Annotated in this window: 38 protein-coding genes; 27 read left to right on the top strand and 11 right to left on the bottom strand. The window is 40.4% G+C overall.

Annotated elements, in window-relative coordinates; all coding sequences use genetic code 11:
- The first annotated feature begins 41 nt into the window (after positions 1-41).
- From H4J59_RS03825 to H4J59_RS03805, 5 genes are all read left to right on the top strand, one after another.
- On the top strand, positions 42-1,403 hold the full coding sequence (locus H4J59_RS03825; protein ID WP_182236940.1) for a TolC family outer membrane protein: 1,362 nt from the start codon (positions 42-44) through the stop codon (positions 1,401-1,403).
- 26 nt (positions 1,404-1,429) lie between these two features.
- On the top strand, positions 1,430-2,068 hold the full coding sequence (locus H4J59_RS03820) for an OmpA family protein (protein WP_182236939.1): 639 nt from the start codon (positions 1,430-1,432) through the stop codon (positions 2,066-2,068).
- Between the two features lie 106 nt (positions 2,069-2,174).
- Positions 2,175-2,348, top strand: a complete 174-nt coding sequence (locus tag H4J59_RS03815; protein WP_182236937.1) for a hypothetical protein — start codon at positions 2,175-2,177, stop codon at positions 2,346-2,348.
- A 12-nt stretch (positions 2,349-2,360) separates the two neighbouring features.
- On the top strand, positions 2,361-2,687 hold the full coding sequence (locus H4J59_RS03810; protein WP_220469713.1) for a hypothetical protein: 327 nt from the start codon (positions 2,361-2,363) through the stop codon (positions 2,685-2,687).
- Between the two features lie 277 nt (positions 2,688-2,964).
- Positions 2,965-3,624, top strand: coding sequence for a response regulator transcription factor (locus H4J59_RS03805; RefSeq protein ID WP_182236933.1), 660 nt, complete (start codon positions 2,965-2,967; stop codon positions 3,622-3,624).
- Between the two features lie 60 nt (positions 3,625-3,684).
- Here the strand turns inward: H4J59_RS03805 and H4J59_RS03800 are convergent, their stop codons facing one another.
- The 4 genes from H4J59_RS03800 to H4J59_RS03785 form a co-directional block, all read right to left on the bottom strand.
- Positions 3,685-7,122 carry a PAS domain-containing hybrid sensor histidine kinase/response regulator gene (locus tag H4J59_RS03800; protein WP_182236931.1) on the bottom strand — a complete coding sequence of 1,146 codons (3,438 nt, stop codon included), beginning with the start codon at positions 7,120-7,122 and terminating at the stop codon, positions 3,685-3,687.
- Positions 7,123-7,200: 78 nt separating this feature from the next.
- Positions 7,201-7,641 carry a hypothetical protein gene (locus tag H4J59_RS03795; protein WP_182236929.1) on the bottom strand — a complete coding sequence of 147 codons (441 nt, stop codon included), beginning with the start codon at positions 7,639-7,641 and terminating at the stop codon, positions 7,201-7,203.
- 161 nt (positions 7,642-7,802) lie between these two features.
- Positions 7,803-9,542: a sodium:solute symporter family protein gene (locus H4J59_RS03790; protein WP_182192397.1), complete on the bottom strand. Its 1,740-nt coding sequence runs from the start codon at positions 9,540-9,542 to the stop codon at positions 7,803-7,805.
- Positions 9,542-9,793, bottom strand: a complete 252-nt coding sequence (locus tag H4J59_RS03785; protein WP_182192523.1) for a DUF4212 domain-containing protein — start codon at positions 9,791-9,793, stop codon at positions 9,542-9,544. The genes H4J59_RS03790 and H4J59_RS03785 overlap by 1 nt, the downstream gene beginning before the upstream one ends.
- A gap of 289 nt (positions 9,794-10,082) precedes the next feature.
- Here H4J59_RS03785 and H4J59_RS03780 point away from each other — a divergent pair, with 289 nt between their 5' ends.
- From H4J59_RS03780 to H4J59_RS03750, 7 genes are all read left to right on the top strand, one after another.
- Complete coding sequence (locus H4J59_RS03780; protein ID WP_182236927.1) at positions 10,083-11,924, top strand: putative nucleotidyltransferase substrate binding domain-containing protein; 1,842 nt, start codon at positions 10,083-10,085, stop codon at positions 11,922-11,924.
- A 15-nt stretch (positions 11,925-11,939) separates the two neighbouring features.
- Complete coding sequence (locus tag H4J59_RS03775; protein ID WP_182236925.1) at positions 11,940-12,638, top strand: exonuclease domain-containing protein; 699 nt, start codon at positions 11,940-11,942, stop codon at positions 12,636-12,638.
- 234 nt (positions 12,639-12,872) lie between these two features.
- Entirely contained in the window at positions 12,873-13,109 is a 237-nt protein-coding gene (locus H4J59_RS03770) for an RNA-binding protein (protein WP_146877867.1), read from the top strand.
- 308 nt (positions 13,110-13,417) lie between these two features.
- Positions 13,418-14,596, top strand: coding sequence for an efflux RND transporter periplasmic adaptor subunit (locus H4J59_RS03765; RefSeq protein ID WP_182236923.1), 1,179 nt, complete (start codon positions 13,418-13,420; stop codon positions 14,594-14,596).
- Positions 14,597-14,608: 12 nt separating this feature from the next.
- Positions 14,609-17,743, top strand: a complete 3,135-nt coding sequence (locus H4J59_RS03760; RefSeq protein ID WP_182236922.1) for an efflux RND transporter permease subunit — start codon at positions 14,609-14,611, stop codon at positions 17,741-17,743.
- A complete protein-coding gene (locus H4J59_RS03755) occupies positions 17,740-19,200 on the top strand; it encodes an efflux transporter outer membrane subunit (RefSeq protein ID WP_182236920.1) in 1,461 nt (486 codons plus the stop codon). Before H4J59_RS03760 ends, H4J59_RS03755 begins: the two co-directional genes overlap by 4 nt.
- 123 nt (positions 19,201-19,323) lie before the next feature.
- Positions 19,324-19,935: a TetR/AcrR family transcriptional regulator gene (locus tag H4J59_RS03750; protein ID WP_182236918.1), complete on the top strand. Its 612-nt coding sequence runs from the start codon at positions 19,324-19,326 to the stop codon at positions 19,933-19,935.
- A gap of 294 nt (positions 19,936-20,229) precedes the next feature.
- On the opposite strand, the gene greB is transcribed toward H4J59_RS03750, so the two are convergent.
- From greB to H4J59_RS03735, 3 genes are all read right to left on the bottom strand, one after another.
- Positions 20,230-20,706 carry a transcription elongation factor GreB gene (greB, locus tag H4J59_RS03745; RefSeq protein ID WP_182236948.1) on the bottom strand — a complete coding sequence of 159 codons (477 nt, stop codon included), beginning with the start codon at positions 20,704-20,706 and terminating at the stop codon, positions 20,230-20,232.
- 330 nt (positions 20,707-21,036) lie between these two features.
- The gene (locus H4J59_RS03740; RefSeq protein WP_182236916.1) at positions 21,037-21,666 is read right to left on the bottom strand and encodes an OmpA family protein; all 630 of its coding nucleotides are present in this window, start codon (positions 21,664-21,666) and stop codon (positions 21,037-21,039) included.
- Positions 21,667-22,040: 374 nt separating this feature from the next.
- Positions 22,041-24,929 (bottom strand): pitrilysin family protein, encoded by a 2,889-nt coding sequence (locus H4J59_RS03735; protein WP_182236914.1) that lies wholly within the window; start codon positions 24,927-24,929, stop codon positions 22,041-22,043.
- A 163-nt stretch (positions 24,930-25,092) separates the two neighbouring features.
- Here H4J59_RS03735 and H4J59_RS03730 point away from each other — a divergent pair, with 163 nt between their 5' ends.
- The gene (locus H4J59_RS03730; RefSeq protein ID WP_259369379.1) at positions 25,093-25,923 is read left to right on the top strand and encodes an SDR family oxidoreductase; all 831 of its coding nucleotides are present in this window, start codon (positions 25,093-25,095) and stop codon (positions 25,921-25,923) included.
- 128 nt (positions 25,924-26,051) lie between these two features.
- Here the strand turns inward: H4J59_RS03730 and H4J59_RS03725 are convergent, their stop codons facing one another.
- A complete protein-coding gene (locus H4J59_RS03725) occupies positions 26,052-27,005 on the bottom strand; it encodes a peptidylprolyl isomerase (RefSeq protein ID WP_182236912.1) in 954 nt (317 codons plus the stop codon).
- Between the two features lie 320 nt (positions 27,006-27,325).
- Between H4J59_RS03725 and H4J59_RS03720 the strand changes: the two genes are divergently transcribed.
- The 13 genes from H4J59_RS03720 (at position 27,326) to H4J59_RS03660 (ending at position 41,525) form a co-directional block, all read left to right on the top strand.
- On the top strand, positions 27,326-28,036 hold the full coding sequence (locus H4J59_RS03720; protein WP_182236910.1) for a DUF445 domain-containing protein: 711 nt from the start codon (positions 27,326-27,328) through the stop codon (positions 28,034-28,036).
- Between the two features lie 504 nt (positions 28,037-28,540).
- Positions 28,541-29,728: an amino acid aminotransferase gene (locus H4J59_RS03715; protein ID WP_182236909.1), complete on the top strand. Its 1,188-nt coding sequence runs from the start codon at positions 28,541-28,543 to the stop codon at positions 29,726-29,728.
- Between the two features lie 334 nt (positions 29,729-30,062).
- A complete protein-coding gene (locus H4J59_RS03710; protein ID WP_182236907.1) occupies positions 30,063-30,467 on the top strand; it encodes a VOC family protein in 405 nt (134 codons plus the stop codon).
- Positions 30,468-30,956: 489 nt separating this feature from the next.
- The gene (gene gmk, locus H4J59_RS03705) at positions 30,957-31,580 is read left to right on the top strand and encodes a guanylate kinase (RefSeq protein WP_182236905.1); all 624 of its coding nucleotides are present in this window, start codon (positions 30,957-30,959) and stop codon (positions 31,578-31,580) included.
- A 74-nt stretch (positions 31,581-31,654) separates the two neighbouring features.
- Positions 31,655-31,930, top strand: coding sequence for a DNA-directed RNA polymerase subunit omega (rpoZ, locus tag H4J59_RS03700; RefSeq protein ID WP_182233927.1), 276 nt, complete (start codon positions 31,655-31,657; stop codon positions 31,928-31,930).
- Between the two features lie 210 nt (positions 31,931-32,140).
- Entirely contained in the window at positions 32,141-34,246 is a 2,106-nt protein-coding gene (gene spoT / locus H4J59_RS03695; protein WP_182236903.1) for a bifunctional GTP diphosphokinase/guanosine-3',5'-bis pyrophosphate 3'-pyrophosphohydrolase, read from the top strand.
- 17 nt (positions 34,247-34,263) lie between these two features.
- The gene (locus tag H4J59_RS03690) at positions 34,264-34,653 is read left to right on the top strand and encodes a RidA family protein (protein ID WP_182236901.1); all 390 of its coding nucleotides are present in this window, start codon (positions 34,264-34,266) and stop codon (positions 34,651-34,653) included.
- Positions 34,654-34,733: 80 nt separating this feature from the next.
- Positions 34,734-35,444 carry a tRNA (guanosine(18)-2'-O)-methyltransferase TrmH gene (trmH, locus tag H4J59_RS03685; protein WP_182192387.1) on the top strand — a complete coding sequence of 237 codons (711 nt, stop codon included), beginning with the start codon at positions 34,734-34,736 and terminating at the stop codon, positions 35,442-35,444.
- Between the two features lie 41 nt (positions 35,445-35,485).
- Entirely contained in the window at positions 35,486-37,573 is a 2,088-nt protein-coding gene (gene recG, locus H4J59_RS03680) for an ATP-dependent DNA helicase RecG (protein ID WP_182236944.1), read from the top strand.
- A 361-nt stretch (positions 37,574-37,934) separates the two neighbouring features.
- Positions 37,935-38,723 (top strand): bifunctional demethylmenaquinone methyltransferase/2-methoxy-6-polyprenyl-1,4-benzoquinol methylase UbiE, encoded by a 789-nt coding sequence (ubiE, locus tag H4J59_RS03675; RefSeq protein WP_182236942.1) that lies wholly within the window; start codon positions 37,935-37,937, stop codon positions 38,721-38,723.
- 4 nt (positions 38,724-38,727) lie between these two features.
- A complete protein-coding gene (locus H4J59_RS03670) occupies positions 38,728-39,369 on the top strand; it encodes an SCP2 domain-containing protein (RefSeq protein WP_182236899.1) in 642 nt (213 codons plus the stop codon).
- 9 nt (positions 39,370-39,378) lie between these two features.
- A complete protein-coding gene (ubiB, locus tag H4J59_RS03665; RefSeq protein WP_182236897.1) occupies positions 39,379-40,944 on the top strand; it encodes a ubiquinone biosynthesis regulatory protein kinase UbiB in 1,566 nt (521 codons plus the stop codon).
- Positions 40,945-41,045: 101 nt separating this feature from the next.
- On the top strand, positions 41,046-41,525 hold the full coding sequence (locus H4J59_RS03660) for a DUF1456 family protein (RefSeq protein ID WP_182236895.1): 480 nt from the start codon (positions 41,046-41,048) through the stop codon (positions 41,523-41,525).
- A 36-nt stretch (positions 41,526-41,561) separates the two neighbouring features.
- On the opposite strand, the gene H4J59_RS03655 is transcribed toward H4J59_RS03660, so the two are convergent.
- Complete coding sequence (locus tag H4J59_RS03655) at positions 41,562-42,548, bottom strand: GGDEF domain-containing protein (RefSeq protein ID WP_182236893.1); 987 nt, start codon at positions 42,546-42,548, stop codon at positions 41,562-41,564.
- Positions 42,549-42,676: 128 nt separating this feature from the next.
- Positions 42,677-44,695, bottom strand: a complete 2,019-nt coding sequence (gene rep / locus H4J59_RS03650; protein WP_182236891.1) for a DNA helicase Rep — start codon at positions 44,693-44,695, stop codon at positions 42,677-42,679.
- Positions 44,696-44,872: 177 nt separating this feature from the next.
- Here rep and H4J59_RS03645 point away from each other — a divergent pair, with 177 nt between their 5' ends.
- A complete protein-coding gene (locus H4J59_RS03645) occupies positions 44,873-45,124 on the top strand; it encodes a ubiquinone biosynthesis accessory factor UbiK (RefSeq protein WP_182137143.1) in 252 nt (83 codons plus the stop codon).
- A gap of 215 nt (positions 45,125-45,339) precedes the next feature.
- Here the strand turns inward: H4J59_RS03645 and yddG are convergent, their stop codons facing one another.
- On the bottom strand, positions 45,340-46,266 hold the full coding sequence (gene yddG, locus H4J59_RS03640) for an aromatic amino acid DMT transporter YddG (RefSeq protein WP_182236889.1): 927 nt from the start codon (positions 46,264-46,266) through the stop codon (positions 45,340-45,342).
- Positions 46,267-46,645 lie beyond the last annotated feature (379 nt).

The following is a 46,645-nucleotide window of genomic DNA, read 5'->3' as shown; positions in this document are numbered from 1 at the left end:
ATAAATAAATAAATATAAATATAAATATAAATGGAGTCGTGATGAAACGTTATAAATTAAGATTGGTAAACAAAGTAGCAACCGGTTTGCTATGTGCAGCGATGTTCGCTCCTCTATTGTCTAACGCGCAGTCATTAGAGCAAGCGGTTGCTTATTCGTTAGATACTGACCCTGACATTAGGGTCGCTTATGCGCAGTTTAAAGTATTTGAAAAACTAGTGGAGCAAGCTGAAGCTGGCTATTTTCCAACGGTTGATTTAACTGGGGGAATTGGCTATGAGTATACTGATAGTCCTGGTACGCGAAATACGCGAAGTTTAAATGCGGATACTCCAACTTTGAACCGCAGGGAAATAGGGCTTAGTATTACACAAAATTTATTTGCTGGTTTCCATACTAGAAGTGAAGTTAGCCGAACTCGTTCTGACGCAACTGCAGAGCAGTGGCGTTTATATAGTAAAGCTGAGGATTTGGCGCTACAAGTCAGTAAAGTTTATGTTGCGCTAATTGAAGCTAAAACAGTGGTGGAGTTATCAGAAAAAAACCTCGCCTCTCATCAAAAAATATATGAGCAGATAAAATCTCGCACAGAGTCAGGCTTAGGTAGCAGTGCTGAACTATCACAGATCAATAGCCGCCTTGCGAAGGCACATTCAAGTTTGATTGCCGCCAGGAATAATTATTTGGATAGTGACGTTATGTTTTATCGAGTTATTGCCCAACGTCCAGATAATTTAGTTGTGCCTTACCCTGATTCATCATTCTTACCTGAATATAAAAACGAAGGTTTAACAACAGCGCTGGAAAACAACCCTGTTATTAAAGCCGCAGCAAATGATATTAATGCTGCAAATTATCAATATAAATCTGCAAAATCGACTTATTATCCAAAAGTGTCACTTGTTATTAATGCCAACTATGATAATAACCGAAATGGTATTGATAGTGATGCATTTGGTCCTAATGGAGAATCGAATGAAGTTTCGGCCATGGTGCGCTTTTCATATAATATTTTTTCGGGTGGAAAAGATAAAGCCTATGCCAAAGAGATTGCTTATAAAATGAATCAAGCAAAAGACCTTAATCGCAGTGCCTATCACCAGGTAGAAGAGGGTTTTATGCTATCTTGGAATGCTTTTGAGCAACTTAATCTACAAAAAAAATATATTAAAAAACATGTCATAGCTGCAAACGATACACAGTTGGATTATCTACAGCAATATCGTATTGGGCAGCGCAGCCTGTTAGATTTACTTGATACTGAAAATGAACTGTATCAGTCGCGCATCGATTTCTTAACTGCGGAGATGAGCGAAATCATCGCACAATATCGTGTTTTGCATTCAATGGGTCTATTACTTGATTCATTAAAAGTAACGCGTCCAACATCTTGGCAAGGTTAACAAAATTTCCGGAGGGAATTGATACAATGAATTATATAATGACAATTATGTTAGCTTTATCTATCTCAGCCTGTTCAATGCAGGTCAAAGATATGACACCTGAGCCGACGGTACAAAAATTTGATTTAGCAGATAGCGAAGCCGATGGAGTAATTAATGCCCGCGATGATTGTTCAGATAGCTTATCAGGTGCTTTAGTTGGTAATCTTGGCTGTGGATTCGATCACATAGAAAAAGAAAGCCGTACATTGCGAGTAAATTTCACCAATGGTTCTTATGCTGTTGGAAATGAATTTTTACCTGAAATAAAGCAATTATCTGATTTTATGAATGAGTTTCCTAGCGCTAACTTGACTATTGAGGGGCATACTAGCAAACAGGGCGCAAATTGGTTCAATAACATATTATCGCAAGATAGAGCACAGAGCATCAAAAATATATTAGTGAATACGTATAATATTGAGCAAGCTCGCATTACTGCCATAGGTTATAGCTCTAATAAACTTATAGTGGAAGGTGACGATGAGGAAAGTCATGCTCGTAACCGCCGCATTATTGCAGTGCTTTCGAGTCATAAGTCTGCTACTGATATGAAATGGACAATTTACAGCGTTGATCAAGCTGCAGGAATAAGTAATCACGACGGTAAATATTACCAGCAATAAAGTTTAGCTGTGCTTATTGAGCAGTCTACTACTGCCAATACAGCACAGCTTTATCTTATGCTAAATCATCCAGTGAGCTAAACGAGTCTACAAGGAAAAAGGGCTCTTGCAATCAGCGACCGCTCCTTTAATTAGCGATGAGGCGGTTTTGCCAACATTGACTGCGGCAAGTATCAACGAAAATGAAACATCAGTGCTTGAGGTAACCGAGCCTGTGACAGATACAGTTGCCGATAGCGTGACAGAGCATGTGTTAGACGATACTGCGCTAACTATCTAGGCATCTAACGAGGTGTTATTGACCGGCGATACCGATGAGCTCGCAGGTAAGGTAACCGATAGCAGTTCAGAGGATGAAGTGTTCGTTAATATTGGTGCGTTTACTGAAGCAACCGTGGCAGCGACAAATAGGGATGACATAGGTACAGGTGAAATCACTGATACTCTTGATGACATCACTGATACGATTGAAATCAAGGCTGGTGATATGCCAGTGATAACCAACAGCAGCAGCATTGCGGATGCCGACACCCATTGGTTTATCACCGGTAGTATCGGCCAAAGCAACGATCAAATTCCCTCACTCACCAGACGAGAAAGTACAAATAGCGACCGTTGAGCGCTATTGGCAGTTATTGTTAGCCGTATTAGCCAATATTCCAGAAAAGTCGTAAGTGATGCTGTAGCGCTTTATTTTAGTGCGCTATCATTCGATTTTATTTTTTATTTTTTATTTGCTACTGTCATATGCTCGGTTTTATCACTATTTGATTAATTTGGATAAACTCAGATCAGATCTGCAAAATGTTTGCTAGACTAAAGTCTAATGAACAACCAAACGTAAACAACCTAAAATAAGGTTGGCATCCTATAAATTTTATAAAGGAAATAACGATATGATTCAGCCAGAAAAAATTATAATAGCTGACGATCATCCATTATTTAGACAAGCATTATTAGGGACATTAAAATTAAAACTCACCCAAACACATTGGTTGGAAGCACAAACTATAGCTGAGCTAGAACAGCAACTGCGCGACAATAACGACAGTGATCTGCTATTACTAGATTTGCATATTCCCGGTGCCCATGGCTTTAATACCTTGATACATGTACGTAATCATTTTCCACAAATACCGGTTGTAGTGGTATCGGCTCATGAAGACCACGAAACTATACATAAATCTATGGGCTATGGCGCTTCAGGCTTTATTCCAAAGTCTACCCCTGTTGAAGATATTTATAATGCCATTCAACAAGTTTTATTAGGTAATGTTTGGACACCTGATGCGTACAGTGAATCGTCACCGATGCAAGACAATAATAATATCGCAGAGCGTGTTGCTAGCCTGACTCAACAACAATATAGAATTTTAATGATGTTCGCCCAAGGCATGCTTAATAAACAAATTGCTTATGATTTAAATGTCTCAGAGGCGACCATCAAAGCGCATGCCACGGCAATATTTCGTAAACTTGATGTTCGTAACCGCACACAAGCTGTTATCGTTATTGCTCAACTTGATATTTCTGATGTGCAATTACAAGACAGTTAGTGTGTAGTAACCTGAACTTGAATCACTAAAGTTGAAAATAAGTAAGGGTATCACGACTCATTATTGCAAATATTTTTCTTGCATTTTTTTCGTTAACATCGAACTCATCATGGCTCTAAGCGCGGCAGGTTTAATTAATTTACGCATAAAACCAATATCTGCTGCTAGGGCTTTTTCCTCTAGGTTACTATCTGTAGTGGCGGTAATTAACACCGCAGGTACGTAGTGTCGACTCAACTTTCTTAGCGCTGTAATTAACGCGATACCGTTAAAGTCACCATCGAGTTGATAGTCGACTAACAGTATTTCAATATCGTTTTTTTGCTCAGCAAAAATTGACAGTGCTTGATGATATGAATCCGCGGCCAATACATTGCAACCCCATACTGATAATAGCTCAACCATACCACTTAATACATCAGGGTCATTATCAATACACATTACCGTAACATCGCTTAAACCCAAATTAACCACAGGTTTTGCGGCTACTGATTCTCGTTGTGCTCGAGTGCGTTCAACCCCAACGGTAAATTTACAACCCATATTCACTTGCGAACTCAGCGCTAAAGGGTGACCTAATAATTTAGCTAAGCTTTGGGTAATGTTTAGCCCTAAGCCTAAACCTCCTGCTGATGAACTCTGCTGATTATCTAATTGGGTAAATTGCTCAAATACCATGGTTTGTTTTTCTTCAGGAATACCTGGACCATTATCTAGCACTTGTATATCAACCATATCTCCTTTCGCTCGTGCCCCTAACAATATCTTACCTGGACTGGCGTAACGAAAGGCGTTACCAATTAAATTTTGCAATATTCGGCGTAATAAACTTCGATCTGAACGTAACCACATTGAGTTACAGCGTACTCGAAACTCCACTTTATGTTCCATAGCACTGGCAGAAAACTCTTTGGCAATATCATCAAATAAAGATTTCAATGAAAAAGAGCTAATATTGAGTTTTATATTACCACTTTCAATCCGGGAAATTTCTGCCAAATCTGCTACTAGGTCATTGGCTACCTTTAAAGAGTGGTCAATATTATCTACCTGTCGTTGTTGTGTTGCCGTTAAATTACCTTGGCTAGCTAAAGCTGAGGTAAATAGCCGCGCCGCTTCTAATGGCTGCATTAAGTCATGGCTACAAGCTTTTAAATATAAGCTTTTTTTAATATGCGACTGCTCCGCTTTTTCACGGGCTAAAGCTAAAGCATCGTTGGTTTGCTCTAATTTTTGTGTTCGCTCAAGCACCCGTGTTTCCAAATCCACATTGGCTTCAATTAAACCTCTTTCGGCTTGACGATAGACGGTAATATCAGAAAATAGCATCACAAAGCCACCACCCGGTAGCGGATTACCTTCAATGCGTATGACTCTACCGTCACTATCTTCTCGTTCAGAGCTATGCGGACTGCCATTGCGTAAATGCATTAGGCGCTTACTGACTTGCTCATCAACCTTACCCACACCGCATAAACCTCGACGTATGTTAAAGCGAATTAAATCACTGACGGGGCTACCTTGAAAAATAAGCTCGCTGGGATAGTTAAATAAATCAACATACTTTTTGTTCCAGGCCACAAGATTTAGCTCACTATCAACAATGGAAATCCCTTCACTGGCATTTTCGATCGCACTTTGTAATAAATCTTGGCTATATTGTTGTCGTTGGCTTGACGCTTCTTCCACTAATACCGCCACTTCGTCTAAAGCAATATCACGACCATCTAACGCCGACGATAATACTAAACGGGCAGACGATGCCCCCATAACACTCGCCAAAGTATTTTCAGTGTGCTGCAATAACTTTTGGTTATATGCCACATTGCTCATTTGTGTTTTGTCTGTTGAACACTGAAATTGTATAACACTAGCGCTGGATTTTTCTTCACCAACAAAACGCGAAAGTAATAGTTCAAGCTCTTGATAATTAATTTGTTTATTACGTTGTAACTGTAAAGCTTTTGGCGCTTTGTATTCCATAAACAAGGATACTTGCATACGCTCTTGTACACTTTGACGACTGACATGAGAAAGTAACCACATGGCAATGATGTTAGCGGATAAAGACAACAGACTTGCCATTGCATTAGCGGGTAAAAAGCCGCCTTCAAAGGGGTTTGGATAAAGGCCAAACTGTGGCAGAAAGTTGAGCGTTAACCAAGCACCAAAACCAATCACAATTCCGCCATAAACCGCAGTTAACGTGGCTCTACGCCAATAAAAAGCGGCGACTAATGCGGGCGTTAATTGAGCAAAAGCACCAAAGGCTATTTCACCTAAAGAACTTAAGGTGTCTGGCGATGTCATCAAAAACACGCCATAGCCTAATAAAATGACAAATAAAATTAATATTTTACGAATAGTTAATAATCGTAAACGGAAATTATCGTAATCTGTTTCATGGTGTTTATTTGCTCGATATAACCAAGGAAAAACAATTTCATTACTGAGCATAGTACTCAAAGCAATAGAAGAAATTATTACCATAGAACTGGCAGCAGATATTGCGCCCAAAAAGGATAACAAGGTTAACCAAGGTTGTTGCTGATACCAAGGTAGGAATAATACGTAAGCATCAGAGGGAACACTGTCACCCAATAATAACTGTCCCGCTAGTCCTAACGGCACCGCAAAAATTGCAAATATTAATAAGTAAAGTGGGAAAATCCGACGACTAAGCCAAGTATCTTTTTCATCTTTAAGTTCAACTACCATGACTTGAAATTGCCGTGGTAATGATAAAAATGCCGCCATTGTGATCACTAGCATAGCGAACATTGACATAATATTGGGAAAGTTCAGTTGCTGCTCAAGATTTAGGACAGTTGACGATTGACGCCAAATTTCCATGGGCGAATCAAAGAGGACGTAGGTAACAAAAATACCAACGGCAGCGAAGGCAAACAGCTTAACTAAAGATTCAAAGGCTATCGCGAGCATAACACCCGGATGACGTTCAGTTACATCGATATTACGCACACCAAATACTATGGTGAAGCCGGCTAAGACTAAACTAACGATTAAACCAAAATGCCAATTAGCTAAACTCCGCTCTGCTTGCAGCTGTTGAAAAGTATAAACAATGGCTTTTAATTGCAGCGCAATATAAGGCATGGTGCCCACTAACGCGACTATGGTCACTAAAATGGCTAAGTTATGTGATTTACCAAAGCGAGCGGCTAGTAAATCAGCGATCGAAGTAAGATTTAATTTTAAACTAACGCTAATAATGCGTTGAATGAAAGGCCAAGCGAATATAAAGAGCAGTATAGGCCCTAAATAGATTGGTAAATGTGAAATGAAATTACTCGACGCTTGTCCAGTAGTGCCTAAAAAACTCCACGACGTACAGTAAACGCCTAGGGTTAATGCATAAATTATCGCCTGGCTTTTGCGTAATAATTTATGACGGTATTTATCTCCAATATAGGCAATAAAAAACAGCAAACCTATATAAGCAAAACTTAAGCCTGCTAATTGCCAATTTGGAAACATAACACTTCTCTATAACTGATATTAATCATCTGATTATATTGATTTATTCAGAGATGTCATTAAACTTAAAGTTCAACGCTAATTTAATGTTTGAGTATAAAACTCTGCAATATATTGACCACCTTTGATGTTAGCAATAATGCGTAATTTTTGCTTATCACCCTTGTTACTAATCTTATTGCGTAAAGGTGTTGGGCTCTGCCAGTAATAGGCACTATCAATCATGCCTAAAGGGTAAGCACTGGCTTGGTTGTTACTATCAACTAAAAAAAATGTTGCACTATCGAGCGGAAAAGTCGAATTTAATGTTGTAGTGCCTGCTTTATCATAAACATTGACCTCAAATGTACCTGATTTCAACACACACTTTTCATTGATCACATCACAAAGACCAAATGGCACCATATTAAATACTCTTTCTTGATCTGCTTTATTTTCGATATAAAAATCTGACGCAATGTAGCCACCCAAGATAAGAAACGGTGCCACTATTAATGCTGTTCTTGTATGACGATTCATGATTATCCTTATTTTTTTAGTATTCAAATTTAAAGGTTATTTTACAACTGTGTATCTTACATCAGCTGACTATCTAGCTTAAAGCCATCCTTAACAATAAAAGCTAAAGGCTCCACAAGTGGAGCCTTTATTTAATTGGTATTAAATACCATCACACGCTATTAGTGATCATGTGCTGTTGAAACACCACCATGTGGTGTACGGAAGTTTTCAACCAATTGTTGGATATGAGCTGGCGCTGGACCTGTAAATCTTAATACCGTAAAGGCTACAGCAAAGTTAACAAATGCGCCGACTGAACCAAAGGCATTAGGTGAAATACCAAAGAACCAGTTAGGACCCATATCACCTAAGAAAGATGTACCTGGAATAAACATAAGGCCTTTGTGTTGGAACACATAAAGCATAGTTACACCGATACCTGAACACATACCCCATACTGCTGCAGTGCCACTCATTTTCTTAGAGAATATGCCCATCATTAGTGCTGGGAATATTGACGATGCAGCTAAACCAAAGGCTAGGGCCACCGTTCCTGCGGCAAAGCCAGGCGGATTTAAACCCAACCAGCCAGCGACCAGAACCGATATGGTCATAACAATTCGACCTGCTAGTAACTCATTTTTCTCAGTTAAATCGGGCGTTAATATACCTTTCATTAAATCATGGGAAATTGATGAGGATATTGCTAACAGTAAACCGGCTGCAGTAGATAAAGCGGCAGCCAAACCACCAGCGGCAACTAATGCAATTACCCAGTTTGGTAAGTTTGCGATTGCAGGGTTAGCCAGTACCATAATGTCACGGTCAACTTTAATCATTTCATTCGTTGTTTTATCAGCGTTGTATTGTATTTTACCATCGCCGTTTTTATCTTCGAATTGTAATAAACCAGTTTTTTCCCAGTCTTTAAACCACTGAGGACGTTCAGCATATTCCATATTTTGACCGGCTGCTGGCTCAATAGTGTTCATTAAGTTCAAACGAGCCATAGCGCCAACTGCTGGAGCAACTGTGTACAATAAAGCGATAAAAACTAAAGCATAACCTGCTGATTGACGTGCTGCTTTTACTGAAGGAACAGTGAAGAAGCGCATGATAACGTGAGGTAAACCTGCTGTACCAATCATCAGTGATAAGGTATAGGCGAACATATTTACTGAGCTACCCATGTTATCAGTAGTGTATTCTTTAAAACCAAGATCAGTAACTACCATGTCTAGCTTATCAAGTAAGTAAACACCACTACCATCTGCCAAGGTAGAACCTAAGCCTAGTTGTGGAATGGGGTTACCTGTTAACTGTAAAGAAATAAATACTGCTGGAATAGTGTAAGCAAAAATCAATACACAATACTGAGCAATTTGCGTATAAGTAATACCTTTCATACCACCGAGTACCGCATAAACCCAAACAACGAACATACCGATGTAAAGGCCTAAATCATAATCAACTTCTAAGAAGCGAGAGAAAGCAACACCCACACCTTTCATTTGACCTATGATGTAAGTTAATGAAGCGATGATTAAACAAGCAACCGCAACAATACGTGCAGTTTTTGAATAATAACGATCAAAAATAAACTCAGGTACAGTAAATTTACCGTGTTTACGCATGTAAGGTGCAAGCAACATGGCGAGTAATACATAACCACCCGTCCAACCCATTAGGAAAACAGAACCGCCATAACCTAAGAATGAGATCATACCCGCCATTGAAATGAATGACGCAGCACTCATCCAATCGGCACCGATAGCCATACCATTTTGCATTGGCGTAATACCACCACCAGCGACATAGAAATCACTCGTTGAAGCCGCACGCGCCCACCAAGCAATACCAAAGTAAACGGCGAAAGAACCGAACACGGCAATGTAAGTATAAAGTTTTAACTCATCCATTATGATTCCTCCACGTTATATTTTTTATCAAGTTCGTTCATTTTTTTGGTATACCAAAAAACTAAACCAACAAATGTGTAAATCGAACCTTGTTGTGCAAACCAGAAACCTAGCTTATACCCACCTAGACGTATCTCATTTAATGGTTCAACAAGCAGTAAACCAAAACCAAATGAAACTACGAACCAAATAACAAGACTTATAAATATTAGGCGCAGATTCTCTGACCAATATGTTGCATTACCTTCCATCATTCTCTCCTAGCAATTATTCCTATTAAACCTGTTTAGCTTAATAGGCACAGCGTTTTATGATTTTTATACGCTTTATACCCGTTGTTTAAAGTAATGTTGACTATTAATTCGACCAGCTAGCACAAGCAAACTTGGATAAATGAATACTTAACCTACTCCAGGCTACACACTAACAATCTTTTTTCGACTCTCATATTAAACTTTAGTCTAGAACACAGGTGAAAAAGTTGACTTAAGGGTTACAATTCATCTAAATACACTAAGGATACTTATTGGAGATATTGCCATGGACTCAGCATTAACCGAAATCAGTGAATTTATACAAGCGATTCCTCCGATGGATTTATTGCCGAGTAATATCATCGAACAAGTCGTTAAAGAGATCAGTATTTGTTATGTGCGTAGGGGGCAGTCGCTACCTCCAGAGGGTATTGTAGCAGCGAACCTCTACATATTACGCAAAGGTGCATTAAGTTATGTCACTGAAAATGATGAGTTATTGGGGAAATATAGTGAAGGCGATATTTGTACCGCTTTTTGCCTAAATAATGATGACAAGGCTAAAGTTACCTCTGATGAAGATACTTTGCTTTACAGCATTAATTACCATAATTTTCACCAGCTGGTCAGTGAATATCCCGATGTGCTGGCATTTTTTCAGCAAACATCTGAGCAACGCCTCAATAAAAAAATGCTGCAAGTTAATGAAGACGCTATTTTAAACTCTTCATTACTTAATAGCTCAATCGCTCATTTTTGTCATGACCCTGTTTTTACCGTAAGTCCTGACACTAGTATTCAACAAGCGGCTATTTTGATGACCGAACAAGGTTTTTCGTGTTTGGTTATTGTACAAAATGATCAGTTACTCGGTATAGTCACCGACAAAGATATTCGTCGGCGCTGTGTGGCGCAAGGCTTAGGTATTGAGCAACCGGTTAGCGTAATCATGACCGATGACATGGCGACAATCGATATTAAAAGTACCGCCTATGACGCGTTAATGATGATGACACAAAAGCATATTCATCATTTACCTGTCACTGCAGATAGCCAACTCAAGGGCATGGTCACTGTCACTGATTTAATGAATAATGAAGGGCAAAATGCCATCAACATTACCAGTATTATTCATAAAGCAAAATCGGTCGACGAACTCATCGAAATCAGTAGCATGATACCCAAACTGCAAATTCGGATGGCAAAACTAGGCACTACCGCTGACCATGTTGGTAAAAGTATTAGTGCCATTACCATGGCGTTTACCATTCGATTAATTGAAATGGCGGAAAAATTATTAGGCCCACCACCTGTGCCTTACGCGTGGTTGGCCGCAGGTTCGCAAGGAAGACAAGAGCAATTTGCTCACTCAGATCAAGACAACGCCTTGATCATTTCAAACGACATGCAACCGCAGCATGGCTACTGGTTTAAAGATCTTGCTACTTTTGTTTCTGATGGCTTAGCTGCTTGTGGTTTTATTTACTGCCCAGGCAATGTCATGGCGACAAATCCTCAGTGGTGTCAAACACAAAAAAAATGGTCACAATATTTTGCCCAGTGGATTAACACACCAGACCCAAAAGCCTTAATGCATTGCAGCACTTTTTTTGACTTAATCACGGTTTATGGCGAGAGTAGTTTACTCGAGCAAGTGCGAGTGAAAATGTTAAAAAAAACCCAAAGTAGCACGCTATTTATTGCACATTTATCACGTAATGCTTTAAATTTAAGGCCACCACTAGGCTTTTTTCGTGATTTTGTCTTAATTCAAGATGGCGAAAATAAAGCCACACTAGATTTAAAACACAACGGTATTGCCCCAATAGTTGATCTGGCCCGTATTTATGCATTATCTGAGGGGATTTCTTCGGTCAATACCATAGAGCGGTTAAAGCAAGCCGCAGGAACACCGTCATTAACCAAAGCATCGGCAGCAAACCTTATTGATGCCTATGAATTTTTAAGTATGCTGCGCATGATGCACCAAGCCAACAAATTACAAAAAGGACAACAGCCTAATAACTACTTGTCACCTAAAGAGATATCTAAACTCGAGCGTGAACACTTAAAAGATGCCTTTAAAGTGATCAAAACCATGCAAGACAGCCGTCAGTCAACCTATTAGCGATAGCCATTTATTATGTTAAACCATCATCCATTAACTTGCTGGCTATTCGGTTACGAAGCACAACGTAAACGTATGCTAAAAAAGGCGCCTAAAGGGCCATTACGTGATTTTCTCAGCGTACCCTTTCCACCGCTTTACACGCCGTTGAATTGTATTCCAATTTTAGCGGTAGATTTTGAAACCACAGGTTTAGATGCGGTGCAAGATAAGTTACTCAGCGTCGGTTGCGTAGAATTGAACTATAATCAAATAAAGCTTGGTAGCAGTTATCATCAGATTATTAACGCTAAAGGCAGCTTAAAGGCCAATAACGTTACTATTCATCAAATTACTGACGATCAAAAAGACCAAGGCCAGCCTTTAGCCGAGGTCATAGAACAATTACTTAAACGCCTTGCAGGCAAAGTGATGTTAGTACACTTTGCCCGTATTGAACGACAGTTTTTGCGACAAGCCTGCCTTGAACTCTATGGCATGGCGCCACCATTTCCCATCATAGACACCTTAGTGGTCGCTAAAAGAAGACTCGATAAAAGAGATGTGGCCTACGACCCTTCTGAATTAAGACTGTTAGCCTTACGCGAAAAGTACGACCTGCCTGAGCACTATGCCCACAATGCACTCAATGACGCTATCGCAACAGCTGAATTGCTTTTGGCGCAGTTAAGCGAAAGAAGTAAGGATTTGTCACTGCAGCAATTAATTTTATAAGCTGAGTATTAACCTATTTGTTAGAGCAATAGCCGCGACTATTGAAATACTTAAGGTGCTGCACAATAACTTTGCCACACCATGGCGCCTATACCTGCTGCATTTTAATAGACAGATTTTGAACGTTGAGCACGGCTATGTGGCTAAGTTATTTTACTCAAATGCAGAAAATAGCTTGGTCTATTGCCAAACTATGAGATAATTACGGCCGCAATCACATACCTATGGTCAATTATGAAACTTTTAGTTCGCAACCTTTCTCGTACGACAACCGAACAGGAACTCCGTATTTTATTTTCTGCTCATGGCACTGTCACTGAATGTAACTTAGTTTTAGACCAAGAAACGGCCAAATCAAAAGGTTTTGCTTTTGTTGTAATGCCCGATGAAAAAGAAGCAAAACTAGCCTTGTCTAATCTACATGAAACCAAAATCGCAAAAAATAAAATTCGTGTGAAAATCGCGCAATAATATTAGTCAAACCATAGAAAAACAAAGCCAGCTAGATGCTGGTTTTTTTGTCATTAAATAAAACTAAACCTCGTTAGTACTTGCAGAGTGACTAGGCAGCTATTATTGCGATATCTTTTCATCTGTTAGCTTGTGCTGTTGGTTATAGCCTTATGACTTAACCTTTCATTTTAATAACGCTTAACACCTCAGTTGAGCTTGTAAGTGTAACCCTATGTAATCTTTTGTAAATTCAGTTAATTAAGGTTTATTGTTAAAGTACTTTAATCTAGAATGATCGTTCACTCTAGATTAAAAAGGTATTTAACATGCAGCGTTCCCGCATCGCTTTATTCGTATTATCAACCCTCGTCGGTATCGTTGCTTTAACAGGTTGTGATATCGCAGCCGAACAGTCACAAGCTTCAGCGCCTAAAGCTGTGCCTGTCGGCGTTGTGACATTAAAAAGCCAAGCGCTAACGCTCAAAAAAGAATTACCTGGTCGCATTAGTGCCTTTCAAATCGCTGATATTCGTCCACAGGTAAGTGGTATCCTGCAATCGCGTTTATTTACTGAAGGCAAGCGAGTGGAGCGAGGCCAAGCGCTTTATCAGATTAATCCTGCCACATTTAAAGCTGAACTAGCGGCTAGCGAAGCCGCGGTTGCAAAAGCGCAAGCCAGCATTGCAAGCAGTAAAGCTAAAGCTTCACGCTATAGCGAGCTATTAAAAATTAAAGCCGTAAGTCAGCAAGACTTTGATGCAGCAGATGCGTCATACAAACAAGCGGAAGCTGAATTACTAACCGCTAAAGCACAGCAACAAAGTGCGCAAATTAATCTTGATTATAGCCATGTCTCGTCACCCATTAGCGGACAAATCAGTAAGTCGAGTGTCACTGTCGGTGCTTTAGTCAGTGCCAATCAAACCACTGCGCTTGCAACAGTGACACAGCTTGACCCAATCTATGTCGATTTAACGCAATCAAGCAATGAATTAACCAAGCTTAAAAAAGCGATAGCCTCAGGTGCTTTGACGGTTGACTCAACGACTCAAACAGATGTCGAACTCTTCATGGAGGATGGTTCAATTTATTCTCATAAAGGCATATTACAGTTCTCTGAAGTAACCGTAGACCCAAGCACTGGCTCGGTAACGCTGCGCGCTAAATTTCCAAATCCTGACAAATTATTGTTGCCAGGCATGTATGCCCGCGCTTCTATTGTTGAAGGCGTAAAAGCCAATGCGATATTAGTGCCACAGCGCGGTGTAAGTCGAAATAGTAAAGGCGAGCCAACAGCAATGGTGGTCAGTAAAGACAATAAAGTTGAAAGCCGTATTTTAGCTGTTGATAGAACAGTGGGTTCAAATTGGTTAGTAACAAGTGGATTGGCTGATGGCGACCAATTAATTGTTGAAGGTTTGCAAAAAATTCGTCCCGGTGCCCCAGTGGCACCATCTGAAGCTGGTTCATCTGCTGCAGCATCTTCTGTAAATAAAGCGCAATAACGGAGCATTGTAATGTCACGATTTTTTATTGATAGACCTATATTTGCATGGGTACTTGCTATCGTGGTGATGCTTGCGGGTATTTTAGCTATTCAAAATTTGCCTATCGCACAGTATCCATCGATCGCGCCACCTGCTGTTAGTATTACAGCAACTTACCCGGGCGCCTCAGCACGTACGCTTGAAGATACAGTAACACAAGTTATTGAGCAGAAAATGAAAGGGCTTGATGGCTTGCTTTATATGTCGTCAACGTCTGAGTCTAGTGGCTCTGCTACATTAACGCTTTCATTTAGTGCCGACACTGACCCTGATATTGCTCAGGTTCAGGTGCAAAATAAATTGGCAACCGCAACACCATTGCTACCAGAAGCAGTGCAAAGACAAGGTGTTGTCGTTGCTAAATCCGCTCGAAACTTTTTAATGGTTTACGCTTTCGTCTCGAAAGATGGCAGCATGAGCAATATTGATATTGGTGATTATGTTTCATCGAATGTGCAAGATATTGTCTCGCGCGTAGAAGGTGTAGGTGAAGTGCAATTGTTTGGCTCTCAATATGCCATGCGCATTTGGTTAGACCCAGCAAAACTTGAAAGCTATAAACTGACACCAACCGATATTAGTGCCTCTATATCAGAGCAAAATGCTCAAGTATCAGCAGGTCAATTAGGTGGCATGCCCGCTATTGCTGGCCAACAACTCAATGCAACAGTAACCGCACAAAGTCGATTACAAACACCGGCACAATTTGAAGAAATCTTAGTTAAAACCAGTAGCGATGGCTCTGTTGTGCGCCTTAAAGACGTAGCGAGTGTCGAACTCGGTGGTGAAAGCTACCGTGTAGTTGCCCGTTATGATGGTCAACCTGCATCAGGTCTAGGTATTAAACTCGCCAGTGGCGCCAACGCACTTGATACGGCTGATGGTGTTAAAGCCGCCATAAATGAGCTTGAACAATTCTTTCCGGAAGGATTAGAAGCCGTTGTTCCTTACGACACAACACCATTTATTTCTTTATCAATAGAAAAAGTCATTCACACTTTAATTGAAGCCGTTGTTTTAGTATTTATTGTCATGTATCTATTTTTACAAAACTTCCGGGCGACACTCATTCCAACCATTGCGGTACCTGTGGTGCTGCTTGGTACGTTCGGTATTCTATATACTTTTGGCTATTCAATAAATACGATGACCATGTTCGCGATGGTATTGGCTATCGGTTTATTAGTTGATGACGCCATCGTCGTGGTAGAGAACGTAGAACGATTGATGACCGAAGAAAAACTATCGGCGGTTGAAGCAACACGTAAATCAATGGATGAAATAAAAGGTGCCTTAGTCGGTATCGCTATGGTGCTTTCAGCGGTATTTATTCCGATGGCATTTTTTAGTGGTTCTACCGGTATTATTTATCGTCAATTTTCAATTACGCTAGTCTCTGCGATGGGGCTTTCGGTATTAGTTGCACTTATTTTAACGCCGGCACTGTGTGCCTCGTTATTAAAACCAAGTCATGTACACGACAACAGCTCACTAATCGGTAAATTTTTCTCTGGCTTTAACCGTGGTTTTGATAAAACTAACGCCGGTGCGCAAGGCTTTGTTAGCCGAATGATCCAAAAATCTAAACGTTACTTGCTTATTTATGCTGTGATTGTTGGTGGTATGGTCTACGTGTTTGCAAACTTACCGACTGCATTTTTACCTGATGAAGACCAAGGTATTTTGTTCAACCAAGTTTCATTACCCGCAGGCTCTACAACACAACAAACGTTAGAGGTAGTTAAGAAAGTAGAAGATCACTTCTTGAACGACCAATCTGAAGCCGTTAATGGTATTTTCACGGTAACAGGTTTTAGTTTCGCCGGTTCAGGGCAAAACTCAGCGATTGCCTTTGTTAATCTTAAGCATTGGGATGAACGCCAACGTGACGATTTATCGGTACAAGGTGTTGCGGGTAAAGCGATGGGATATTTTTCTACGATAAAAGAAGCCTTTGTCTTTGCTTTCCCACCGCCAGCGATTATGGAACTAGGTACTGCCAACGGCTTTAATATCTTTTTGCAAGACCGTGTTGGTCTTGGCCATGACGCGCTGCTAGCCGCTCGAAATCAGTTATTAGGCTTGGCAAGTCAAAGCCCAATATTAGCGGGTGTTCGTCCTAACGGCCAAGAAGACATGCCAGAGTTACAACTTGATACTGATTTAGCGAAAGCTGAAGCACTTGGCGTTTCGCAAAGTAATATTAACAGCACACTTTCAACAGCATGGGGTAGTAGTTATGTAAATGACTTTATTGACCGTGGTCGCGTGAAAAAAGTGTATATGCAAGGTGATGCAAAATCTCGTATGGTGCCAGAAGATTTAAATAAATGGTATGTACGTAACAATAATGGTGACATGGTGCCTTTCTCGGCGTTTTCTAGCACTTACTGGACCTACGGCTCACCACGTTTAGAGCGTTATAATGGTTTTTCAGCAATGGAAATTCAAGGTAGTGCAGCGCCCGGCTACAGTACGGGTCAAGCAATGGATGAAATGGAGCGTTTAGTTAAACAGCTGCCAAATGGTATTGCATCTGAGTGGACAGGTATCTCGTTCCAAGAGCGTTCAAGTAGTGGACAAGCTCCTTTACTTTATGGTCTTTCATTACTGTTTGTATTTTTATGTTTAGCGGCATTATATGAAAGCTGGTCGGTTCCATTCGCTATCATGTTAATTGTGCCTTTGGGTATATTTGGTGCAATTATGGCGGCTTTTTTCGGCGGTTTATCAAACGATATTTACTTACAAGTAGGCTTGTTGACTACCATAGGTTTAGCCTCTAAAAATGCGGTATTAATTGTTGAATTTGCCATTCATAAAATGGATGAGGGCTTAAGCCTAGTTGATGCCGCTGTCGCCGCAGTACGCCTTCGTTTACGTCCTATCTTGATGACATCGATGGCCTTTATTTGTGGTGTTTTACCACTAGCTATTGCGTCAAGCGCTGGCTCAGGTGCGCAAAACGCCTTAGGTATTTCAATTATCGGCGGCACACTTGCCTCATCAATTTTGGTGGTGGTATTTGTCCCGATGTTCTTTGTCTTAGTGCGTCGTATCTTCCCTGGTAAAGTTAACGATTCTATCAAGGAGAGCGCAGAATGAATTTAAAAAATCGTTCTTTGAACGCTGGTAACTTCCACAAGCGCCAGCTGAAAACACTGACTTTAAGTGCCATTACGTTAGTTATTTTGAGTGCTTGCCAATTAGCACCTGAGCAAAATAAACTTGCACTACCTGTACCTGATACTTATGCATCAGGTACATATCAAGCACAAGTTACGCCACTAAAATGGCAAGAATTTTTTAACGACAAAAGCCTACAAGCATTAATTACACTAAGCCTTGAGCATAATAAAAATCTGCAAATTGCCATGCTTAATGTCCAGCGTGTACGTGGGCTTTATCAAATTGAAGACTCAGCGTTATATCCATCGTTAGATTTTAATGCTTCGGGTACTCGCCAACGTTTACCCGCTGATTTATCAGCAGGAAATAACGCGACAATAAGCTCTCAATATGGCGCCACAGTAGGCATAACCTCCTACGAGCTTGATATTTGGGGTAAGGTACGTAACCAATCAGCACAAGCCTTACAAACCTTATATTCTACGGAGCTTAGCCAATACAGCACGCAAGTGTCGTTAGTGGCTGAACTGGCTAATGCCTGGCTTAACTATGCTGCCGATCAGCAATTATTAACGCTTTCTAGAGAAACCTTGACTTCTCAGCAAGAGTCTCTGTCGCTGACACAAAAAAGCTTTGATTTAGGTGCAGCCTCAAAAATTACGCTTGAGCAACTTAAAAGTACCGTCGCTACCGCAAAAGTTGATATCGCAAAATATCAGCGTTTATTAAAACGAGATAAAAATGCCTTAGATTTACTCGTAGGTAAAACAGTCGCGAGTGATTCTCTGCCAAGTAAGTCACTACATTCATTACTTACCCTACCAGAAATACCGGTTGGCCTACCGTCTGATTTATTAACACAGCGCCCAGACATTAAAGCCGCAGAACATCAATTATTAGCAGCAAATGCCAATATTGGTATTGCGCGTGCCGCCTTTTATCCAAGTATTAGCTTAACGGCAAATGCTGGCTCTGCTTCAAGTGATTTAAACAGCTTATTTGATTCAGGCTCTGGCTCTTGGAGTTTTGTACCTTCGATTAGCTTACCTATTTTTAATATGGGTCGTAACCAAGCGGGGTTAGATGTTGCTAAAGCCGAGCAAGAAATTGCCTTGGTGACTTATCAGCAAAAAATTCAGCAAGCGTTTCGTGAGGTGGCTGATACACTGGCCGATAGAGAAGGTTATCAAGCGCAATTAACCGCACTTGATATGTTGCTACAAAGTCGTCAATCAACCTTTGATTTATCTCAAGCTCGTTACGACAATGGCGTTGATAGTTACCTACAAGTACTTGATGCACAAAGAACCTGGTACAGCGCTCAACAGCAAAATATTGTTGGTCAACAAGCTTTACTTGCTAGTCAAATTAACTTGTACAAAGTCGTTGGCGGTGGCTGGGAACAAAGTGCTAAAACTGGTCAACCTGAGTAACTTTATCAGGGTACATAATTACTATGTACCCTGATAAAACCCAGTGGTAAATTCATTTTTGAAATATAAAAACGCTTAATTTAACACTATTTTCGTACCGGTAGTCCGGTAATGGAGTTTCGTATGAAAACCAAAAGACATACAGACCCTGCGCTTGCTCAAGCACGCAGAGAACAAGTGCTTAGCGCTGCAGCCGATTGTTTCCGCCGTAAAGGTTATCACGGTGCAGGCATGGCTGAAATATCTCGCACAGCGGGAATGAGTGCGGGGCATATTTATAATTATTTCGATAGTAAAGAAGCTATTATAGAGAGCATTATTGAAAAAGATATGGAAGAAATGTTCTCTATCTTTCAGCAGTTTGAAGACCATCCCAGTGATGTGTTAACCGCACTGTTAGATGGCTTAAATATTGGTGTGCAAAGGCACATGGATACCGGTTCATGCGTTGTTGATTTAGATATGATGGCTGAAGCGGGCAGAAACCATAAAGTCGCAACGCTATTGCGCGACGCAGATGCACAAGCAAGAAATCGCATGAGGCAACTATTAACCAGTGAAAGAAGCCTGTTAAAAGATCATTCTGAACAAGAACTTGAAAGCCGTATAAATGTTATTTTTTCGGTGATGGCCGGGTTATTACTAAGAAAAGTTCTTTACCCAGAGCTCACGGAAGAAACCGTATTAATAGCACTTCGACCCGCCATGAAAACATTACTTATGCCATTTGAGTAGCAGCAGTAGGGCTTAAAGCCAGCCAACGGATTTGGCTTTTTTTATCTATAAGGTGATTTTTAAATTTTTATTAATCAAGAAACAATGGCTCTTCCTCCTTTGATTAACCAAGCCATACGGGAAAGTTACTGAGCTTATTACTGAGTTTATTGCTTAGTTTTACAGAATTTATCTTCGGCTACGGCTAATCTCCTAGCATGACATGCAATAATACTTTGAAAGCTAAGCTCGCGTCCCTAAATTGAGTGACTTAACCACTATGTATTTAGTACTAAACTAGTGAATTATTTGTCCCTATGATTGCTCATATTGAATATCACTAATGTACCAAATTTTTTCACCTGTTGGCGTTTTCACTACCACCTCGTCATCAACGGATTTTTTTAAGCAAGCGCGTGAAATAGGTGAGTCGATTGAAGAAAAATCGTTGCGGCCATAGATCTCTTCTGGGCCGACAATACGAAACCTTAGCGTTTCATCATCGTCATTGTTTAAACTGACCCAAGCGCCAAAAAATACTTTACCTTCTTGCTGTGGTCCGTAATCAACAATTTTTAGCTCTTCAAGTATTTTGCGAAGATAGCGCACACGGCGGTCTATTTCACGCAGGCGTTTTTTGTTGTACTGGTAGTCAGCATTTTCACTGCGATCACCTAAACTTGCCGCCCACGATACTTTACGAGTGGTTTCAGGACGGTCTTCACGCCACAGTTTATTTAACTCTTGCTGTAATAAAACATAACCCGCTCGGGTGATTAATTTTGTTTTCATAACTTGTACTATCGTTTCAATAACTGGCGATGAAGAGCGCTTAGCTGCACAAAATGCAAAAAATAAAACACTCATTTACCCGTCATAATATCGTGAAATACCTGGCTAGGCTAGTGATACCCATCAGCTTAACTTATGAAGCCATTGAATATAATTATTGTTTGATAACAACCTAGTCTATGAACAGTAAGGTATTGTTGATGAAGCCAAAGGGCACTAAAGTATCAAGTTTTCTATAGCTTTAAAATGAAAAATACCGCGAGGTTACGCGGTATTTTGCCTTACTTTTTTTTAATGATTTGGTCTAATGGTTTGTTCTAATGGTTTGGACTAGGTTTGCTTTGGAATGATTTGAATTTCAACCCGGCGATTAAGTGCGCGGCCATTTGCGTTCATGTTATCAGCCACGGCTCGAGATTCACCATAGCCTATGGTTTTTAAACGACTAGCAACAATATCTTGATTGGTTAGATATTGCTTAACACTGCCGGCACGTTGCTCAGATAAGTTTTGATTAAACTCTGCTGCACCTTGGCTATCTGTATGGCCTTCAATGCTCAATAAGGTTTTCTCATATTTATTTAATACCCGTGCGATATCGTCTAGCGTGCTGTAAAAGCCAGAAGTAATATAAGCTTGGCCAGTGGAAAAAGTGATATTGGCCGGCATAATTAAACGTAAGTTATCACCTTCGCGCACCACTTCAATACCTGAGCCGGATAATTCGTCACGAAATTCTTGCTCTTGTTTATCCATATAATCGCCAATAGCCACGCCTGCAAGTGCACCAATGGCAGCGCCCCAAATAACACGTTTATTCTTATGGTTACTGGTCGACTTGCCGATAATAGCGCCAGTAATAGCGCCAATAGCGGCACCTTTTTCTTTGTTGGTGCTTGCACAACCACTAAACGCTAACGAAAGAACCACTAAACTGATGATAGATTTTTTGAATTGCATAAATACGACCTTAAGGAGAATAATATGATTTGAAATAACTTGTTTTATCATACCAAGGGAAAATGAATGGCAGATGAACAAGCGTGACTTTAACTTCAGTGATTGTATCAATTTTACCAGCATAAATAACATGTTAAAGCTTAACTCTTTTAATCGCAGTGTCTACTATTACAAAATGTGGCTTATTAGCGTAATGCTGGAGTGATGACCGAGCTGCCCGAATACTTTTAAAAACGGGAGGTTTGAGAGCGGCCTGAATATAAAAACACCACGGCTAGCGTGATGTTTTATTTAAACAAATAACGGATGATGTTAACGTTCAAAGTAGGCGTATAAAATAGAGGTATAAAGTTAGCTTTATACCTTACATAGCCCTATTGAAATACCGCATCAACAGCGATCACTTCAACATTTTCACTCGGTAACTTGAGTTTATAGCTTTCGATAATTTTATCGCTGGCTAATAACTCAGCTGGTTTTTCAGCGTTATATTTCAATGATGAAACTTGCTCTGACAACAAGCGTTTTTTCATGTCTTCGCCGTCACCTGAAATAAAGACATAGTGAATATTATCAGTTTGTAAGTTTTCTTTAATCACTCGATTGACATCGGCTAAGGATAATTTAGCAAATTGCCCACGTACATAATTAACAAATTCTTCAGTTTGATAAAACTCACTATCAAGGGCGTAACCTAGTTGCTGATCTTGGCTCGCTACTAGTTGTGGCGCATAGTTAGTTAAATAATTACGCGTTGCTTGAAAGTCTTTTTCGCTCATCCCCTTTTCAATTAGCTTGTCTAATTCGTATAACGCGGCCCGGGTCGCAAAATGGGCGTCATTATTTGAACGTAATGGTCGCAGCCATACTTGAAAAATTTGACTAGAACGGCCTAAGTTTGCATCTGGCTTAGTTTGATACATGCCACGCGGGAAATATTCGATATATGAATAATCACCGTAGTTCATACCACGTGCTTGGCGTATTTGTTGATACAAGTAGCTATTTGAGCTTCTGTGTTCACCAAAGTATGAACGCACTAACCATAGCGCGGCCCAATCTGTATCGTTACGCATAGTATCGATTGGAAAACCGAATGAAACCGCGGTTGATTGCGCATTTTTTTCAACTATGGTCGCATGATGACCTTTTAACACCGGTGCTTTTGCAATGCTTAAGCGTTTTTCATCACCCACAGGTAAGGTTGCAAAATCACTCAATAATTGGGCTTTTAAATCACGTGGCAGTGCGCCCGTTATACCCACATGCAATTTAGCCTGCGTAAGTTGTGCGTGATAAAAAGCCTGCACATCATCAAGGGTAATCGCTGCTAAATCAGATAAGTCGCCGCTATTATAATGCGCGTAAGCGTGACCTTGATAAAGTTCGCTATAAAGCACTTCTTTACCTAACTCTTCATCATTAGACGATTTTAGTCCTGATTTAATACCGTCAATTAACTCTTTTTTCAGACGTTTAAAGTCATCTTCGCGCCAGCCTGGGTTCAGTAATTGGTCGCTGATTAATTGATACCAAGGTTGTGCATTGTCTTTATGCACACGACCCGTAAACGAGATCATTTCTTTATCTAGCTGAGACGAAAACTGTCCAGCTAACGGATATAAACCTTGTTGTATTTCTTTATAGCTACGCGTTTGTGAGCCACCTTGGGTCAACATACTTGCCATTAATGCCGCAACGCCTTTTTTACCTGCGGGATCAGCCGCGGCACCGGTATAAAACAAAAAGTTAACATCAATCAATGGTGAGTCATTGGTATTATCTAATAGCGCAAATTGTGCTTTACTCGCTGGCGTTTTTTTCACTTCACGTTTTGCCACCGCCGCGTTTAAATCAACTTCTTGCTCAAAACCCGTCACCTTATCTAATGCCGATAACGTAACAGTCGTGCGGTTATCATCAATAAAATATTTATTAGCGATACGCTTAATATCGTCAGCGGAGATATTATCGAAGCTGTTATAAAGGTGATTAATCGTTTCAGGGTCGCGATCAAAGTGCATGTAGCTTGCTAGGGTTGAAGCAATTGACTCTGAAGAGTCTAAGCTATTGACGAAGCTATATTTTAAGTTCGATTTTAAATTATCAAGCTTTTCTGTTGAGACTAATTCAGTACGCGCTTGCGCGTAAGTTTGATTGATGGCATCACGCACAATCGCTAAATCTTTTTCTTCGTTCACTTTAATAAAAACGTGACGTAAACCGGCATCTTTTGTCGCGGGATTGTAGTTAAACATTTGGCTGGCCAACTGCTTGTCAACGACGAGTTCTTGATACAAGGCTGAGTTATTGGAAAAGTATAATTCAGAGATTAAATCTAATGCCGCGCGATCTTTTTTCTTGGGTTGCCAATCAGCCCCTTTATATGACACTAATAACCAATGGCCCGGTAAACCGTCAAATTTTTCATGGACATATTTCGCGGCTTGTTGTTTTGGCTCTGGCGTAATGTCATTAACAAAATCACCCCTTTGCCAATTACCCCAATGTTTTTCTACCATTGCCATAGTCGCTGCGGGCTCGACATCGCCAACAATCACTAACGAAACATATTCAGGCTTATAAAACTGTTTAAAGAACTTTTTGCCATAAGCAACTTGCTCAGGCATAGCTTCTACGTCTTCAAAAAAACCCATGGTAGTATGTTTATAAGTATGGCTGTCAAAGGCCTCTTTACGCACAGCAGCGAGTAATTTACGCACAGGGCTGGCATTGTTTTTTAAGTATTCACCTTTAACCGTTAATGCTTCAGTTTTAAATTGTGCTTCGGTGTAAGTTAGGTTTTTAAAATGATCTGCTTGGATCTCTAATACTTTATCTAAGTGATCTTTAGAGAAATCTAAATGATAATTAGTGTAATCGTTGGTGGTGTAGGCACCATTATCAACACCGGCATTTTTAAATAAATCAGCATAAACCGCTTGTGGGAATTTTTCTGAGCCTTTGAACATCATATGTTCGAAAAAATGTGCAAAGCCGGTTTTACCCACTTCGTCTTCATCACGAGAGCCAACTGAAACTGGAATTTGCACAGAAACCAGATCAGGATAATCGGTTTTTACAATCAGCACGCGTAAGCCATTGTCTAATTCTTTAAAAACATAATTTTGACTGAATACTTTGTTGGTATTGGTGGCAACGGCGGCACTTTGTGCTGTTGAATTTTGATTAGTTTGGGTGGCTATACAAGCCGAAAGCGTCAAGCTGGCCACAATGGCCACTGCTAGATATTTTATTTTCATTATCAATCCCTTTATTGTTATGCTGATATCTTATGAAATTGATGATGTTTTTTCACTATTTTCAGCATAAATTTAGCCAATAGTCTGTAACAAAATACATACATCATCAATGCCACCAAACAAATTAAGCCGCAATGCCGTCGCGATAAAAAGAGAACTGAGCATGATGAATAATAATTTTATAGATAAAACCGTTATCATTACTGGCGCCTCTGCCGGTGTGGGCGCTGCAACGGCAAGAACTTTTGCCCACTTAGGGGCGAATTTAGTCTTAGTGGCTCGTGGACAAACCGCATTAGATAAAATTACTGAAGAGCTAGCAAGGACAACATCGGTCATCAATATTGCCATGGATATTAACGACCCCAGCGCCAATGCAAGTTTGCTGGTAAAAGCAGCGCAGGCCTTTGGTTCGGTTGATGTATTGATCAACAATGCTGGTTTTCATCAACGTGGTGAGGTAGCAAGTAACCACGCAAATGATCTAGCCAAAATGGTTGATGTTAATTTACGTGCGCCGATTCAATTGTCGTGCTTAATCTTGCCGTATTTACGCAAAGCCGGTGGCGGTGCAATAGTTAATGTTGGCTCGCTAGCCGGTAGAACGCCGTTGCAGGGCGCGGCAACTTACGCGGCAACAAAAGCAGGCTTGCGAGCATTTACTTACTCGTTAGCCGATGAGCTAAAAGGGACAGGGATTTATGTTGGCGTGGTTTCACCTGGACCTATTGATACCGGTTTTATTATGTCAGAAATAGATCAGGTAGAAGACATAGTATTCTCACAAGCCATGAGTAGTGCCCAACAAGTTGCCGATGCTATTGTTAGTATTGCCCGCGGTGAAGCAACTGAAATATCCTTACCCAGAGCCAGTGGTTGGTTAACAACCGTGTCTTATCTTTTCCCGACACTGCGCAGAGTATTACGACCAGCACTCTATCGCAAAGGCCGCAAAGCGAAAGAGCAATATAAGCAAGGTAACACTAAGCCTTAGTATTAGGCCTTAGTATTAGGCCTTAATATAAAACCTTAATATAAAACCATAATATAAAAACTTAGTGTAAAACCATAATCAGTCGTGCTATTTATCTACGTTGAAGCCGTACTTTAATGAAGGTAGCGTTATTGAGCGAGTAAGCGGGTTAATACTGGCGTTTGACAGACATCAAGTACCGCGGGTGGTTTTTTAAAAAAGAAAGCATCGTCACGTTTAATACGCTCAGTTAATTTAGCGGCAAACAATTTACTTTCGGTATTTTTCACCGCTAAATGAATTTGTTTTTCTGCGGGGACATCTGCCATCATTTGCATCGATACAATGGGCGTATAGTCAGCACTTGCTACTTCAGTTTCACCCTCTATGGTCGCGGTGCGTGTTATCGCTTGTATATGATTCATGCCATAAATAACGCGACCAAATATGCTCATAATACGATCTAAATATCTTGGCGCTTGACCATTAGTAATATAAAAATGACTAGAGCCTGAATTGGCATCGTTACCACGTGCCATGGCAATAATGCCCGGACAATGCGTTAACCAAGCAGTATCTTCGCTAGGGTTATGAGCCAGCGCAAAGCCGTCTTTAAAGCCAGTTTGCTCGGCAAATAAATCCTTGTTTTGCACTAAGGTAAACCGCCAATTTTTATCGGTTGGCCATTCGCCTTCAAGTGCTAACAAAGGTACTGAGCTATCAAGGCTGCTGTTTTCCTCGGGGCCAGCCTGAGCAACAAAACCATCAATAACCCGATAAAACTTGTTGCCATCGTAATGCCCAGCCTGGGTTAAACGCGTAAATTGTTCAACATGCCTTGGCGAGAATTGTGGCGCTAACTCAATCACGACTTCACCGTAAGGTAAGCTTAACAACACCATATTTTCAATAGCGACTGTGCGCCATTCATCTTGATTATTAGTCTGTTGGCCAGCGACGGGTGTTATTGTGTTTTCTTTAATCTCTTGTTTGGCCTGTATTGTGGTACTTAATATTAGGGTGCTTAATATAATGAGACTTAACGACAACGTTAAGCGGTAAAAAATTATCAGCGGGCTTAAAAACAGCTTACAAAATTTCATGAAATCCCTTTTTCATTTTTTATCTAACATTAGATAACGTTATCTAATTATGTGATTGATTGTTTAATATTTCACCAGGAATTGCAAACCAAAAGATAAAATTTACCGCCAGTTTTTAGCAAAAGTAATATCAAATAAATGAATTATTGGCGCAACAGCAGGCAATTGATACCATATAGCAAAATGAGCAATAGCCAGAGGATTCATGATTTCCCCATTTAAAAGGGTTAAAATAAAAAATGGCTGTGTTATAAAATTTATAAGTAGCCCACTTAATTAATCAAATCGTTATAACTGACCTTAACATTGACGGAGTTTTTGTGAATAAAAGTTTTATCACCAACTTTTTAGCCTTAATCGCTATTATTATTGGCTATATTGTCAGCAACAATATTATTTTTACCATAGGTTTATTTGCCTTGTCTGGTGCAATAACCAATTGGCTTGCTATACACATGTTGTTCGAACGTGTGCCTTTTTTGTACGGCTCAGGGGTTATTCCCGCGCGCTTTGAAGACTTTAAAATTTCTATTCGCGCTTTAATGATGGAGCAATTTTTTACTGAAGAAAACATTGACCGTTTTTTAGCCGGTAACGACAACCCGGCCACAGCCATTAATCTTGCTCCCGTTATTAATAAAGTCGATTTATCACCGGCCTTTGATAATTTAGTCATCGTTATCGAACAGTCTTCTTTTGGTGGCATGTTAGCTATGGTAGGTGGCACTGAAGCACTACAACCTATGCGAGAGCCCTTTATTGAAAAAATGCGCGCATCGGTCATTGAAATTAGCCAAAGTGAAGACTTTAATGCCATTCTTCGGGAAGAGTTAGAACAACCTAGCATCATGGCAGGCATGCGCGATAAGGTAAGCGATATTATTGAAAAGCGCCTTAATGAATTAACGCCACAACTGGTCAAAGAAATTGTGCAGAAAATGATCCAAGAGCACTTAGGTTGGCTAGTGGTTTGGGGTGGTGTATTTGGTGGTATTATTGGCTTTATTGCCGCCATAGCAACCAAGTTCTAAAGCATCTGCTTTGCTCATCAGCAGTCAGTAACCACATAATTGTTACTGACTACTTTGCTCTAACCGGCTGATTTATTACTCAGGTCGCTTGCAAGCTCATTCACCCGTTTAGTCAAGAAGTTAATGTCGCTAATGACATAGCTTAATTACTAAGTTAAAAAAGTAACTCATAAAGTTACTAATAAAGTCACTAAAACTTTCATTATATGAAAGTTTAGCTCGTCTAGCGTTTAAAGCTAAACCAATAAATAGACAGCTAAAATCTTGCCGTAATCACAGCCGATTCAATCCCCTAGCTATATTTGTTTATTAATTAATCAGCGATAACTATCTGTTATCAACTAGACTTTTTTCGGCTATTTAGGGTGGAAATTTTTAATCTTTATGCTTTAATTTTCGCCTGATAGCCGTTATGCTAGCGCTTTAATAACAGGGATTAATGCCACAACTCCAAGCTCGGAGTTCAACCGCTCAGCTCCCTCTCTTGTAAAAGGTACACCCAAAATGTTTGGTCGCTTATCAGCGTTGCCTGCCGATCCTATTTTAGGCTTGTTGGCTAAATATCGTGAAGATTCAAATCCTAAAAAAATTGACTTAGGTGTTGGCGTTTACAAAAATGAAGCCGGCCACACGGCAGTTTTACAATGTGTAAAAGCCGCTGAAAAACATCGCCTCGATACTGAAGATACCAAGGTTTATATTGGTCCAACAGGTTCAGCACTTTTTAACGAAGAAATGGCTAAATTAATTTTTGGTCATCATAAAGTGTTGCTAGAAAATCGTGCGCGTACCATTTCTACTCCGGGTGGCACAGGGGCATTACGTGTAGCGGCTGAATTTATTAATTCATGTAAAGCAGGTGCAACTATTTGGGTAAGTAACCCAACATGGGCGAATCATACCGGTGTATTTCAAGCCGCAGGGTTAAATGTTAAAACTTATCCCTATTATGACTATGAAAACAAAACCCTTGATTTTGATGGCATGCTAGCGGCATTAAAAGAAGTTAAAGCTGATGATACGGTATTACTACATGCTTGTTGTCATAACCCAAGTGGTATGGACTTAAGCAACGAGCAATGGCAACAAATTGTTGAAGTGGCAAAAGATATTGGCTTTTTACCACTGATTGATATGGCTTACCAAGGTTTTGGTGAAGGCTTAGACGAAGACGCTTACGGTCTACGATTAATGGCTGATAGCGTTAAAGAAATGATCGTTTGTAGCTCATGTTCAAAAAACTTTGGTTTGTATCGTGAACGTATTGGCGCTTGTTCTATTATTGGTGAAAGCTCACACAGTGTTGATATTGCTAATTCAGTATTACTCAGTGTGGTGCGTTGTATTTATTCAATGCCGCCAGCACATGGTGCGGCTTTAGTAGAAACTATTCTGCATTCAGACGAGTTACGCGCCCAATGGCACAGTGAACTACAAGAAATGCGTGACCGCATTAACGGCAATCGCCAGTTACTAGTAGATAAACTGATTGAAAATGGCGTAACGCGCGACTTTAGCTTTATTCCACGTCAAAAAGGCATGTTTTCTTTCTTAGGTATAACCCCTGAGCAAGTACAACAATTGCAAGACGAATACAGTATTTATATGGTGGGTTCAAGCCGTATGAGTATTGCCGGCATTGCTAATCGCAACGTTGACTACTTAGCGCAATCAATCGCGAAAGTGCTATAAGTTATGATTAAAGCACTCCATGCATTAATATAATGTGTGGAGTTATTTTCTATTTTACTCGCAACAGACCACTCTCAACCGACCACCAGCATAACGCCCAAAGATAACTGCATTTTTAAAAATTTCTTGCCAAGTATTTTTCAGATTTACCTCATCTCATTAACAAACAATTTCACTAAGCTAAAGTTAATTTCAGCAGCAGTATATTTAAAAAATAAAAACAAGAAAGAGAATGAGTATATAATATGTTAAGCCAGAAAAATTATCGCGTCATGAAAAACCTAACATGAGTCTAAGGCAATCAGTGCCGCAAGTTTTAGCAAAGGATATATTGATGATTAAACCCAAAGCAATAGATCATATCGTATTACGCACAGTCCAATATCAGGCGCTTATTAACTTCTACTGCGAGGTTTTAGGTTGTGTTGTAGAGCGCACATTGCCAGACGATATCGGTTTAACTCAACTCCGTGCTGGCTCTGCTCTTATCGATATAGTTGATGTAAATGCCGCCTTAGGTAAAGCTGGCGGTCAAGCGCCACAAGCCACCGGCAACAACCTTGAGCACTTCTGCCTGCAAATAGAAAAATTTGATGAAAACAAATTAACATCTTATCTCCAAGGTAAAGGGGTCGAGGTGGGTGAATTTGAAGAAAGATATGGCGCGCAAGGTATGGGCCGTTCACTCTATTTAAAAGATATTGCCGGCAATAACATTGAACTGTGTGCCGCTAAATAAAATAAAGCGTTAAGAGCGATTAAGCTTTAGGAGCTAGCCACTGCTGTATCGATGTTGAGCACTTTAAAAAGTATAATGATCATTAGGGTCACCAATCAGGTGATCTGGTTTACGTAAAATGGCTCAAACCATTAAACGCAACTTATCCAATTATAATGGCGCTATACAAATCATTTCTTATAAAAAGACCAGTATTGAGCAAATTATGTAGCAAGCGGATGAAAGCTTGCATTGAGTTGAAAATGACACTCGAAATACTTTTGACCTGTTCGAACCTGATCAAAGCAATCAGCAAATACCTTTCGACATTGTCTGATTCAAGAAAAAGCATCACGCCTTGCCAAGACAAATTAATGGGAAATCCGCTAAATTTTAGTTATAGTGCGCGTTATTAACACTGACTACGCCAATTGAAATAGTGCGCAATTCATGACAGTAATTGGCCTTACTATTAGTAGCTGTGATTTACTCAGCTACCAAGGATAAATTGTGACAACTAAAGGCAACCTTTTCATTCTATCTGCCCCTAGTGGCGCAGGTAAATCGAGTTTAATCTCCGCTTTACTTAAACAAACATCAGCAAGACCCATGCAAGTGTCTGTTTCGCACACAACGCGCGATCCTCGTCCCGGTGAAGCCGACGGTCAACACTATCACTTTGTTAGCAAAGAGCAGTTTAAGCGTGCCATTGCGGATAAACACTTTTACGAATACGCCGCGGTGTTTGGTAACTTCTATGGCACCAGTGAAATAGCGATAGATCAACAGCTTGCACAAGGCATTGATGTTTTTCTTGATATTGACTGGCAAGGTGCACAGCAAGTTAGAATAAAAAAACCAGACGTAACCACCATCTTTATTAGCCCACCATCAAAACAAGCATTAGAAGACCGCTTGCGTGGCCGTGGCCAAGACAGTGAAGAGGTTATTCAAGCACGTATGGCGCAAGCAAAAGCAGAATGTTCACACTATCAAGAATTTGACTACATAATTATCAATGATGATTTTCAGCAAGCCTTAACGGACCTGACCACAGTAGTAAACAATCAACGTTTAAAGCGCAGCCAACAAGTTTGCGAGCATCAAGGCTTATTTGCAGAATTATTAGCGTAGAGCGCTTGCTTACTTACCGTTAGATCAAGTAAACTACGCGACTATTTTATAAATTTAATTGCTGGAGTGACCACATGGCTCGCGTAACTGTTGAAGATGCCGTAGAAAAAGTCGGTAATCGTTTTGATTTGGTGCTAATTGCATCTCGTCGTGCTCGTCAAATTGCTACGGGCGGAAAAGACCCATTGGTTGATCCTGAAAATGACAAACCAACAGTAATAGCTTTGCGTGAAATCGAAGCCGGTCTTGTTACCACTGCAGTAATGGACAAGTCTGATCGTCATGAACAAGTACAACAAGATGATGAAGAATTAGACAAGATTGCAGCCATTGTTGGTGGCAATCAATAATATTCGCTTACGTTTAACGTTAATTGCGACATAAAAAACGCGTAAATTACCTCATAGTAATTTACGCGTTTTTTATTATCTGTTAGGTTTGAGTAAATTAATAATAAAAATTCGTGCTAGCGCGCTTAAACATTGGCATAGCGGCAAAATAATCGTATTCTAAACTTATCGCTAAAAGCTGAGCCACTCTCATCATTAAGGAATTACTGAGTGTACCTTTTTGAACCATTAAAAAAACACGTATCAAGTTATCTATCAAAGGTACAAATTGACCTACTAAAGCAGGCCTATATTGTTGCGCGTGAAGCACATGACGGCCAAATGCGCTCAAGTGGTGAACCTTATATAACGCACCCAGTGGCCGTAGCACTTAATCTTGCGAAAATGCATTTAGATCATGAAACTTTAATGGCCGCTTTGCTACATGATGTGATTGAAGATACCGCGACTACCAAAGACCAGTTAGCTGAATTATTTGGCCATACGGTGGCAGAGCTGGTTGAAGGTGTTAGTAAACTCGACAAGCTCAAATTTGATAATAAAGAAGAAATGCAAGCGGAGAACTTTCGCAAAATGGTTTTGGCCATGGTGCAAGATATTCGTGTTATTTTAATCAAACTCGCTGATCGCACCCACAACATGCGAACTTTAGGGGCATTGCGACCTGATAAACGTCGACGAATAGCCCGTGAAACATTAGATATCTATGCGCCAATCGCCAATCGCTTGGGTATTCATGACATTAAAAATGAACTGGAGGCTTTAGGCTTTGAAGCCCTCTATCCGATGCGCGCACGAGCATTAAAGTCAGCCGTAAAACAAGCACGTGGCAACCGTAAAGAAATTATCAACAATATCCAAGCAGAGTTGACCAGCCGCCTAGCGGAAAGTGGCATTAAAGCTGAAGTTGTTGGTCGAGTAAAGCACCTTTATTCCATCTATAAAAAAATGAAAAATAAAGAATTAATGTTCAATGAAGTCATGGACATTTATGCCTTTAGAATTATTGTCGGTGACAAAATTGATGACTGCTACCGCGCTTTAGGGGCCGCCCATAATTTGTATAAGCCCATTGAGTCACGTTTTAAAGATTATATTGCCATCCCAAAGACTAACGGCTATCAATCACTGCATACGTCTTTAATTGGCCCTCATGGTATTCCCGTTGAAATTCAAATTCGTACCCACGATATGGATCAAATGGCCGATAAAGGTGTTGCCGCGCACTGGTTATATAAACAAGACGGCAAAGACACCGGTACTACAGCGCAAATGAAAGCACGTCGCTGGATGCAAAGTTTATTAGAATTACAACAAAGTGCGGGTAGCTCATTTGAGTTTATCGAAAATGTAAAATCAGATCTTTTTCCAGAAGAAATTTACGTTTTTACTCCCGACGGCCGTATTATCGAATTGCCTATGGGGGCAACAGCGGTCGATTTTGCTTATGCAGTGCATACCGATGTTGGCAACTCATGCGTTGGCGTAAAAGTTGAACGTAAACCCTATCCATTAAGCCAACCCTTAGATTCAGGTCAAACGATCGAAGTGGTGACCTCTTCTGCTGCCCGACCTAACGCAACTTGGCTTAACTTTGTCGTTACCGCAAAAGCGCGCTTGCAGATTCGTACCTACTTGCGCTCACAAGAAAAAACCGAGTCCCTTGCCTTAGGTCGACGCTTACTCAGCCACGCTCTTGGGACCACAAAACTTGAAGACATTGCCGCAGACAAACTGTGCCAAGTGGTTAAAGACACCGGCAATAAAACCACTGAAGAATTACTGATCAATATAGGTCTTGGTAATGCATTAAGCATAGGTATCGCTAAACGTTTAAAAGACGAATTTACTGACGAGTCTGATATACAACCAAAGACTAAAAATAAAATGCCAATAAAAGGCACCGAAGGTATGATGGTCAGTTATGGTAAGTGCTGTAGACCTATTCCTGGTGATTCTATTTTGGCTTATTTAAGTCCTGGTAAAGGCTTAATGGTACACCAACACGGTTGTAGAAATAATAAAGGTCATGAACAAGGTAGCTTGTTCCCAGTCCGATGGGATACAGATATTGACCGCGATTTTATTGCCAAATTACGTATCGAAATTCTCAATCATAAAGGTGCACTTGCCGCCTTAACCAGTGTTGTTGCCCGTTGTGGCTCAAATGTTCACACACTGAATTCTGGTGAGAAAGAGTCTGGACTGTACCTGATTGATATAGAAATTACCTGTCGGAACCGGGTGCATCTTGCCAAAATCATCCGAAAAATTAAAGTCATGGGCGACGTTCAACGCGTTGTGCGTAACAAATAGGAAAGCTTAGGAACACTATGAAAACAATTATTAATACAGAAAACGCTCCCAGTGCAATCGGAACCTATAGCCAAGCGGTAAAAGTCAATAACACCGTCTATCTATCAGGCCAAATTCCCTTAGTACCTGAAACGATGAAAATTATTTCTGAAGATTTTGCTGAGCAAACACAACAGGTATTTAAAAATATTGTCGCCGTATGCGAAGCGGCAGGCGGCAACATCAATGACATGGTAAAAGTGAATATATTTTTACAAGATTTAGCCAACTTCGCTACGGTTAACGAAATTATGAGCCAATATTTTCAACAACCTTATCCAGCAAGAGCAGCGGTACAGGTAGCACGTTTGCCAAAAGATGTTGCCATCGAAATTGACGGTATTATGGAATTACCTAATTACAGTTAACATCAAGCCATAACACTACTTACCGGCAAGTAACACGGATAAAAGCTTGCCAATATTTTACTCAACGTTAGAACCAGTATATGACTCCGGATAGACTACAAAGAATTAACAGCATGTTAGATCAACGCCAACCTGATTTAACTGTATGTATGGAAGGTGTGCACAAAACTCATAACCTAGCTGCCGTCGTTCGCACGGCAGATGCCGTTGGTGTTAGTGATGTACATGCCGTATGGAAAAATGAAACCATGCGCATATCTGGCGGCAGTGCGGCAGGTAGTCAAAACTGGATAGAAGTGCATAATTATAACCGTACCGAAGACGCAATTACCGAGTTAAAAAAGCAAGGTATGCAGGTGCTGGTAACTAACTTGTCAGCTACAGCTGTCGACTTTCGTGAGATTGACTATACCAAACCAACCGCTATTATTCTTGGACAAGAAAAGTTTGGCGCTTCGGCTAAAGCACTTGAAATGGCTGACCAAGACATTGTTATTCCTATGGTGGGCATGGTGCAGTCATTAAATGTTTCTGTTGCTTGTTCAGTGGTGTTATATGAAGCCCAACGCCAGCGTCAAGCGGCGGGGTTATATCAACAACCCAGAATAAGCCAACAACGCCGTCAACGGATATTATTTGAAGGTGGCCATCCTATTTTTGCTACCGCCTGCCAACGTAAAGGCTTAGCCTATCCAGAGATCGATGAAGCTGGACAAATTGTGGCATCAGAGCAATGGTGGCAGCAAATGCAAATGACCCAAGCTGCTTGGCAAGATATTGATAACGAATAAATTTCAAACTTATATCAAAGGAGTCAGCGGTGCCTCGTGCAATGGAAGCATTAACTAATTTAGCCCAAATCCCCGTCACTACTTTAAAAGGTGTCGGACCCGGTATGGCCACTAAGTTGGAAAAAATTGGTCTAGTGTCACTACAAGACTTGCTTTTTCATTTACCGCTGCGTTATGAAGACCGCACACGTGTTACCGCGGTGCGTGATCTTATGCCCGGTCTCTTCACCAATATTATTGGCGAAGTTACCCAAAATGAGATAATACAAGGCAAGCGCCGAATGATGCTAGTCACTATCAATGACGGCACTGGCAGTATTAATCTACGTTTTTTTCACTTTTCTGCTAGTCAAAAAAATAGCCTAGCTGTCGGACTCAATATCCGCTGTTACGGTGAAATCAATCGTGGCATGCGTGGCTTTGAAATAGTACACCCAGAATATAAAGCCCTAGATCAAGATCAAGCCTTAACCGCCGCTGAAGAAACCCTAACACCGGTGTATTCAACCACGGACGGTTTACGACAAATTTCTTTACGCAATCTAACCGAACAAGCATTAAAGCACTTGCAGAGCGGCAAAGTAGAAGAATTATTGCCGGTTGAAATTAGTCATCAACAATATAGCTTAGCTGAAGCACTCGCCTTAATTCACCGGCCGCCTCCAGAGACCTCAGTGGTATTACTGGAAGATGGCAAACATCCAGCACAGCTTAGGCTGATCAAAGAAGAATTATTAGCCCATAACCTCAGCATGTTAAAATTACGTGCCGCCAATGATCATCACCCCGCGGTTGTTTTGGCTATAGACACTCAACTAGAGAAAAACTTTTTAGCGTCACTGCCTTTTACACCGACAGGCGCACAAGCAAAAGTGACGGCAGAAATACGCACTGACCTGTTAAAACCTATGCCCATGATGCGTTTAGTACAAGGTGACGTAGGTTCCGGCAAAACACTCGTTGCCGCATTAGCTGCATTAACCGCGATTGGCCAAGGTTTTCAGGTGGCCTTAATGGCGCCAACAGAAATATTGGCAGAACAACATGCGATTAATTTTGAAAAATGGTTTGGGCCACTGACTATTTCAGTCGGTTGGCTAGTGGGTAAAACCAAAGCCAAGGCAAGACGCCATGCCTTAGAGCAGATCGAAAATGGTAATATGCAAATGGTTATTGGCACGCATGCTTTGTTTCAAGAGCAAGTGATATTTAACAAACTAGCCCTGATTATTATTGATGAACAACATAAGTTTGGCGTCCACCAGCGTTTATCTTTACGTGAAAAAGGCGCATGGCAAGGCCATTACCCACATCAGTTAATCATGACAGCTACGCCTATTCCGCGAACTTTAGCCATGACAGCTTATGCAGATTTAGACACTTCAGTGATTGACGAATTGCCACCGGGACGAACCCCTATTACCACAGTTGCCTTGCCGGACAGTCGTCGAGATGATGTTGTTGAACGCATTCGTCAAGGTTGCACCAAGGATAACCGTCAAGTCTATTGGGTGTGTACGCTAATTGAAGAGTCCGAGGTATTACAATGCCAAGCCGCCGAAGATACTGCGGTGTATTTGCAAGCACAATTATCCGCCTTAAAAGTTGGTTTAGTGCATGGCCGAATGAAGGCAGATGAAAAACAAGCCGTGATGGAGCGTTTTAAGCTTGGCGAACTTGATGTTTTAGTAGCAACAACCGTTATTGAGGTGGGTGTGGATGTGCCAAATGCGAGCTTAATGGTCATTGAAAATCCTGAACGTTTAGGCTTAGCACAACTACATCAATTACGCGGCCGTGTTGGTCGTGGCTTAGTGGCTTCTCATTGTGTATTAATGTACAAAGCACCTTTGACTAAAACTGCTACCAAACGCTTAAAAGTGCTCAGAGAAAGTAACGATGGCTTTGTTATCGCGCAAAAAGATCTCGAAATTCGCGGGCCAGGTGAATTACTTGGCACCAAACAAACCGGTTTGGCGAATCTAAAAATTGCTGACCTGCAACGTGATGCCCACTTAATACCAGAAGTACAACAAGATGCACACCTGATATGGCAAAAATACCCAGAGCAAGCAAACTCGCTCATTAATCGCTGGTTAGCCAACCGTGAAAAATATTCTAATGCCTAAGACTTAGAGCTGTTCACTTGGGTAAATGATCCTATTTATCCATGGCCTTTCAAGCGAAAAAATAGCGGTAAAAATTACTTATTGATAAGCTTTTTCGATCCTGGTTTTATCTTGTACCCATGCAATTAACCCAGTGTTCTACTTTTTCCTGCAAAAAATGGCTAAACTTAAGGCATAAAGTTTAATCAGCCGTGATGTGACTTATCAAGTTTATAACACCGTAGTTTTTCATTTTAATCGTTAAAAATGAACAGCTAATTAATCAACTTGCTATTAATAACCGCCACCGTGATCTCAAGTGTTAATTAATCTAAAAAAATGCGGTAAACTAAGCTTAATTATAGTTAACAGCGAAATCATGATGTCTTCACACGATCAAAATCATCCGATTAATAATGACAATAGTGACGAAAAAACGACCCATTTTGGCTTTCAAACGGTCGAAAAAAATGAAAAAGAGTCGAAAGTTGCCAGCGTGTTTCATTCTGTTGCTCAGCAATATGACGTGATGAATGATTTAATGTCATTTGGCATTCATCGCTTATGGAAACGTTTTACTATCGATGCCAGTGGCGTACGTCCGGGTAATAAAGTACTAGACTTAGCTGGTGGTACCGGCGATTTAACGGCAAAGTTTTCTCAACTTGTTGGCCGTGAAGGTAAAGTCATATTAGCCGATATCAATAGCTCAATGCTCAATGTTGGGCGTGATAAATTGCGTGACCGTGGTTTAGTGCAAAATATTGAATACGTGCAAGCCAACGCGCAATATTTACCGTTTGAAGATAATACCTTTGATATTATCACGATAGCTTTTGGTTTACGCAATGTGACCGATAAAGACATGGCATTGCGCTCTATGTATCGTGTGCTCAAACCGGGTGGCCGTTTATTAGTCTTAGAGTTTTCAAAACCAGAACATGAGTTAGTCAATAAGGCCTACGATTTCTATTCTTTTAACATCTTACCTAAAATAGGTGAGTTAGTGGCAAAAGACGGTGATAGTTACCAATATTTAGCCGAGTCTATTCGCATGCACCCTGATCAAGAAACCCTGAAAACCATGATGGATGCCGCTGGCTTTGAACAAACCAGTTTCAAAAATTTAACCGGTGGGGTGGTGGCACTGCATAAAGGTTATAAGTTTTAGCCTTATGCCTCAAACTATTAGTCAGCAACTCATGTTTGCTCAAACCCTAAGTGCGATACTTGAAACCGTTATCAATCAGTTTCTGAGCTATAATCTGCACGGTATTCGGGCCTTAAAGCCTTTGTCTGAGAAAACACTCACCATTAAACTGGCAGAATTACCGTTTCCTTTAAGCTTTACCGTTAGTAATGAAAAAATTCATGTTAGCAGTAATAATGAACATAACGACTGCTGTTTAATCACCAGTATCAGCAGCTTAATTGAGTTAAAAAAAGAGCAACAACTGACGGATTTAATTAAAAAAGATAAACTCGATATTCAAGGTGATTTAAAAGTAGCTCAGCGCTTTGCTGACATTGCCCAAACACTTGATATTGATTGGCAAAGTGAGTTAGCCAAACGTATTGGTGATATTCCTGCCTACAAATTAGGCCAACTGGGTCGCAAGCTATTAAAGACCTTAAACTTTGCTGGGACAAAAATTCAAACAGATGCCAGCGAGTGGCTAATACATCAGAAGCGCCTAATCATAACAGCCACTGAAATGTCTTATTTTAATCAGGATGTTGAAGATGTAGAACAACAAGTTAGTGCTTTAAGCCAACGACTTGATCAATTAACTAAACACATAAGCAAATTATCATAAGGGTCTGTGGTGAGCAGTAAACGTTTATACAAAATAGTAAAAACCTTTCTTCAGTTTGGGCTTGATGAGCTTCTACCTGAAAAGTACCTGCCATGGTATATAAAAATATTGCGCAGCTCATTGTTTTGGCTGAAAAACAAACACCAAGACAAAACTGAAGCTCAGCGCTTTCGAATGGCTATAGAGTCATTGGGCCCGGTATTTGTTAAGTTTGGCCAAATGCTCTCAACCCGTCGAGATTTATTGTCAGACGACTTCGCCAATGAATTAACCTTATTGCAAGATAAAGTCGCTGCGTTTGCTGGCGAAGATGCCGAAAAAATTATTATCGCGGCTATTGGCGCAGAAGTTTTTGCAGAACAATTTAAAGATTTTGACTTAACGCCTTTAGCATCAGCCTCTATTGCCCAAGTGCACACCGCTACCTTGTTACAACAAGATGGCGAGCAAGAGGTAGTGTTAAAAGTATTACGACCTAATATTACAGCAACCATCATCGCTGACCTGAACGTAATGTCACTGTTTGCCAAAATAGTTGCTCATTGGTTACCCGACGGCAAACGCTTACATCCTCTAGAAGTGGTCGCTGAATATAAAAGAACCATTTTAGAAGAATTAGATTTAAACCGTGAAGCGGCTAATGCTATGCAATTAAAGCGTAATTTTAGCCAAGGGCGAGATAGCGATAAGGTGCTTTATGTGCCTGAAGTCTACAGCGAATATTGTTCGAAAAATGTCATGGTAATGGAACGTATTTATGGCATAGGTGTTGGTGAAGTTGAGACCTTACTAGCAAAAAACGTTAACATGAAATTACTCGCTGAACGGGGCGTTGAAGTATTTTTCACTCAAGTATTTCGAGACAGTTTTTTTCATGCTGACATGCACCCAGGGAACGTATTTGTTGATGCAACAAAGCCAAATGACCCCACTTGGATTGCCATTGATTACGGTATTGTTGGTACCTTAAACCGCGAAGATAAGCGCTATTTAGCGGAAAATTTTGTGGCTTTTTTTAACCGTGACTACCGTAAAGTGGCACAATTACATGTCGACTCAGGCTGGGTACCCAGTGACACTAGTGTTGATGAATTTGAGTTTGCCATACGGACAGTATGCGAGCCCATCTTCAACAAACCTTTGTCTGAAATTTCTTTTGGTCAGGTATTAGTCAATCTTTTTAATACCGCACGTCGCTTTAATATGGAATTACAACCCCAGTTAGTCTTACTGCAAAAAACCCTACTCTATATCGAGGGCTTAGGCCGACAGCTTTACCCGGCTTTAGATCTTTGGCAAACCGCCAAGCCATTTTTAGAAAAATGGGTCAAAGAACAAATGGGTATCAAAGCGGTTATTAAGAAAGTAAAAGACAACTTACCCTTTTGGAACGAAAAACTGCCCGAGATACCTGACTTAGTCTACGATTACTTAAAAACTAATCGAGCAGCACAACGTCAGCAACTAATAACATTGAAACAAATACAGTTGCAACAACAGCAACACAGCAAGCAAATAACCAAACTGGTCGTTATAGCCACGCTGGTTATTTGCTTGACCATTAGCTTTACTTAATAACCATTTGAGAGTGACTAGATACAGGGCCAGAACCCAGTACTTTAGGTTAAGTCTTGAGTCTAAGTAATAAAAAACAAATTAATTCAACAGGATCAAACATGACTAACAACGAAGTTTTACACCACATTCGTTACATATTTAGCTTAAACAATGAAAAAATAGCCGCTATTTTTCAATTGGCCGCATGCCCACAAAGCGATGAAGAAATTAACAATTTTTTCCGAAAAAATGGTGAACAAGCCTTTGCTCGTATTGCTGATAATACCTTAGCGAGTTTTCTTGATGGCTTAATAATAGAATGTCGAGGAGTAAAAGAGGGTGCGCAAGCGCAGTTGGATCAGCCAATAAATAACAATATTGTCTTTAACAAAGTAAAAATCGCTCTCGCGTTAAAAGCTGAAGATATTATTGCCTTGTTAGATTCTGCTGAATTAACCTTAAGTAAACATGAACTCAGTGCTTTTTTCCGTAAACCTGAGCACAAACACTTCCGCGGTTGTAACGATGACACCTTATTGAAATTTTTTAATGGCTTACACTTAAAAAATCATCAAGCTATTGTAGAAATAAAAGAGTAATAGCGACTTAATGATACTAGCTAGGCTATCTAGGGTCTAGCTAGCCTTCTCTGCCACTGTTTTCTCTACCACCACACAATTACGGCCACTATCTTTTGCTAGATATAACGCCGCGTCTGCTCGACTGATCCAAGCTTCAGCGGTTTCATCCGCTCGATATTGTGCGACACCAATTGAAACGGTTACTGCGATATCATCTACAAAAGTAGACTCAGCTATTAAGGTGCATAATTTTTCAGCGACCGGCTTCGCTTCAGCTAAATTGACGTTTAAGGGTAAAAGAATAAACTCTTCACCGCCATAGCGATATAAATCATCCAGAGATCTGCTATGTTTTTGAATCAAAGCGACTAACTCAACCAACACTTTATCGCCACTTGCATGGCCATAATTATCATTAATTTGCTTAAAGTGATCTACATCTACTAATAATAGCGAAACGTTTGAGTAAGCTCTCTTTTGATTGATTAGGATTTTTTCAAGTTTGATATCTAAAGCCCGTCTATTACCTGACAAGGTTAAGGGATCAATACTGGCTAACAAGGTTAACTTACTGTTGGTTTTATTATAGTTATCAAAAATAACATAAGAAAACACCGCGGTTAAAAACAAGCTGAAATTGAGAGTTAAAAACTCTAAAGTACTGCTGGTGGGAAATAATGTGATGGCAATTAGCATAATAGCGACAAAACATATAATGCCTGCCGATCGTGCGGATAACATATAGAAAAATGCGATCATTGAAGGGTACAACCAAAATAAATGTGATTGTCCACGTATAGCCACGATAGTCACAATAGCAATAGAAAGGAAGATGGCGAGTGTCAGTTTTGCAGTATTGACCTTGCGGGTATAATAAACAAAGACAAAGAAAACAGCGGTCGCAAGCATAAGTGCGGCATCGATAGACGCCATGACCATATCACCATCAAGCCAACGTAAATAGATAAAGGGTGAGATGGTAATAGCGGCAAACGCACTGAATATCAGTAGCATTTTTTCTGCTGCTGAACGATTTTTCATTTAACTTCCTCGTACTCTACTGGTTATTTTCTTGAAGATATTAATTTAACCATCAACTTTTAAGATAAATAATTCATATATTGAAGTTGATAGTGAAAATTGATAAATAAGAGCCATCGCAGTTTATATTATTTTTTATCTTTTAACATCTCACGTAAACCCGCTACACCCATTTTTGCCGTGGCTTGCTTTTTTTCAATACTTTGCTTGGTTTGCGTTAATTCCCAGCTCAAATCATCTTGTGGTAATTCATGTAAAAACCGACTAGCTTCTGTACGAGAAACTTCGCCATACTGGCGCCGTTCTCGTGCATAAGTAAATATTAACTCTCGCTTGGCCCGTGTAATGCCCACATAGGCTAAACGACGCTCTTCTTCTACATTACCCTCATCCATACTGGTTTGATGAGGCAATAAACCTTCTTCCATGCCAATGAGAAAAACATAAGGAAATTCTAAGCCTTTTGAACCATGCAAGGTCATTAACTGAACTTGGTCAGTATCTTCTTCATCCTCATTGCGCTCCATCATGTCACGTAAGGTTAAGCGCGTAACCACTTGCGCTAAGGTCATCGGCTCTTCATCTTCTACACCTTCGAGCATCTGCGTTACCCAGCTAAACAACTGGGTCACGTTTTTCATACGCATTTCAGCCGCTTTTGCGCTCGGTGAGCTATCGTATAACCAATCTTCATAGTTAATTTCACGCACCATTGAGCGCAATACCACAGAGGTATCGCCACGCTCGGCATGATCGGCGGTTTCGACTAACCAACGGGTAAATTTTTGCACACTGATTAGGCCGCGACCACCCAGATGTTGCTCTAAGCCTAATTCGAAACTTGCCGCAAACATGCTAATTTGGCGCATATTAGCGTAGCTACCCAGTTTTTCTAGCGTGGTGGGGCCAATTTCTCGGCGCGGAACATTCACAATCCGTAAAAAGGCATTATCATCATCTGGATTTACTAATAGCCTTAAAAACCCCATCATGTCTTTGATTTCAGCACGAGAGAAAAATGAGGTGCCACCGTTAATTTTATAAGGTATACGGTTGGTCATTAGCGCTTTTTCAAGTAAACGCGACTGATGATTACCACGATATAAAATCGCATAATCTTTATATTTACTCTTATTTAAAAAGCGGTGGCCGATTAATTCACCCACTACTCGCTCAACCTCGTGGTCTTCATTTTTAGTTTGCAGCACCCGTAACGCCACGCCGTAATTGAGTTCACTAAATAGCGCTTTGTCATAAACATGAGGGTTATTAGCAATCAGCGTATTGGCACATTTTAAAATACGGCCACTGGAACGGTAGTTTTGCTCAAGCTTAATAAGCTTAAGATTGGGATAGTCTTTACCTAATAGCACTAAATTTTGCGGTTTAGCGCCACGCCATGAGTATATTGATTGGTCATCATCACCTACTACGGTCAACAAGCCTTGCTCACCGGTGATCTGCTTGATTAATTCATATTGACTGGCATTAGTATCTTGATATTCGTCTACTAACATATATTGAATTTTTTGCTGCCAACGCGTCCGTACTTCTGGGTAATTTCGCATTAACAGTGTTGGAATTAAGATCAAGTCATCAAAGTCTAGCGCGTTATAGGCTTTCATATGCTTTTGATACAGCGCATAAAATTCGGCAAACAGTTGGGCATCAGCATCACTAGCATGTTTCATCGCGGCGTCTGGCAGGAACAATTCATTTTTCCAATGGGAAATCATTGTCTGTAATTTATTTAATAAATCTTTATCGCCCTCAAGTTGCTCTTGGGTAAGTTCCTTTAATAATGCCAGGCTGTCTTGATCATCAAACAAAGTAAAGCCGGGCTTGTAACCTAAGGTTTTTAATTCTTTACGAATAATGTCTAAGCCCAATGAGTGGAAGGTAGAAACGGTTAAGCCACGGGTTAGTGACTTATCCATCATCTTAACCACCCGCTCTTTCATTTCACGGGCCGCTTTATTGGTAAAGGTTACCGCCGCAATATGTTTAGCTTTATAACCGCAATTTTGAATTAAGTACGCAATTTTCTGACAAATAACCCCAGTTTTACCACTGCCCGCGCCCGCTAATACTAAGCATGGACCTTCAACATATTTTTTTGCTTCATTTTGACCTGGGTTTAATTTCATTGCTGGGCTTTAACTCAATTGATGAATAAGATAGTCGGCCGTCGATTTTACCTGTTTTTATAACAAGACAACATCAACTTTCTCTCTAGTTAGGTAATTTTTTAGCAGCTTTAATGCAGATATTATGACGAAAAGCGCTTACAATAACTTTACTATTTACCAAAAAAGAACTTTCTCATGATTAGTGCTAAAAAAATAGAAGAACTCGCCAAACAAGTCACTGATTCAATGCCTGACGGGTTAAAAGATTTTGCCAATGACATGGAAGATCGCACTAAAATGGTTTTGCAGCGTAAATTGTCACAACTTGACGTAGTCACTCGTGAAGAATTCGATGTGCAAACCCAAGTGTTAATTAAAACCCGTGCTAAATTGACCGATCTTGAAGCAAAAGTTACGGCCTTAGAAGTAAAGTTAGCTGAAAAATAGCACTGTGTTTACCGCCTTAAAGTACATGTATTTTAGGCACTATTAGTTTAGTGTAAATATCTAGCGCAATTTAACTATTGTTGTTGGAGCAATCGAAGCAAGGGTAAAGAAGTTAAAATGATGCACAATTTCTTGGTAAGCGTGCATCATCAGGATTAGTCGGAACAACCGGAAACTAACAGGTAAGAGTCTATGAATTCCCAAGAAAGGCTGACTTAGTCAGCCTTGATATACTCGGCATCCACTATCGCTGAAGAAGGTTTATCTCGAGTAAACCACCAGCAAAGCAAGGAAGCAACTGTCACCATCACCACACCTTGCCAAAATGTAACCGTCAGTTCAATATCCAAAATCAATGCCGAGAAGAAAGTCGACAATAGCGGCGTGAAATACGACAGGGTAGCCAGAAGCATCATATTGCCGCCAATAATACCTATATTCCATAATGCGTATCCGCTGCCCATGGCAATGCCCGTTATCACCAGATCAATCACGGCGCTAGACGTGAAAGCAATGGCAGGTTCATCACTGATAAAATAGGTTACCCACAACGCCATCGCAGTTGCCATAAAGAACCAGGTAATCGCATTTTTACCGTTCGCAAGTTGCTTGGTGACACTGCAGTAAAAAGCCCAAATAAAAGCTCCCGCCAGGGCCATTGAATAACTTAAAGGATTTGTCGCTATGTTGCTAGCCAGTTGACTGATCGAAATTCCCTGATCACCCCCCACAGTCCAAGCCACACCAAAAAATGATAAAGCTATCGCCGGATAAAGTCTTTTATCGACGGGTTTGTTGCTGTGCAAGACCGCGAGCAATACCACTAAAGAGGGCCACAAATAATTAATTACGCCCATTTCCACCGCTTGAATGCGGTTATTAGCCATCCCTAACGCAAGCGATAAGCAAATTTCATAGCTGACAAACAACGAACCGCCGATCAGAAGGTATTTTAACGAGAAAACTTTAAAACGCGGTGCACCAAGGAATATCAACAGAAACACGGCACTCACTGAATAAATCATTGCTGCCCCCCCAATAGGGCCCAATTGCTCTGCCACATTGCGCACCAAACCTACCGTTGTGCTCCATATTAAAATGGCTAAGCAGCCTGCAAGCGTATATTTATGTGAGTTAATCAAGATAATTCCTTTTGTGTCCGTGTAGTGTGTTGGCTAGATAATGCAGGCTAACAAATAGCCGTTGTTGTAGAAAGAGCAATGGCTATAGCAAGTGAAATAAATTGAGAGTTAATTACGATTTGCTGTATATATAGAAGGGCTAGCCACTTAGCTCGACCAACCACTAAATGTTGTGATTCCTTTCTTTTGTCATTTAGGTTTTGTTGGTGCGCATTCCTGACATTAACTATAGTTTGTTCTTTAGGTCAACTGATAGCCCAGCCTGTGTGAAAACGTTTTGATCACTTTTTCGAATAAGCACCGAATACTTATGATCAATCAATCTCAAAACAAGATAATAAATCACTCTATATTTGCTATAATATTCATTAGGTTAATT

The organism is Colwellia sp. MB02u-10, assembly GCF_014077185.1.
Lineage (GTDB): Bacteria > Pseudomonadota > Gammaproteobacteria > Enterobacterales > Alteromonadaceae > Cognaticolwellia.
This window is presented reverse-complemented; position numbering and strand designations above follow the sequence as displayed.

Excerpts from the sequence above, each read along its gene's own strand:
- H4J59_RS03825 (WP_182236940.1), top strand. The coding sequence starts at position 42 with ATGAAACGTTATAAATTAAGATTGGTAAACAAAGTAGCAACCGGTTTG.
- H4J59_RS03820 (WP_182236939.1), top strand. The coding sequence starts at position 1,430 with ATGAATTATATAATGACAATTATGTTAGCTTTATCTATCTCAGCCTGT.
- H4J59_RS03805 (WP_182236933.1), top strand. The coding sequence starts at position 2,965 with ATGATTCAGCCAGAAAAAATTATAATAGCTGACGATCATCCATTATTT.
- H4J59_RS03800 (WP_182236931.1), bottom strand. The coding sequence starts at position 7,122 with ATGTTTCCAAATTGGCAATTAGCAGGCTTAAGTTTTGCTTATATAGGT.
- H4J59_RS03795 (WP_182236929.1), bottom strand. The coding sequence starts at position 7,641 with ATGAATCGTCATACAAGAACAGCATTAATAGTGGCACCGTTTCTTATC.
- H4J59_RS03790 (WP_182192397.1), bottom strand. The coding sequence starts at position 9,542 with ATGGATGAGTTAAAACTTTATACTTACATTGCCGTGTTCGGTTCTTTC.
- H4J59_RS03785 (WP_182192523.1), bottom strand. The coding sequence starts at position 9,793 with ATGGAAGGTAATGCAACATATTGGTCAGAGAATCTGCGCCTAATATTT.
- H4J59_RS03780 (WP_182236927.1), top strand. The coding sequence starts at position 10,083 with ATGGACTCAGCATTAACCGAAATCAGTGAATTTATACAAGCGATTCCT.
- H4J59_RS03775 (WP_182236925.1), top strand. The coding sequence starts at position 11,940 with ATGTTAAACCATCATCCATTAACTTGCTGGCTATTCGGTTACGAAGCA.
- H4J59_RS03770 (WP_146877867.1), top strand. The coding sequence starts at position 12,873 with ATGAAACTTTTAGTTCGCAACCTTTCTCGTACGACAACCGAACAGGAA.
- H4J59_RS03765 (WP_182236923.1), top strand. The coding sequence starts at position 13,418 with ATGCAGCGTTCCCGCATCGCTTTATTCGTATTATCAACCCTCGTCGGT.
- H4J59_RS03760 (WP_182236922.1), top strand. The coding sequence starts at position 14,609 with ATGTCACGATTTTTTATTGATAGACCTATATTTGCATGGGTACTTGCT.
- H4J59_RS03755 (WP_182236920.1), top strand. The coding sequence starts at position 17,740 with ATGAATTTAAAAAATCGTTCTTTGAACGCTGGTAACTTCCACAAGCGC.
- H4J59_RS03750 (WP_182236918.1), top strand. The coding sequence starts at position 19,324 with ATGAAAACCAAAAGACATACAGACCCTGCGCTTGCTCAAGCACGCAGA.
- greB (WP_182236948.1), bottom strand. The coding sequence starts at position 20,706 with ATGAAAACAAAATTAATCACCCGAGCGGGTTATGTTTTATTACAGCAA.
- H4J59_RS03740 (WP_182236916.1), bottom strand. The coding sequence starts at position 21,666 with ATGCAATTCAAAAAATCTATCATCAGTTTAGTGGTTCTTTCGTTAGCG.
- H4J59_RS03735 (WP_182236914.1), bottom strand. The coding sequence starts at position 24,929 with ATGAAAATAAAATATCTAGCAGTGGCCATTGTGGCCAGCTTGACGCTT.
- H4J59_RS03730 (WP_259369379.1), top strand. The coding sequence starts at position 25,093 with ATGATGAATAATAATTTTATAGATAAAACCGTTATCATTACTGGCGCC.
- H4J59_RS03725 (WP_182236912.1), bottom strand. The coding sequence starts at position 27,005 with ATGAAATTTTGTAAGCTGTTTTTAAGCCCGCTGATAATTTTTTACCGC.
- H4J59_RS03715 (WP_182236909.1), top strand. The coding sequence starts at position 28,541 with ATGTTTGGTCGCTTATCAGCGTTGCCTGCCGATCCTATTTTAGGCTTG.
- H4J59_RS03710 (WP_182236907.1), top strand. The coding sequence starts at position 30,063 with ATGATTAAACCCAAAGCAATAGATCATATCGTATTACGCACAGTCCAA.
- rpoZ (WP_182233927.1), top strand. The coding sequence starts at position 31,655 with ATGGCTCGCGTAACTGTTGAAGATGCCGTAGAAAAAGTCGGTAATCGT.
- H4J59_RS03690 (WP_182236901.1), top strand. The coding sequence starts at position 34,264 with ATGAAAACAATTATTAATACAGAAAACGCTCCCAGTGCAATCGGAACC.
- trmH (WP_182192387.1), top strand. The coding sequence starts at position 34,734 with ATGACTCCGGATAGACTACAAAGAATTAACAGCATGTTAGATCAACGC.
- recG (WP_182236944.1), top strand. The coding sequence starts at position 35,486 with ATGGAAGCATTAACTAATTTAGCCCAAATCCCCGTCACTACTTTAAAA.
- ubiE (WP_182236942.1), top strand. The coding sequence starts at position 37,935 with ATGTCTTCACACGATCAAAATCATCCGATTAATAATGACAATAGTGAC.
- H4J59_RS03670 (WP_182236899.1), top strand. The coding sequence starts at position 38,728 with ATGCCTCAAACTATTAGTCAGCAACTCATGTTTGCTCAAACCCTAAGT.
- H4J59_RS03660 (WP_182236895.1), top strand. The coding sequence starts at position 41,046 with ATGACTAACAACGAAGTTTTACACCACATTCGTTACATATTTAGCTTA.
- H4J59_RS03655 (WP_182236893.1), bottom strand. The coding sequence starts at position 42,548 with ATGAAAAATCGTTCAGCAGCAGAAAAAATGCTACTGATATTCAGTGCG.
- rep (WP_182236891.1), bottom strand. The coding sequence starts at position 44,695 with ATGAAATTAAACCCAGGTCAAAATGAAGCAAAAAAATATGTTGAAGGT.
- H4J59_RS03645 (WP_182137143.1), top strand. The coding sequence starts at position 44,873 with ATGATTAGTGCTAAAAAAATAGAAGAACTCGCCAAACAAGTCACTGAT.